Annotated in this window: 57 protein-coding genes (2 of these 57 only partly in view); 16 read left to right on the forward strand and 41 right to left on the reverse strand. The window is 60.8% G+C overall.

Features of this window, described 5'->3' with window-relative positions; all coding sequences use genetic code 11:
• The 10 genes from BLT89_RS11505 to xerD all read right to left on the reverse strand — a co-directional run.
• Positions 1-257, reverse strand: the 5' portion of a protein-coding gene (locus tag BLT89_RS11505; RefSeq protein WP_090195330.1) for a type II toxin-antitoxin system RelE/ParE family toxin. The gene continues 22 nt to the left of window position 1, outside the view; the window shows 257 of its 279 coding nt (coding positions 1-257); the start codon lies at positions 255-257; its stop codon lies off the left edge, out of view.
• A gap of 228 nt (positions 258-485) precedes the next feature.
• Positions 486-1,418, reverse strand: coding sequence for a DMT family transporter (locus BLT89_RS11510; RefSeq protein ID WP_090195332.1), 933 nt, complete (start codon positions 1,416-1,418; stop codon positions 486-488).
• Entirely contained in the window at positions 1,415-2,050 is a 636-nt protein-coding gene (can, locus tag BLT89_RS11515; protein ID WP_090195335.1) for a carbonate dehydratase, read from the reverse strand. The genes BLT89_RS11510 and can overlap by 4 nt, the downstream gene beginning before the upstream one ends.
• Positions 2,051-2,125: 75 nt before the next feature.
• The gene (locus BLT89_RS11520) at positions 2,126-3,370 is read right to left on the reverse strand and encodes a C69 family dipeptidase (RefSeq protein WP_090195338.1); all 1,245 of its coding nucleotides are present in this window, start codon (positions 3,368-3,370) and stop codon (positions 2,126-2,128) included.
• A 168-nt stretch (positions 3,371-3,538) separates the two neighbouring features.
• Complete coding sequence (locus tag BLT89_RS11525; RefSeq protein ID WP_090195344.1) at positions 3,539-3,847, reverse strand: ribbon-helix-helix domain-containing protein; 309 nt, start codon at positions 3,845-3,847, stop codon at positions 3,539-3,541.
• A 15-nt stretch (positions 3,848-3,862) separates the two neighbouring features.
• The gene (locus BLT89_RS11530; RefSeq protein WP_090195347.1) at positions 3,863-4,429 is read right to left on the reverse strand and encodes a DJ-1/PfpI family protein; all 567 of its coding nucleotides are present in this window, start codon (positions 4,427-4,429) and stop codon (positions 3,863-3,865) included.
• A gap of 127 nt (positions 4,430-4,556) precedes the next feature.
• A complete protein-coding gene (gene thrC, locus BLT89_RS11535) occupies positions 4,557-5,966 on the reverse strand; it encodes a threonine synthase (RefSeq protein ID WP_090195350.1) in 1,410 nt (469 codons plus the stop codon).
• 14 nt (positions 5,967-5,980) lie between these two features.
• A complete protein-coding gene (locus tag BLT89_RS11540) occupies positions 5,981-7,285 on the reverse strand; it encodes a homoserine dehydrogenase (protein WP_090198964.1) in 1,305 nt (434 codons plus the stop codon).
• A gap of 117 nt (positions 7,286-7,402) precedes the next feature.
• On the reverse strand, positions 7,403-8,128 hold the full coding sequence (locus BLT89_RS11545) for a DsbC family protein (protein ID WP_090195352.1): 726 nt from the start codon (positions 8,126-8,128) through the stop codon (positions 7,403-7,405).
• An 84-nt stretch (positions 8,129-8,212) separates the two neighbouring features.
• Complete coding sequence (gene xerD, locus BLT89_RS11550) at positions 8,213-9,109, reverse strand: site-specific tyrosine recombinase XerD (protein WP_090195355.1); 897 nt, start codon at positions 9,107-9,109, stop codon at positions 8,213-8,215.
• A 76-nt stretch (positions 9,110-9,185) separates the two neighbouring features.
• Between xerD and BLT89_RS11555 the strand changes: the two genes are divergently transcribed.
• Both BLT89_RS11555 and BLT89_RS11560 read left to right on the forward strand, forming a co-directional pair.
• The gene (locus BLT89_RS11555) at positions 9,186-11,069 is read left to right on the forward strand and encodes a cation:proton antiporter (protein ID WP_090195358.1); all 1,884 of its coding nucleotides are present in this window, start codon (positions 9,186-9,188) and stop codon (positions 11,067-11,069) included.
• A 63-nt stretch (positions 11,070-11,132) separates the two neighbouring features.
• On the forward strand, positions 11,133-11,531 hold the full coding sequence (locus BLT89_RS11560; RefSeq protein WP_090195359.1) for a DUF4870 family protein: 399 nt from the start codon (positions 11,133-11,135) through the stop codon (positions 11,529-11,531).
• Positions 11,532-11,604: 73 nt separating this feature from the next.
• Here BLT89_RS11560 and rplS read toward each other — a convergent pair whose 3' ends face one another.
• From rplS to ffh, 5 genes are all read right to left on the reverse strand, one after another.
• Positions 11,605-11,955 carry a 50S ribosomal protein L19 gene (rplS, locus tag BLT89_RS11565; RefSeq protein ID WP_090195361.1) on the reverse strand — a complete coding sequence of 117 codons (351 nt, stop codon included), beginning with the start codon at positions 11,953-11,955 and terminating at the stop codon, positions 11,605-11,607.
• A 39-nt stretch (positions 11,956-11,994) separates the two neighbouring features.
• Complete coding sequence (trmD, locus tag BLT89_RS11570) at positions 11,995-12,747, reverse strand: tRNA (guanosine(37)-N1)-methyltransferase TrmD (protein ID WP_090195364.1); 753 nt, start codon at positions 12,745-12,747, stop codon at positions 11,995-11,997.
• Between the two features lie 5 nt (positions 12,748-12,752).
• Positions 12,753-13,289, reverse strand: coding sequence for a ribosome maturation factor RimM (gene rimM, locus BLT89_RS11575; RefSeq protein ID WP_090195367.1), 537 nt, complete (start codon positions 13,287-13,289; stop codon positions 12,753-12,755).
• 7 nt (positions 13,290-13,296) lie between these two features.
• Entirely contained in the window at positions 13,297-13,548 is a 252-nt protein-coding gene (gene rpsP, locus BLT89_RS11580; RefSeq protein ID WP_090195370.1) for a 30S ribosomal protein S16, read from the reverse strand.
• 136 nt (positions 13,549-13,684) lie between these two features.
• A complete protein-coding gene (ffh, locus tag BLT89_RS11585; RefSeq protein WP_090195373.1) occupies positions 13,685-15,061 on the reverse strand; it encodes a signal recognition particle protein in 1,377 nt (458 codons plus the stop codon).
• A gap of 140 nt (positions 15,062-15,201) precedes the next feature.
• Between ffh and BLT89_RS11590 the strand changes: the two genes are divergently transcribed.
• Positions 15,202-16,002 (forward strand): cytochrome C assembly family protein, encoded by an 801-nt coding sequence (locus BLT89_RS11590; RefSeq protein ID WP_090195376.1) that lies wholly within the window; start codon positions 15,202-15,204, stop codon positions 16,000-16,002.
• 8 nt (positions 16,003-16,010) lie between these two features.
• A complete protein-coding gene (locus BLT89_RS11595; RefSeq protein WP_090195380.1) occupies positions 16,011-17,297 on the forward strand; it encodes an HlyC/CorC family transporter in 1,287 nt (428 codons plus the stop codon).
• Here the strand turns inward: BLT89_RS11595 and BLT89_RS11600 are convergent.
• The 5 genes from BLT89_RS11600 to BLT89_RS11620 all read right to left on the reverse strand — a co-directional run bounded on the left by BLT89_RS11600 (position 17,268) and on the right by BLT89_RS11620 (position 20,593).
• Positions 17,268-18,002, reverse strand: coding sequence for an SGNH/GDSL hydrolase family protein (locus tag BLT89_RS11600; protein WP_090195383.1), 735 nt, complete (start codon positions 18,000-18,002; stop codon positions 17,268-17,270). The genes BLT89_RS11595 and BLT89_RS11600 overlap by 30 nt on opposite strands.
• Positions 17,999-19,180 carry a formate-dependent phosphoribosylglycinamide formyltransferase gene (purT, locus tag BLT89_RS11605; RefSeq protein ID WP_090195386.1) on the reverse strand — a complete coding sequence of 394 codons (1,182 nt, stop codon included), beginning with the start codon at positions 19,178-19,180 and terminating at the stop codon, positions 17,999-18,001. The genes BLT89_RS11600 and purT overlap by 4 nt, the downstream gene beginning before the upstream one ends.
• A 65-nt stretch (positions 19,181-19,245) precedes the next feature.
• A complete protein-coding gene (locus BLT89_RS11610; RefSeq protein WP_090195389.1) occupies positions 19,246-19,446 on the reverse strand; it encodes a DUF1289 domain-containing protein in 201 nt (66 codons plus the stop codon).
• The gene (locus tag BLT89_RS11615; protein WP_090195392.1) at positions 19,446-19,970 is read right to left on the reverse strand and encodes a gamma carbonic anhydrase family protein; all 525 of its coding nucleotides are present in this window, start codon (positions 19,968-19,970) and stop codon (positions 19,446-19,448) included. Before BLT89_RS11615 ends, BLT89_RS11610 begins: the two co-directional genes overlap by 1 nt.
• A gap of 20 nt (positions 19,971-19,990) precedes the next feature.
• Positions 19,991-20,593, reverse strand: coding sequence for a CoA pyrophosphatase (locus BLT89_RS11620; RefSeq protein WP_090195395.1), 603 nt, complete (start codon positions 20,591-20,593; stop codon positions 19,991-19,993).
• Between the two features lie 148 nt (positions 20,594-20,741).
• Between BLT89_RS11620 and BLT89_RS11625 the strand changes: the two genes are divergently transcribed.
• Positions 20,742-21,296, forward strand: coding sequence for an NUDIX hydrolase (locus tag BLT89_RS11625; protein WP_090195398.1), 555 nt, complete (start codon positions 20,742-20,744; stop codon positions 21,294-21,296).
• Positions 21,297-21,329: 33 nt separating this feature from the next.
• Positions 21,330-21,833 carry a L,D-transpeptidase family protein gene (locus BLT89_RS11630; protein WP_090198966.1) on the forward strand — a complete coding sequence of 168 codons (504 nt, stop codon included), beginning with the start codon at positions 21,330-21,332 and terminating at the stop codon, positions 21,831-21,833.
• On the opposite strand, the gene BLT89_RS11635 is transcribed toward BLT89_RS11630, so the two are convergent.
• From BLT89_RS11635 to purL, 3 genes are all read right to left on the reverse strand, one after another.
• Positions 21,834-22,151, reverse strand: coding sequence for a Nif3-like dinuclear metal center hexameric protein (locus tag BLT89_RS11635; protein WP_090195401.1), 318 nt, complete (start codon positions 22,149-22,151; stop codon positions 21,834-21,836).
• 105 nt (positions 22,152-22,256) lie between these two features.
• The gene (locus BLT89_RS11640) at positions 22,257-23,873 is read right to left on the reverse strand and encodes a GGDEF domain-containing response regulator (protein WP_090198968.1); all 1,617 of its coding nucleotides are present in this window, start codon (positions 23,871-23,873) and stop codon (positions 22,257-22,259) included.
• A 157-nt stretch (positions 23,874-24,030) separates the two neighbouring features.
• Complete coding sequence (gene purL, locus BLT89_RS11645; protein ID WP_090195403.1) at positions 24,031-27,927, reverse strand: phosphoribosylformylglycinamidine synthase; 3,897 nt, start codon at positions 27,925-27,927, stop codon at positions 24,031-24,033.
• Between the two features lie 151 nt (positions 27,928-28,078).
• Here purL and mltF point away from each other — a divergent pair, with 151 nt between their 5' ends.
• Complete coding sequence (gene mltF / locus BLT89_RS11650) at positions 28,079-29,545, forward strand: membrane-bound lytic murein transglycosylase MltF (RefSeq protein WP_090195406.1); 1,467 nt, start codon at positions 28,079-28,081, stop codon at positions 29,543-29,545.
• A gap of 49 nt (positions 29,546-29,594) precedes the next feature.
• On the opposite strand, the gene tadA is transcribed toward mltF, so the two are convergent.
• The 6 genes from tadA to BLT89_RS11680 all read right to left on the reverse strand — a co-directional run bounded on the left by tadA (position 29,595) and on the right by BLT89_RS11680 (position 35,968).
• The gene (tadA, locus tag BLT89_RS11655) at positions 29,595-30,068 is read right to left on the reverse strand and encodes a tRNA adenosine(34) deaminase TadA (protein ID WP_090195409.1); all 474 of its coding nucleotides are present in this window, start codon (positions 30,066-30,068) and stop codon (positions 29,595-29,597) included.
• A gap of 103 nt (positions 30,069-30,171) precedes the next feature.
• The gene (locus BLT89_RS11660) at positions 30,172-31,542 is read right to left on the reverse strand and encodes a multicopper oxidase family protein (protein ID WP_090195412.1); all 1,371 of its coding nucleotides are present in this window, start codon (positions 31,540-31,542) and stop codon (positions 30,172-30,174) included.
• 69 nt (positions 31,543-31,611) lie between these two features.
• On the reverse strand, positions 31,612-32,772 hold the full coding sequence (locus BLT89_RS11665) for a zinc-binding dehydrogenase (protein ID WP_090195415.1): 1,161 nt from the start codon (positions 32,770-32,772) through the stop codon (positions 31,612-31,614).
• A gap of 29 nt (positions 32,773-32,801) precedes the next feature.
• The gene (locus BLT89_RS11670; RefSeq protein ID WP_090195418.1) at positions 32,802-33,473 is read right to left on the reverse strand and encodes a hypothetical protein; all 672 of its coding nucleotides are present in this window, start codon (positions 33,471-33,473) and stop codon (positions 32,802-32,804) included.
• Positions 33,474-33,500: 27 nt separating this feature from the next.
• On the reverse strand, positions 33,501-34,316 hold the full coding sequence (locus tag BLT89_RS11675; protein WP_090195421.1) for an alpha/beta fold hydrolase: 816 nt from the start codon (positions 34,314-34,316) through the stop codon (positions 33,501-33,503).
• Between the two features lie 14 nt (positions 34,317-34,330).
• On the reverse strand, positions 34,331-35,968 hold the full coding sequence (locus BLT89_RS11680; protein WP_090195424.1) for an acyl-CoA synthetase: 1,638 nt from the start codon (positions 35,966-35,968) through the stop codon (positions 34,331-34,333).
• 71 nt (positions 35,969-36,039) lie between these two features.
• On the opposite strand from BLT89_RS11680, the gene BLT89_RS11685 reads away from it, so the two are divergent.
• Positions 36,040-37,131, forward strand: coding sequence for an AraC family transcriptional regulator (locus BLT89_RS11685; protein WP_090195427.1), 1,092 nt, complete (start codon positions 36,040-36,042; stop codon positions 37,129-37,131).
• A 101-nt stretch (positions 37,132-37,232) separates the two neighbouring features.
• On the opposite strand, the gene BLT89_RS11690 is transcribed toward BLT89_RS11685, so the two are convergent.
• A complete protein-coding gene (locus BLT89_RS11690; RefSeq protein ID WP_090195430.1) occupies positions 37,233-38,345 on the reverse strand; it encodes an AraC family transcriptional regulator in 1,113 nt (370 codons plus the stop codon).
• Positions 38,346-38,413: 68 nt separating this feature from the next.
• On the reverse strand, positions 38,414-38,689 hold the full coding sequence (locus BLT89_RS11695) for a hypothetical protein (protein WP_090195433.1): 276 nt from the start codon (positions 38,687-38,689) through the stop codon (positions 38,414-38,416).
• Positions 38,690-38,796: 107 nt separating this feature from the next.
• Between BLT89_RS11695 and BLT89_RS11700 the strand changes: the two genes are divergently transcribed.
• On the forward strand, positions 38,797-39,909 hold the full coding sequence (locus BLT89_RS11700; RefSeq protein WP_090195436.1) for a glutathione S-transferase family protein: 1,113 nt from the start codon (positions 38,797-38,799) through the stop codon (positions 39,907-39,909).
• Positions 39,902-40,039: a hypothetical protein gene (locus BLT89_RS17680; RefSeq protein WP_157718855.1), complete on the forward strand. Its 138-nt coding sequence runs from the start codon at positions 39,902-39,904 to the stop codon at positions 40,037-40,039. The genes BLT89_RS11700 and BLT89_RS17680 overlap by 8 nt, the downstream gene beginning before the upstream one ends.
• A 135-nt stretch (positions 40,040-40,174) precedes the next feature.
• On the opposite strand, the gene BLT89_RS17850 is transcribed toward BLT89_RS17680, so the two are convergent.
• Together BLT89_RS17850 and BLT89_RS11705 are read right to left on the reverse strand one after the other, a co-directional pair.
• Positions 40,175-40,408 carry a Clp protease/crotonase-like domain-containing protein gene (locus BLT89_RS17850; RefSeq protein WP_197673503.1) on the reverse strand — a complete coding sequence of 78 codons (234 nt, stop codon included), beginning with the start codon at positions 40,406-40,408 and terminating at the stop codon, positions 40,175-40,177.
• A gap of 14 nt (positions 40,409-40,422) precedes the next feature.
• Positions 40,423-41,061, reverse strand: a complete 639-nt coding sequence (locus tag BLT89_RS11705; RefSeq protein ID WP_197673504.1) for an enoyl-CoA hydratase-related protein — start codon at positions 41,059-41,061, stop codon at positions 40,423-40,425.
• A 215-nt stretch (positions 41,062-41,276) separates the two neighbouring features.
• On the opposite strand from BLT89_RS11705, the gene BLT89_RS11710 reads away from it, so the two are divergent.
• Entirely contained in the window at positions 41,277-42,314 is a 1,038-nt protein-coding gene (locus BLT89_RS11710; RefSeq protein ID WP_157718856.1) for a GlxA family transcriptional regulator, read from the forward strand.
• A 94-nt stretch (positions 42,315-42,408) separates the two neighbouring features.
• On the opposite strand, the gene guaA is transcribed toward BLT89_RS11710, so the two are convergent.
• Complete coding sequence (guaA, locus tag BLT89_RS11715) at positions 42,409-43,989, reverse strand: glutamine-hydrolyzing GMP synthase (RefSeq protein WP_090198970.1); 1,581 nt, start codon at positions 43,987-43,989, stop codon at positions 42,409-42,411.
• A gap of 174 nt (positions 43,990-44,163) precedes the next feature.
• Positions 44,164-45,633 (reverse strand): IMP dehydrogenase, encoded by a 1,470-nt coding sequence (guaB, locus tag BLT89_RS11720; RefSeq protein WP_090195442.1) that lies wholly within the window; start codon positions 45,631-45,633, stop codon positions 44,164-44,166.
• Between the two features lie 258 nt (positions 45,634-45,891).
• On the opposite strand from guaB, the gene BLT89_RS11725 reads away from it, so the two are divergent.
• The 3 genes from BLT89_RS11725 (at position 45,892) to leuA (ending at position 49,780) form a co-directional block, all read left to right on the forward strand.
• Entirely contained in the window at positions 45,892-46,308 is a 417-nt protein-coding gene (locus tag BLT89_RS11725; protein WP_090195445.1) for an HPF/RaiA family ribosome-associated protein, read from the forward strand.
• 226 nt (positions 46,309-46,534) lie between these two features.
• Positions 46,535-47,914 (forward strand): exodeoxyribonuclease VII large subunit, encoded by a 1,380-nt coding sequence (gene xseA / locus BLT89_RS11730; protein WP_090195447.1) that lies wholly within the window; start codon positions 46,535-46,537, stop codon positions 47,912-47,914.
• 195 nt (positions 47,915-48,109) lie between these two features.
• Positions 48,110-49,780, forward strand: a complete 1,671-nt coding sequence (gene leuA / locus BLT89_RS11735) for a 2-isopropylmalate synthase (protein WP_090195450.1) — start codon at positions 48,110-48,112, stop codon at positions 49,778-49,780.
• 69 nt (positions 49,781-49,849) lie between these two features.
• On the opposite strand, the gene BLT89_RS11740 is transcribed toward leuA, so the two are convergent.
• Positions 49,850-51,073: an OmpP1/FadL family transporter gene (locus BLT89_RS11740; RefSeq protein ID WP_157718857.1), complete on the reverse strand. Its 1,224-nt coding sequence runs from the start codon at positions 51,071-51,073 to the stop codon at positions 49,850-49,852.
• Positions 51,074-51,401: 328 nt separating this feature from the next.
• On the opposite strand from BLT89_RS11740, the gene BLT89_RS11745 reads away from it, so the two are divergent.
• Positions 51,402-52,001 carry a hypothetical protein gene (locus tag BLT89_RS11745; protein ID WP_090195456.1) on the forward strand — a complete coding sequence of 200 codons (600 nt, stop codon included), beginning with the start codon at positions 51,402-51,404 and terminating at the stop codon, positions 51,999-52,001.
• On the opposite strand, the gene BLT89_RS11750 is transcribed toward BLT89_RS11745, so the two are convergent.
• Positions 52,002-53,057: an SDR family oxidoreductase gene (locus BLT89_RS11750; protein WP_090195460.1), complete on the reverse strand. Its 1,056-nt coding sequence runs from the start codon at positions 53,055-53,057 to the stop codon at positions 52,002-52,004.
• Between the two features lie 76 nt (positions 53,058-53,133).
• On the opposite strand from BLT89_RS11750, the gene BLT89_RS11755 reads away from it, so the two are divergent.
• Positions 53,134-53,514 carry a MerR family transcriptional regulator gene (locus BLT89_RS11755; RefSeq protein ID WP_090195463.1) on the forward strand — a complete coding sequence of 127 codons (381 nt, stop codon included), beginning with the start codon at positions 53,134-53,136 and terminating at the stop codon, positions 53,512-53,514.
• 42 nt (positions 53,515-53,556) lie between these two features.
• Here the strand turns inward: BLT89_RS11755 and BLT89_RS11760 are convergent, their stop codons facing one another.
• From BLT89_RS11760 to der, 4 genes are all read right to left on the reverse strand, one after another.
• On the reverse strand, positions 53,557-53,895 hold the full coding sequence (locus BLT89_RS11760) for a DUF5629 family protein (protein ID WP_090195466.1): 339 nt from the start codon (positions 53,893-53,895) through the stop codon (positions 53,557-53,559).
• Between the two features lie 14 nt (positions 53,896-53,909).
• Positions 53,910-54,695, reverse strand: coding sequence for an amidohydrolase (locus BLT89_RS11765; protein ID WP_090195469.1), 786 nt, complete (start codon positions 54,693-54,695; stop codon positions 53,910-53,912).
• 92 nt (positions 54,696-54,787) lie between these two features.
• Complete coding sequence (locus BLT89_RS11770) at positions 54,788-55,939, reverse strand: pyridoxal phosphate-dependent aminotransferase (RefSeq protein ID WP_090195472.1); 1,152 nt, start codon at positions 55,937-55,939, stop codon at positions 54,788-54,790.
• An 18-nt stretch (positions 55,940-55,957) separates the two neighbouring features.
• Positions 55,958-56,778, reverse strand: partial view of a ribosome biogenesis GTPase Der gene (gene der / locus BLT89_RS11775; protein WP_090195475.1) — the 3' portion only. The gene runs 658 nt beyond the window's last position; the window shows 821 of its 1,479 coding nt (coding positions 659-1,479); its start codon lies off the right edge, out of view — the gene reads right to left on this strand; the stop codon is at positions 55,958-55,960.

The raw sequence follows: 56,778 nt of genomic DNA on the forward strand, positions 1-56,778 counted from the left end.
ACTTCAGTGGGGCCAGCATCCGTCCACACGAAGCAGATCCGCCATTGATCATTGATCCTGATGCTATGTTGACCATCCCTGTTGCCATGCAATGGCTCTAACCGATTGCCGGGAGGTGAACGCAAATCACGCAATTCTGTCGCGGCATGAAGCATCAATAACTTTCTCGTTGCGACCCTTAAAACACCGCCCCATCGGCGGGACTCTCCAGAATCAAACAGCGACTGTGTATCACTACACTTGAAGCTCAGGATCACAAATTAACCCTTAACGTTATTCGTTAACGTATTGCATTATTGAACCAACTGAGGGATCCGTCAACAGGCAACAGCATGCCCACTCTGAACCAATGGCGAAAGACGCAAAGCTGACTCCAGGTGATCAAGCGTATGGCCTATGGCTTTAGGGACTCGGACTACTTCTTCATGAAAATCAAGGCCGCCTTCCCCGGGAAAGTGCGATGAACCTTTTTCTTTGCCTGCGGTTCAAGCCGCCACGCGGCGGCCCGGCCGCCAGTTGGCCAGCAGCAAACCACTGAAGATCAACGCCGCGCCGGCCCAGTGAAAACCCTGCAATGACTCGTCCAGCAAGGCCCAGCTGAGCACGGCGGCAAACACCGGCATCAGGTAATTGCTCAAGCCAACGCGGGAGGCGCCCAGCACCTTGATCCCGTAATTCCACGCCAGGTAGGCAAACAGGGAGGCGAATACAGCGGTATAGGCGATCGCGGCCAGATTGCTCATTGATGGTTCGAAAAGCTGCCCCCGCCAGAGCTCCAGCAGATAGAACGGCAGCAACAGCGGAATGCCCAGCGCAATCAGCGCTGCCATCAGCGACAGCGGTGCTATTGCCGCCAAGGTGGCTGACCAACGCCGCAACAGCAGCGAATAGAGTGCCCAGTCGAGTATCGAAAGCAGAACCCACAGGTCACCCTGACGGAACTGCAGATTACGCAGTTTCTCCCAGCTGCCCGTACTGATCAGCACCAGCAAGCCGGCGGCGGCGAGCAGCATGCCATACCAGGCACGGCGCACCGGCCACTCGCCGAGCAGCACACCGGCCCCCAGAAAAAGCACCAGCGGCAGGCAGGTATTGAGCAGGGTCATGTTGATCGCGGTAGTGGTCTGGGCCGCGTGGTAGAGCATGCTGCTGTAACCGGCGATGGCCAGCCCGGCGAGCACCACCAGCTGCGGTGCGGTTTTTAGCAGCAGCCGGCGCTGGCGCCAGAGCGGAACGGCAACAAAGGGCAGCAACAGGATCAACGCCAGTACCCAGCGCCAGAATGCCAGGCTCATGGGCGGTATGGCCTCATGGAAAGCCCGTGCCACCAGCGCATTGCCGGCCCAGAAGAGACTGCCCAGTATCAGGCCGAGCCAGGCCAGTGCCGCGCTGTCGGTGCGCGCCGGTGAATCCGTCATGGTGCACGCAAGCGATACTGCGCAGGCAGCTGATCGATATTGTTGATAGTGACGTTGAGGCTTTTCCAGATGCCGTTCTTGATGCTGTAGATGCAGCCATGAATGGCCAGCGCCTGCCCTCGCCGCCAGGCATTCTGCACAATGGTGGTGTGGCTGACATTGGCGACCTGCTGGATCACGTTCAGCTCGCACAGGCGGTCCACGCGGGCCTCTTCGTCCGGGAACTGCGCCAGGTGATCACGCTGCTCATAATACAGATCGCGAATCGAGCGCAACCAGCCGTCAATCAGGCCCAGCTGGGCATCCTGCATGGCGGCACGTACACCGCCACAGCCATAGTGCCCGGTCACCAGAATGTGCTGCACCTTGAGCACATCCACTGCGTACTGGATGACCGAGAGACAGTTGAGATCGGTGTGCAGCACCACGTTGGCTACGTTGCGGTGCACGAACAGGTCGCCCGGCAACAGGCCGACAATTTCGTTGGCCGGTACCCGCGCATCGGAACAGCCGATCCACAGATATTCGGGTACCTGCTGATTGGCCAGCTTGGCGAAAAACTGCGGATCCTCTTCGTTGATCGACTCTGCCCAACGGGCATTGTTGTCGATCAATTCCTGTAAATCGCTCATTGCTAGCTTCCTTTAAACTGATTGTTGCACCCCTGGAATGGCAACCCGGTTTGGACAAGTCGCCAAGTGCAAAGGTCACAGACGGGCATGGCGACGCCACCACCCGTTAAGCGCCGCCGGCTCGGCGAGTGCCTGCTGTTGCCAATGCGCATGCCAGCTTTCGGCCTCCAGTTGCATGGCTCGCCAGTCAGGCTCTGCCTTCTGCAATTGCGCCAGCAAGCGGGCTTCCAGCTGGTCACGACTGGCCTGCAGCGCATGACGAAAATCCGCATCAGCCAGTGCCCGCCGGTGTACCGGCTCGAAACGCCACCAGCGACTCTGCGCAACCGGCTGAGCAACATCACTGAGCAGGTCGGCGCCGGCACCGACGGCAAACGCCAGTGGCTGGAACAGACCCAGGCAAGGCGCAGAGGTCGCGGTAGCCAGCATTTGCGGCGACCCCGCTCCCAGCCGGGCAATCAGGCTGGCCGTGGTTTGCGAGGGCCGCCAGAAGCTGCCGGCATGCATGCAAACCTGCCGGTTATTGTGCCGCGCAAAATCTTCACCGCGTTGACCATGGCTGCGCAAGGCCGCAGCAAGCTCCTGCCAGCCGGCAGTTGCCGGACAGCTCGCCAGAAACTGCTGATTCATGGCGCGGCGCTGATGCGCTCCGCCAATCCACGGCAGCAGGCGCGTATCGAAGGCCCGGGCAAAATGAAAATCACCCTTGCCATTCCAGCAGCCCAGCTTTCTGGCCTGTCCGGGCAAGTCCTGGCTGCTCAGGTCGAATTCATGGCCGAGACTCAGCGCGTTGGAAATCGCCCAGCGTTCGACCTTCTTCGCCGCCCAGAGACTACCTGCGGTTTCCAGTACCCAGGCTTCCTCTGGGTCAGCCAGCAGAAAGCTGCTGTCATAGCGGAAGTGTTTGTCTCGGTAACCGCCAGGCCCGGCCTGCCCATACCTTTGCAGATGTTCGCTGATCACCGCGATACCTTCGCGCGCCGTGCCGGCCCGCTCCAGCGCCAGACGCAACAGGTCCATGCCGAGCAACGCTTCGCCTTTCTTCGCCGTCAGGCGGGTGAAGACCGCCTCGTTGCCGATGGCCAGACCCCGCTCGTTCACACCCATCTCGGCACCCCAGATCCAGCTGGGCTGGCTGAGAATCACTGCGTGCCGATCGGCTGTCTGCGCTACGTCAATATAGGTCGTACGCACCTGACGGGTTGCATCCCCGCAGACCGCAGGCAGCCGCAACAGGCGCTGGGGCTCGGCCGCCTCGCGATCACTGTTCTTCGCCAGCCAGCTGACGCCCGCTTGCCGCAGCACCAGCGTGTCACACATGCCATCCTCCCGGACCGCTTCGCGCTTTCTGCCTGATCATCTGCCAATAGTAGGCCTATCCGGCGGCCACACAGAAAAAAGCCAGTACCCCGGGGCACTGGCCAGTGTCATTTCCCATATCCAGCAACCGCATAGCCGGGCTGGCAGCCCGCAGCCATAGCCTATTACTCAGCCCCGCTTCTCCAGCGGCAGCTTGTGCAATGTCGCCATACTGGCGGAGCGCTGACTCAGGTAGCGGGTACAGCTGACGCGCAGGAAGGAGGCGAAATTGACCACATCACCACGATAATCCATTACCTCGTCATACAACTTGGTAATCAGCTGGTTGGTGGTCATGCCATCGACTTCGGCAATCTCGCGCAGAATGTCCCAGAACTGGTTTTCCAGCCGCAGGGTAGTAACCACCCCGCGGATACGCAGTGAACGCGAGCGCGATTCATAGAGGATCGGATCCGCCTTTACATAGAGCTCACACATCGCGTTCTCCTCGATTTAGCCCAGCACTTTCAGAAATGCCGCCAGCCAGGCCGGATGCGCCGGCCAGGCCGGAGCCGTGACCAGATTGCCGTCAACATGCACGGCATCCACCGGCACTTCAACATACTCGCCCCCGGCCAGACGTACTTCCGGCGCGCAGGCCGGATACGCGCTGCAGGAGCGACCCTTGAGCACACCGGCGGCGGCCAGCAACTGGGCACCGTGGCAGACGGCAGCAATCGGTTTGTTGGCCGCCGCAAAGGCCTGCACCAGCGCAATGACCTGCTGATTCAGACGCAGATACTCGGGAGAGCGGCCGCCGGGCACTACCAGCGCATCATAGTCCTCGGCACGTACGGCATCGAAGGCGAAGTTGAGCACGAAGTTATGCCCCGGCTTCTCACTGTAGGTCTGGTCGCCTTCGAAATCGTGGATCGCCGTGCGCACGCTGTCACCCGCCTGCTTGCCCGGGCAAACCGCGTGCACGGTATGCCCCACCATCTGTAGCGCCTGGAACGGCACCATCATCTCGTAGTCTTCGACGTAATCACCGGTCAGGATCAGTATCTTTCTGGCTGTCATGGTTGTAGCTCCTGTAGGGGATGGAAGTAGCAACAGTCTCATGCAGCATGGCAGGCGGCGGGTAACAACCGGGTACTACAGACATAAAAAACCCCGCACGAGACGGGGTTTATTTATAGCAGCAAGCTTACAGGGGCTTGCCGCGGTTGCCGTGCTGGCTGACGAACTGCTGCACGGTTTGCAGGTCATTGGCCAGCACCGTACAGCGTTCATCGCGCTGGAACAGGTCAGCCAGATGCGCTGGCAGGGCCAGTGCCCGGGAGATACCGGCCTTTTCAACGGCTTCAGGAAACTTGACCGGATGGGCAGTACCCAGAATCACCATCGGCGTGGCCAGACTGCGGCGGCACTCACGCGCCGCACGCACGCCGATGGCCGTGTGCGGGTCGAGCAGTTCGCCACACTCCTGATAGACCTCGGCAATGGTGGCGCAGGTTTGCGCATCATCTACAGCCAGCGAGTCGAACAGCTTGCGTGCTTCGGTCCAGCGTTCCTCACTCACTGATAGCTTGCCGCTGGCCTTGAAGTTGTCCATCAGCCCGGACAAGGCCAAGCCGTTGCGCCCATGCAGATCGAACAGCAGACGCTCGAAATTCGACGACACCATGATGTCCATCGACGGCGACAGCGACGGGTGCAGGGTGTCCTTGTCGTAGCGGTTGCCCGACATGAAGCGGTGCAGGATGTCGTTGCGGTTGGTGGCGACGATCAGCTGGCTGATCGGCAGGCCCATGTTGCGCGCCAGATAGCCGGCAAAAATATCGCCGAAGTTGCCGGTCGGTACCGAGAAGGCGATCGAGCGCGCCGGTCCGCCCAGCTGCAATGCCGCATAAAAGTAGTAGACGATCTGGGCCATGATCCGCGCCCAGTTGATCGAGTTGACGGCTACCAGCCGGGTGCCCTTGAGGAAAGACTGGTCGGCGAAGCTGGCCTTGACCATTTCCTGGCAATCATCGAAGTTGCCTTCGATGGCGATGTTGTGGATGTTGTCGCCGAAGATGGTGGTCATCTGCCGGCGTTGCACCTCGGACACGCGGTTGTGCGGGTGCATGATGAAGATGTCGACGTTATCGCAGGCTTTACAGCCCTCGATAGCCGCCGAACCGGTATCACCGGAAGTGGCACCCATGATCACCACACGCTCGTTGCGCCTGGCGAGGATGTGATCGAGCAGGCGACCGAGCAGTTGCAGGGCGAAATCCTTGAACGCCAGGGTCGGGCCGTGGAACAGTTCCAGCACCCACTCGTTGCCATGCAGCTGACGCAGTGGCGCTACCGCGCTGTGCTCGAACACCGCGTAGGTTTCTTCGAGAATCTGCTTGAAGTCGGCATCCGCAATGCTGCCGGCAACAAACGGGCGCATCACCCGAAAGGCCAACTCGTGATAGGGCAAGCCGGCCCAGGAAGCAATTTCCTCCTGAGTGAAACGCGGCAGGTTTTCCGGCACATAGAGGCCGCCGTCAGAAGCCAGACCGGCCAGCAGTACGTCTTCGAAATTCAGGGCCGGTGCCTGGCCACGGGTGCTGATATAACGCATGTTGTCTGCCTTTGTTAATTCAGATGCTCAACGCGGATACGCATCACCGGACCGGCCACATCATTGAGTGCCTCCAGCGCAGCGATCGCATCATTCATGCACTGCTCGGTGACCCGGTGGGTCAGCAGGATCATCGGCACCAGGCCGTCATGCTCTTCGGCTTCCTTCTGCATCACCGACTCGATATTGATGCCGCGTGCCGACAGGATGCTGGCAACCTGGGCCAGCACACCGGGATGGTCCTTGGCCTGTACGCGCAGGTAGTAGGCGCTCTCGCACTCGCTGATCGGCAGGATCGGGTGATCGGACAACGCATCAGCCTGGAAGGCCAGGTGTGGCACGCGGTTCTGCGGGTCGGTGGTCAGTGCACGCACCACGTCTACCAGATCGGCGACCACTGAAGAAGCGGTCGGCTCCATGCCGGCACCGGCGCCGTAGAACAGGGTACTGCCGGCGGCATCGGCGTTGACCATCACCGCGTTCATCACGCCATTGACGTTGGCGATCAGGCGATCGGCGGGAATCAGCGTCGGGTGTACGCGCAACTCGATGCCGCGCTCGGTACGGCGGGCTACGCCCAGATGCTTGATGCGATAACCCAGCGCCTCGGCATAACCGACATCGGCACTGGTCAGCCGGGTGATGCCCTCGGTGTAGGCCTTGTCGAACTGCAGGGGAATACCAAAGGCGATCGAGGCGAGAATCGTCAGCTTGTGCGCCGCATCGATACCTTCCACGTCGAAAGTCGGATCCGCCTCGGCATAGCCCAGCGCCTGGGCTTCCGTAAGCACATCGGCAAACGGACGGCCCTTCTCGCGCATTTCGCTGAGAATGAAATTACCGGTACCGTTGATGATCCCGGCGACCCAGTTGATGCGGTTGGCAGACAGGCCTTCGCGAATCGCCTTGATCACCGGAATGCCTCCGGCCACTGCAGCTTCGAAGGCGACAATCACGCCTTTCGCACGTGCCTTGGCAAAGATCTCGTTGCCATGCACGGCAATCAGCGCCTTGTTCGCCGTGACCACATGCTTGCCATTCTCGATGGCCTTGAGCACCAGCTCGCGGGCCACCGTATCGCCACCAATCAGTTCGATGACAATGTCGATTTCCGGATTGTTGGCAATATCGAAAATATCGGCAGTCACAGGGGTGGTGCCGGTTGCGCACAGGGGATTGGCACGCCGGGCGCCAATCTGCGCCACTTCGATGCCACGCCCGGCGCGGCGGGCAATCTCTTCAGCGTTGCGTTTGAGTACGTTATAGGTACCGCCACCGACAGTACCCAGCCCACAGATGCCCACTTTGACCGGTTTCACGCTGAAGCTCCCCATCCTTTCTGCACGAAGCGGCCGGGCAATGCCCGGCCGCTGATTGAAGGTCTGCACACATTACGAAGGCGGGGATTTTACGTCAAATCAGCGCCCGTGGACGGGTTATTTGGCCTTCAGTGCCAACTCGGCAAGCTGGGGCGCCGGCTGGTAGCCGGGAATCAGCTGGCCATTTTCCAGAACGATGGCCGGTGTGCCATTCACACCGATCATCTGGCCCAGCTCGTATTGCCTGGCCACCGGGTTGTCACAGGTAGCTGCGGGCACTTCCTTGCGCAACTTGGCCAGATTCATTGCCGCCTGGCGATCCTTGCTGCACCAGACGCTGACCAGCGTGTTGTAGCCATGGCTGTCGATACCCTGACGAGGGAAGGCCATATAGCGTACTTCGATACCCAGCCGATTGAGTTCGGGCACTTCGGCATGCAGTTTCTGGCAGTAGCCGCAATCGGTATCGGTGAACACGGTGATATGGGTTTTCGGCTTTTCCGGAGCAAACACCACCATTTCGGACACCGGAACCTTGGCCAGCAATTGTGCGGTTTCTGCACTGGCGTGTTGCTCGGTCAGATTGACTACATCGCCATCTTTCATCTGATACAGATTGCCCTGCAGCAGGAACTGCCCGTCAGCGCTGGCGTAAAGCAAACGCCCGCCCTTGAGCTGGACCTGAAACATCCCCGGCATGGCACTTTCAGCAATGGTTTCGATCGGCAGATCAGGCTGGATAGTACTGAGGGTTTTTCGAATGGCCTGATCAGGGTCTGCAGCATGGGTAACGGTAGTGGAAAGTGCCAGCATCAGACCGGCAGACAGGGGTAGAAAACGCATGAAAAACTCCTCTGATTGATCGGCGAAGCCTACCACAGACGCCTTAAAAACCTTGCCCGGCAGATGGTTACTGCAGATTACAACTCAGCCGCGCGGATGGTGCCGCGCGTGCAATTCCTGCAGCCGGGCGCGGGCCACATGGGTATAGATCTGCGTGGTGGACAGGTCGCTGTGACCCAGCAGCATCTGTACCACCCGCAAGTCAGCCCCATGATTGAGCAGATGGGTGGCAAAGGCATGGCGCAACGTATGCGGCGAGAGTGGCTTGCTGATGCCCGCGACTCTTGCATGCAGCTTGATGCGATGCCAGAAGGTCTGCCGGGTCATCTGTTCGGCACGCAGACTGGGAAACAGCACACTGCTCGACTTGCCGCCCAGCAACTGCCCACGCGCTTCCAGCTGGTAACGCTGCAGCCAGGCAATGGCCTCCTCGCCCAACGGTACCAGGCGTTCCTTGCCGCCCTTGCCGAATACGCGTAACACCCCCTGGCGCAGGTTGACCTGTTCCAGAGTCAGCGAAACCAGTTCGGTGACGCGCAACCCGCAGGCATAGAGCACTTCAAGCATGGCGCGATCGCGCAGACCCAGCGCCTCTGCCACATCCGGGGCTGCCAGCAACGCCTCGACATCCGCCTCGCTGAGTGACTTGGGCAACGGGCGACCGAGCTCCGGCAGTGCCACCTGCAAGGTAGGATCCAGCTGAATCAGGCCTTCACGCAGCAGAAAACGGTAGAACCCGCGCAGACAGGACAAAAAGCGCGCCGTGGAGCGGGCGCTGTAACCTTGCGCCAAGCGCCAGGCCAGATGATCCAGTATCATGTCGCGACTCACCCCGGCCAGCGGCACATCACGTTCGCTCACCCAGGCATGAAAATGACCGATATCGCTGCGGTACGCCGCCCGGGTATGGGCTGACAAACCCTTCTCCAGCCACTGGGCTTCCAGAAAGCGATCAAGCAGAGGGTGATCCAGGGTTGGCATGCTAGCTGTTCATCCGTTCAATGCATGCGTAGTCTTTCACAGCCCACTCCACTTACTCCAGCAACGCAGGTTTTTGATGAGCGAAATACAAATTCTTCTCGGCATCGGCGGCATCGGCGCGGCGTCCCTGGCGAGTCAATGGCTGGCCTGGCGCCTGCGCCTGCCGGCCATCCTGTTTCTCCTGCTGTGCGGCATCCTCGCCGGCCCGATGCTTGGCTGGCTGGATCCGGAACTGCTGTTTGGCGACCTGCTGTTTCCGATCGTCTCACTGGCCGTGGCACTGATCCTGTTTGAAGGCAGCCTGACCCTGCATCTTTCCGAGTGGAAAGAAATCGGCAGCGTAGTCCGGCGCATGGTCACCATAGGTGCACTCGCGACCTGGGTAGTGATTGCCGTAACCACCCACTACCTGCTGGATTTCTCCTGGGATCTGGCCATCCTGTTCGGCACCCTCACCCTGGTCACCGGCCCCACCGTGATCACCCCGATGCTGCGCGTGGTGCGCCCCAAGGCCTCGATTGCCAACATCCTGCGCTGGGAAGGCATCGTCATTGACCCGATCGGCGCCCTGCTGGCGGTCGTGGTGTTCAGCTTTATCGTCAGCCAGAGCAACGGTGAGGCGCTGAGCAGTAGCCTGGGCACCTTCGCGGCAGTGATCATCTGCGGCAGCTTCTTCGGTATCGCCGGCGGCTGGCTGTTCGGCCTCGGGCTGCGTCGTCACTGGCTGCCGGAATACCTGCAGAACCTCGGCGCCCTGGCTTCGGTCCTCGCCGTGTTCATCGCCTCCAACCTGCTGGTGCACGAGTCGGGCCTGCTGGCAGTCACCCTGATGGGCATGTGGCTGGCCAACATGCGCGGCGTGGATGTCAGACACATCCTGCACTTCAAGGAAAACCTCAGTGTCTTGCTGATTTCCGGCCTGTTCATCATCCTCGCCGCCCGCCTTGATCTCGCCGCCCTGATTGCCCTGGGCCCGGCCACGCTGATCTTGCTGGCAGTGATTCAACTCGTCGCGCGCCCGCTTACCGTTGCCGTAAGCACCATTGGCTCCAGCCTCAACTGGCGCGAACGGGCCCTGCTGTCCTGGATTGCCCCGCGCGGAATTGTCGCCGCTGCCGTGTCGGCCATCTTTGCCCAACGCCTGCTCGAGCATGGCGGTTATGAGCAGGCAGAGTTGCTGGTACCTCTGACCTTTCTGGTGATCATCGGCACCGTGGTGCTGCAGAGTGCCACTTCGCGCCCGCTGGCCAAGCTGCTCAAGGTCGACGAGCCGGCCTCTCGCGGCTTTCTCATCATCGGCGCCAACCCGGTTGCACGCGCCATCGGTAAAGCCCTGCAACAGAGCGGCTGGCGTCTGCTGCTGACCGACTCCAGCTGGGAAAACATCAAGGCTGCGCGAATGGATAACCTGCCTACCTACTTCGGCAACCCGGCATCGCAGCACGCCGACGCCAACCTCGACCTGATCGGGCTGGGACAACTACTCGCGCTATCACCATCCAGCGAACTGAATACGCTGGCCTGCACCCGTTTCCGGCCGGAATTTCGCAGCCAGAATCTGTACAGCCTGCCAAACCAGAAAGAGCAACAGCTCAGCGACAAGCACCGTGCCAGCCATGAACACCGCGGCCAGCCGCTTGGCTTTCCCACGCGCACCTACGGCCAGCTGGCCAGTGTCCTGTCCAAGGGCGGCAGCATCCGCACCACTACCCTGTCCGACAGTTTTGGCTGGGATGATTACCAGGCATTGCACGGCAACCGCGCTACCCTGCTGATGGCCACGGACCCGCGGGACTGGATTCATATTGCCAGTGCCGAACTGAGCTTCACACCGGGCCCTGACTGGGTTCTGCTGTCGCTGATCGAGGCACAACCCCTGGACAACAAGGCTGCGGAAGATAGCGCCGGCAAGGAAACCGCCAAAAGCGAGCGTCCGAAAGCGCCCAAGGCCGCCCGTTAGCAGGCCTGCAAGAGCACCAACCCGGACGCCTGAATACTTAGACCACCGCAGAGCGAGGCCCGCATGCAGGAAATTCAAATTCGCAATGACTCACCCGCTGCCGGGCTGATCAACCTGACCCATATCATCTATGGCCTGCACGCCTTTGCCATCGTCACCGGGATTGTCGGCAGCGCCACGATTGTCGGTTCTTTTCTCGGCAGCCTGCCGTCGATCCTGGCGGTGATCCTCAACTACGTAAAACGCAGCGAAACCCGCGGCACCTGGCTGGAAAGCCATTTCAGCTGGCAGATCCGCACCTTCTGGTTCGCCCTGCTGTGGGTATGCATTGCCGTGGCGCTGGCCCTGACCATCATTGCCTTGCCCTTGACCCTGTGCATCCTGGTTGGTCTGACCCTGTGGGTGATTTACCGCATCGGTCGTGGCTGGCTGGCCCTCAATGCGCAGCGCACGGTTCCCTGAAGCAGCCCGTCAGCTTTCTCCAGGCACAAAAAAAGCAGCCGGCTGGCTGCTTTTTTTGTTGCGGTAAGCCGGATTAGACCAGCTTTTCCTTGATACGTGCAGCCTTGCCGGACAGTGCGCGCAGGTAGTACAGCTTGGCCTTGCGTACGTCACCGCGACGCTTGACGGACAGACTGTCAACCAGCGGCGAATAAGTCTGGAAAGTACGCTCCACACCAACACCGTTGGAAATCTTGCGTACAGTGAAAGCACTGTTGAGGCCACGGTTGCGCTTGGCAATCACGACGCCTTCGAAGGCCTGCAGACGCGAACGGTCGCCTTCCTTCACTTTTACCTGAACGATGACAGTGTCACCCGGTGCAAAAGGGGGAACCACTTTGCTCATCTGTTCAGCTTCGATCTGCTGAATAATCTTGTTGGTCATGCTGTGCTCCTGAGACAGGCCCGGCCTGCCATCGATACGTTAACTATCGTTCCGCTGGCGAAGGTATTCCGCCAACAGCTTTTGTTCTTCTCCAGAAAGCGAGCGGCTATCCAGAAGATCAGCGCGGCGTTCACAGGTACGTCCCAGGGACTGCTGCAAGCGCCAGCGCCGGATGTGTTCATGGTTGCCACTCATCAGCACCTCAGGAACACGCTTGCCTGCATACACCTCGGGTCGGGTGTAGTGCGGGCAATCGAGCAGGCCATCCGTAAAGGAGTCCTCCTCAGCGGAGTCCGCATGGCCCAGGGCCCCCGGAAGCAACCGCGTTACCGCATCAATCAGCACCATGGCCGGCAGCTCACCGCCGGACAATACGTAATCGCCAATCGACCATTCTTCATCCACGTGCGCTTCAATAAAGCGCTCATCGATGCCTTCATAACGTCCGGCAATCAGGATCAGTGTCTGTTCCTGTGCCAGTTGCTGCACCGCAGCCTGTGTCAGCTTGCGGCCTTGCGGCGACAGGTAAATAACCTTCGCCTTGGCGCCTGCAGCGTGTCTGGCATCTGCCAGTGCGCGCTCCAGCGGCCCGATCTTCATCACCATGCCGGGGCCACCGCCAAACGGGCGATCATCCACGGTCTGGTGCCGGTCTTCGGTGTAGCTGCGCGGGTTGCGGCAGGTCAACTGCAGCAAGCCCTGCTTCACCGCCCGGCTGGTTATGCCGTAATCACTGATGGCCGCAAACATCTCCGGAAAGATGCTGATGACCTCAACCTGCAAACCTTTCATGCTGCTCAGAAGTCCGCATCCCAATCGACGCGCATTTCTGCAGCCTGCAGATCAATCGACTGCACACATTGCCCGGTATAGGGCAACAGGCGTTCGCGATCATCCAGACTACCGGCACAGGGCCGCACCACCATGACGTCATTGGCACCGGTTTCCAGCAGATGGTCGATCTGGCCGAGCAATTGCCCTTGCAGATCAATAACCTTCAGACCTTGCAACTGGTACCAGTAAAATTCGCCATCCTTGAGAGACGGCAACTGGCTGCGCGGTACACAAACATCAAAGCCCGCAAAACTGCGGGCCTCTTCGCGATCATCCAGTCCCTTGATCTTGACCACCAGAAACTTGCCTTGCAGGCGTCCGCTGGCCAGTTCGACCTGCCGGCTGTCGCCGTCACGGCGCAAAGTCCAGCGCGGGTAGTCAAGCAGGTTGTCTATCGGATCGGTAAAGGAATACACCTTCACCTCTCCTCGCACGCCATGCACACTGTAGATCTTGCCAAGAACGATCAGATCCTCGGCCGCGGCTGGCGATGCGCTCATGGAATGCTTAAGCAGCAGCCTTGGCCGCATCCTTCAACAACTGGGCAACGCGATCGGAAAGCTGTGCGCCCTGGCTTACCCAGTAATCCACACGCTCCTGATTTACCGAAAGACGCGTTTCAGCGCCGGCAGCCACAGGATTGAAGAAACCAACGCGCTCTTTGAAGCGGCCATCGCGCGCATTGCGGCTATCGGTAACGGTGAGGTGATAAAAAGGGCGCTTTTTGGAGCCACCACGGGCAAGACGGATGGTTAGCATTGGGCATCGTTCCTATAGTCAGTGCTTTGCGAGCGAAATATTCGCCGAGGCTTGAGGGCCCCGAAAGGCCGCACATTCTAAGGATTATCCGGCCAATTGCAAACCCCTATTTCCAGCCGGCTATCGATTACTGCCCTTACATCTTCGGCATGCCACCGCCGGGCAGCATCCCGCCCATGCCACGCATCATCTTGGCCATGCCACCCTTGGCTGTAAATTTCTTCATCATCTTCTGCATTTGCTTGTGTTGCTTGATCAGCTTGCCGACGTCCTGCACCTGGGTGCCGGAGCCCATGGCGATCCGCCGCTTGCGTGAGCCGCTGATAACTTCCGGGTCGCGCCGCTCCAGCGGCGTCATCGAGTTGATGATCGCTTCCATCTGCTTGAACTGCTTCTCGGCAACACCCTGGGCATTGCCCATCTGCGCCAGATTGACACCACCCATGCTGGGCAGCTTGTCCATCAGGCCGCCGAGACCACCCATGTTCTTCATCTGCTGTAGCTGGTCACGGAAATCCTCGAGATCGAAGCCTTTGCCCTTTTTCAGCTTTTTGGTGAGCTTTTCGGCTTTTTCCTTGTCCAGCGTCTGCTCGGCCTGTTCGATCAGGCTGAGCACATCGCCCATGCCCAGTATCCGCGAGGCAATCCGGTCCGGATGGAAGGGATCCAGCGCGTCACTCTTTTCGCCCATGCCGAGGAACTTGATCGGCTTGCCGGTGATGGCCCGAACCGAAAGCGCCGCACCACCACGGGCATCGCCATCAACCTTGGTCAGAATCACCCCGGTCAGCGGCAGCGCCTCATTGAAGGCCTGCGCGGTATTGGCCGCGTCCTGGCCGGTCATGGCATCCACCACGAACAGGGTTTCCACCGGCTTGATTGCCCGGTGCAAGGCCTGGATCTCGCCCATCATCTCTGCATCTATATGCAGGCGACCGGCGGTATCGACCAGTACCACATCGATAAACTGCAGCTTCGCCTCACGAATCGCGGCCTCGGCGATAGCTACCGGTTTCTGGCTGAGATCGGACGGGAAAAAGGTCACGCCTACTTCAGCCGCCAGCGTCTCGAGCTGCTTGATCGCGGCCGGACGGTAAACGTCAGCCGAAACCACCATCACACTTTTCTTCTTGCGCTCCTTGAGGAAGCGCGCCAGCTTGCCGACGGTGGTGGTCTTGCCCGCGCCCTGCAGGCCGGCCATCAGAATCACCGCCGGCGGTGTGGCGTTCAGCTGCAAATCTTCGTTGGCCGCGCCCATCAGCTGCTCGAGCTCGGCGCGAACCACTTTCACAAAAGCCTGGCCCGGGGTCAGACTCCTCGACACCTCGGTGCCTACCGCGCGCTCCTTGATCTTGTTGACGAACTCCTTGACCACCGGCAGCGCCACATCGGCCTCCAGCAGCGCCATGCGCACTTCACGCAGGGTGTCCTTGATATTGTCTTCGCTGAGCCTGGCTTTGCCGGTGACAGTGCGCAGCGTTTGCGACAGGCGATCGGTGAGATTGTCGAACATGCAGGCTCCTTCGAGAGCTGGACTACTTCAAAGCGCCAAGTATACCCAAGAGCCACGGGTGCCAACACCGCCGGCGGTCTTTCGTCAGCGGGTGGTTGTATGCCACACTGAGTCTCTTTAGAGCCCGTCATTCCGGACTTATGCAACCTCTTCTTTTCAGCCTTATCGCCGCCGGTGTCTATGCCGTGGCTTCCACCTATCAAGGTACGCAGCTGTTCAAGCGCAGCGCGCCCGATCGCCGCATCCTGGCTGGCCTGGGCGTCATTGCCCTGTGCGCGCAACTGGTCTGCCTTTATCTGCAGCTGATTATCCCCAACGGGCTGGCACTGGACTTTTTCAACGCTGCCAGCCTGATCGCCGCAGCCGTCATCCTGCTGGTCCTGCTGGCCTACCAGCGCATGCCGGTGGAAAACCTGCTGTTGCTGCTGTATCCGCTGGGAATGCTCAGTGTTTTGCTGGCACAGTTCATTCCGGGCGGCACCAGCGAGCCCATCAACGAACAGCCGGGCATTCTGGCGCACATCGTGCTGTCCATACTGGCCTATGGCCTGCTGACCCTCGCCGTATTCCAGGCCCTGCTGCTGTTGCTTCAGGATCACCAGCTGAAGAACAAGCATCCGTCCGGCCTGATCCGCAATTTCCCGCCGCTGCAAACCATGGAAAGTCTGCTGTTCGGCTTTCTCTGGGCCGGCTGGGGCCTGCTCTCGCTTTCGCTGCTCTCCGGCTGGCTGTTTGTCGAAGACCTGCTGGCCCAGCATCTGGCGCACAAGACCCTGCTTTCCTGCTTTGCCTGGCTGGTATTCGGCGTCCTGCTGTGGGGCCGCCAGCAACTCGGCTGGCGCGGCCACAAGGCGATCCGCTGGACACTTGCCGGCTTCTGCCTGCTGATGCTGGCCTATTTCGGCAGCAAGCTGGTTCGCGAATTCATTCTGCATATCTGAGAAACAGCGTGGACGAATCCCAAACAGGCCCGTTACTTGGCTTGCTCGTATTTCTGATCATCTGCTCGGCATTCTTTTCCAGCTCGGAAACCGGAATGCTCAGCCTCAACCGTTACCGCTTGCGCCATCTCGCCCGTGAAGGCCACAAGGGCGCACGCCGCGCGTCCCGGCTGCTGGAACGTCCGGACCGCCTGCTCGGCACCATTCTGGTCGGCAATAATGTAGTAAATATTCTGGCCGCCTCGATTGCCACCGTGCTTGCTGTCGATCTCTGGGGTGAAGCCGGCATTGCGATTTCCACGGTCGCGCTGACCATCGTGGTGCTGATCTTTGGCGAAATCACGCCAAAGACCCTGGCCGCCCTGCGCCCGGAAAGCATTGCCTTTCCCGCCAGTCATCTGTTGTTGCTGCTGCAACGCCTGCTGTATCCGGTGGTCTGGCTCACCGGCATGGTCAGCAACGGCCTGCTGCGCCTGTTCGGTATTGATCCCGCGCAACGCGGCTCCGACTCACTTTCGACTGCAGAACTGCGCAGCATCGTGCGCGAGTCCGGCAGCGAGCTGCCGCTCAACCGGCAGAACATGCTGCTCAGCGTACTGGATCTGGAAACGGTGACGGTCAACGACATCATGATCCCGCGCAACGAGGTCTACGGCATCGACCTGGACGATCCGCTGGAACATATCATCGAGCAGCTGCGTACCACCTCGCACACCCGCCTGCCGGTATTCCGCGGCGACATAAATCAGATTGAGGGCGTGGTGCACATGCGCCAGATTGCCCGCCTGCTGAGCCAGAACCAGCTGACCAAGGATGCCCTGCTGGCCGCCAGCAGCCAGCCCTACTTCGTTCCGGAAAGCACACCGTTATCGACCCAGCTGATCAACTTCCAGAAACAGAAGCGTCGCATCGGCATAGTCGTGGACGAGTACGGCGAGGTAATCGGCGTTGCCACTCTGGAAGACATTCTCGAAGAGATCGTTGGCGAGTTCACTGCGCAAAGCCCGGCTCAGCAAAGCGAGATAGAGCCGCAGGATGATGGCAGCTTTATTATCGAAGGCACCATCAACCTGCGCGACCTGAATCGTCAGCTCGACTGGCACCTGCCCTGCGATGGCCCGAAAACCCTGAACGGGCTGGTCACCGAAGCCCTGGAAAGCATCCCCGAAAACAGCGTCTGCCTGCAGATCGGCCCTTACCGGCTGGAAATCCTGCAGGTCACCGAAAGTCGGGTTAGTCGCGTGCGCGCCTGGAAAATCAGCAAATCAACCGCGCCGCAAAGTTCCGAGCAGTAACCCGGACAAGACTTCGGCCCAGACCCGGTAGCCGAGCGCAGACGGGTGGTAGCCGTCATGCGCCATATATGCCGGGGTGAACTCGAGCGTGACCCGACAGTGGCTGGCCGAAAGCTGCCCGGCCACCTCGCCCAGCTGGGAGTCCAGCATGTACGCGCGCCAGCCAAGCATCTTGCGCAACAGCCATGGCAGGGCCGAAAAGTGCTGCATGGGCGGAACCGAAGTAAAGGCTACCCGGCAATCTGCTGCTGCAAAGGGTTGCGCCAACGCTTCAAGCGCGGCCTGCCAGCGACGCCTCGAACTGAAATGCGTGGTGTCGTTGACGCCGAACACCAGCAGCACCAGATCGAAATGCTCCGCGGCCACCTGCGGCAGCAGGCGCTCGACCGCCTCGCTGGCGGTAATGCCGTTTTCCCCCAGCGCCTGCCAGGCAACTGGTCGCTGCAAGCGCATCGCCAGCTGCCCGGCCAGCTGCCCGGCCAGCGCTTCCTGCTGACTGCCAACCCCGACTCCGGCTACCGTCGATTCTCCGACCAGCAACAGACGCAGCGGCTCGCCATCAAAGCTGCCGGCGATACCGGCCTGGGGCCCGCTGGCCGGCGACAGCCGTATGGCGCGCCGCCTGGTGAACAGCGCCTGCGGCAACAGAATGGGTAGCAGTGCGACCAACAGTAGCCACCAGCCAAAACTGGCCAGTCGCCTCATAACTCGACCCGAATTGCCCGTGCTACCCGACAGGCTTTCTGCCGCGCCTGCTCAACCGACTCGTCACGCGCCAGCGCCACACCCATGCGTCGTTGCCCGCTGACTTCCGGCTTGCCAAACAGGCGTAGTGCCGTATCCGGCTCAGCCAGGGCCGCATCAAGATTCCCGAAGCTGACGCTGCTGGATTCGCCTTCGACCAGAATTACCGCCGAAGCGGCAGGGCCGAGCTGGCGTACCTGCGGGATCGGCAAGCCGAGAATCGCCCGGGCATGCAGGGCAAACTCGGACAGGTCCTGTGAAATCAGCGTGACCAGGCCGGTGTCGTGCGGCCGCGGTGAAACCTCACTGAACCAGACCTGCTCATCCCTGACGAACAGCTCGACACCGAACAGGCCGCGGCCACCCAGCGCTTCGGTGACGGCGCGGGCAATGCGTTCGGACTCTTCCAGCGCGCCGGCATTCATCACCTGCGGCTGCCAGGACTCATGGTAATCCCCACGCACCTGGCGATGCCCGACCGGCGCACAAAAGGTCGTGCCAGCGGCATGCCTTACCGTCAGCAGGGTGATTTCGTAATCGAAGTCGATAAAGCCCTCGATGATCACCCGCCCCTTGCCGGCGCGCCCGCCTTGCTGGGCATAGTCCCAGGCAGCCTGCAGATCATCCGCCGACTTGAGCAGCGACTGGCCCTTGCCGGAAGAACTCATGATCGGCTTGACCACACAGGGGTAACCCAGCTTTGCGGCGGCTTCGGCATAGTCTGCGTAGTTGTCGGCGAAGTAGAACGGCGAGGTCGGCAAGCCCAGATCCTCGGCGGCCAGACGGCGGATGCCTTCGCGATTCATGGTCAGACTGGCCGCACGGGCCGTAGGTATCACGGTATAGCCTTCGGCCTCCAGCTCCAGCAGGGTGTCGGTGGCGATGGCTTCTATTTCGGGCACGATGTAGTGCGGATTTTCCAGCTCGATCACCGCGCGCAACGCCTGGCCATCGAGCATGCTGAGCACATGGCTGCGGTGTGCCACCTGCATCGCCGGAGCATTGGCGTAACGATCAACGGCAATCACTTCGCAGCCGAAACGCTGCAGCTCGATCGCCACCTCCTTGCCCAGCTCACCGGAACCGCAGAGCAGGACCCGGACCGCTGTCGGCGAAAGTGGTGTTCCTATACGTGGCATTGCCTTGTCCCTCTGCTAGCAACCGATGAATTGAGCATAACTTTCAGCGCCGGGCACGCGAAAGGCTATGACGTTCGCATGATCTGCCCGCCGGTCACGGCACGCTGATGACAACGCTGCAGCACAACGCGGCGCTCGGCATTGTCCATGCGCCCCCAGCGGGTAATTTCGTCTGCCGAACGCTGGCAGCCGATACAGATGTCCTGCTCGTCCAGCGCGCAGATCGCCACGCACGGAGAGGCCAGCGGACGTTCGCCCTGCTGCATCAGTCGCTTTGCTCGACCAGTTCACGCGCATAGCGCCGGGCATTCTGCACATAGTGTTCGGCACTGGCCTTGAGCATCAGCTTCTGCGCATCGTTGAGCTCGCGCACCACCTTGCCCGGGGAGCCGACCACCAGACTGCCATCGGGGATTTCCTTGCCTTCACCCACCAGCGTATTGGCGCCGATGATGCAGTTTTTGCCGATCTTCGCCCCATTGAGGATCACCGCGTTGATGCCGATCAGGCTGTAATCGCCGACCGTGCAGCCATGCAGCATGGCGTTATGCCCAATGGTCACGCCCTTGCCCAGAGTCAGCGGGCTGCCCATATCGGTATGCATCACCGTGCCATCCTGCACATTGCTGTCTTCACCGATATGGATCAGTTCATTGTCGCCACGCAACACGGCGCCGAACCAGACACTGGCGCCCTTCTCCAGACGAACCTTGCCGATCACACTGGCATCGGGAGCAATCCAGCTGTCGGCATGACAATCCACTTCGGCAGTGCCCAGACGGTACTTCATGCAAGCATCCTCATTCAGTTTCAACGCAGTTTGACAAAAGATTCCGGTGGCTCGTGCAAGGCGATGCCGGCATCGAACAGCAGGTTGACCAGTTCCACCACCATGATGGCGGTCAGGCCCCAGATTTTGTAATCCTCGTAACGGTAGCTGGGTACATACCAGCTACGCCCCTGATAATCGATACGGTGGGTCATTTCGCGCGGATCGGCGCAGAAAAACTCCAGCGGCACATTGAACACCGCCGCAATCTCGGCATCGTTGGGCAGGTAGTCAAAGTAGTCCGGCACGAAACCGACATAAGGCGTGACCTTGATGCCGTAACGCGACACCAGTGCCGTCAGCGGCCCGACCACCTCGACCAGACCAGGCGCCAGACCGATTTCCTCCTGCGCTTCACGCAGGGCGGTATGGATCAGGTCGCGATCTTCCGGATCACGCCGGCCGCCGGGAAACGCCACCTCACCACCATGGGTCGACAAACCGCTGGCGCGCAGCGTCAGCACCAGCTCGGGTGACTCGCTACGGGTAATCGGTATCAGCACCGCCGCCTCGGGAAAGCACGGATCAACCTCGAAGGTTTGTGGCGAATAGCCCTGAATGCGGCGGAACATCTCGTCCAGCATGAATCTTCTCGAATTTATTCTCTGCTCTGCATGATGGCATGAAGGTGACAAGCGCCCAAGCCCCCGCAACAGATTGCGCCGATATCGCCGCTGCGCCTTGTCGATGACCCGCACAACGTTCAAGATTCCCCATCGCTAAGGAGTCCAGATGAAATTCTGCAGCCAATGTGGCAACCCGCTCAGCCAGAAAATCCCGCAGGGGGACAACCGCCTGCGGCATGTCTGCGACCAGTGCCAGACCATCCATTACCAGAACCCGCGCATCGTCGCCGGCTGCCTGCCGGTGTGGCAGCAGCAGGTATTGCTGTGCCGCAGGGCGATTCAGCCGCGCTATGGCTTGTGGACCCTGCCGGCCGGCTTCATGGAAAACGGCGAGACGGTCGAGCAGGCGGCCATCCGCGAAACCCTTGAGGAAGCCTGCGCGCGGGTACGCAAGCTCAGTCTGTACACACTGTTTGACCTGCCGCATATCAATCAGGTGTATATGCTGTTCCGCGCCGAACTGGCCGATCTGGACTTTGCTGCCGGGGAGGAAAGCCTGGAAGTACAACTCTTCGATGAAGCAGACATCCCTTGGTCAGAGCTGGCTTTCCCGACCATCGGGCGTACTTTAGAATACTTCTTCGCTGACCGGCAGACCGAGCTCTACCCGTTGCGCAACGAATCGATCGGCCCGCCTCCGGGTCACCACAAGAAAGTCTGATGTCCGCCTGAAGGGTTCCTGATGCACCTGTCTATCCGCTGTCTGCTGGCTGTGCTGTTCCTGTGCGTTGCCACCTGTGCCAACGCCAATGCCAGCCCGACACTTGACGGCAAACCGGTGGACAAGGTGCTGGTACTCAAATCCGAACGCAAGCTGCAGTTGCTGCACCGTGGCCAGGTGCTCAAGTCCTATCGCATATCCCTGGGCAAGCAACCCAAGGGGCCGAAATTCCGCGAAGGCGACAACCGCACCCCGGAAGGCTTCTACTGGATCGACTGGCGCAAGACCAGCGAGAACTACAACCTGTCGCTGCATGTCTCCTACCCGAATGCCAATGACCGTGCAGCCGCTACGGCCAAAGGCCTGGCGCCGGGTGGCATGATCATGGTGCATGGCACACCGGTGAGTGAGGACTACCCGGAGTGGTATTTCCACACCCTGGACTGGACCAATGGCTGCATAGCCATGAAAAATGGCGACATGCGCGAGGTCTGGGGCCTGGTCAGGGATGGCACGCTGATCGAAATCCGCCCCTGATCAGACCGGCAGGTCGGCCAGGCGCCAGACCTCATACGCCGGGGTCTCGTAGGGATGGGCCTGCAGCAAGGCTTTTACTGCAGACTGGATCAACCCGTCAGCGACAACCAGTTCGACTTTCCACTCCTGTACCTGCTCAAGCTGCCCGCTTTGGCCAATATACGGCTGACTGCCGGACAACGGGCGAAACTGCCCCAGACCAAGGGTTTGCCAGCAGCAACTGTCGTAAGCGCCAATCAAGCCGCCGCCAGCGGCAAATACCGCTGACTTGACCGTCTGCAGATGGCTTTCCGGCACAAAAAAACACAGCTTGTACATGACCACTTGCTCCTCGCAGGACGAACAGCTGCTGGTGTATCGCATCCATGGCAACCGCTTCAGCCGCCTGCTCACAGACCAGCAGAACGACAGGGTCGTGGGAAGTCAGCGAATAAACAACGCCACCTGATTGCGCCCTGCCTGCTTGGCGCTGTACAGCGCCAGATCGGCATTTTTCGACAGCATCTTGCCGTCTTCACTGCCCTGCAGCTCGGCTATACCACAACTGAAGGTGCAAAACAGATCCTGCGGCTGCGCCGGATGCAGTATCTCGGCAAAGTGCTGGCGTATTTCCTCGATCACCTTCAGCGCTGAAGCTGCGGCCGTGTCCGGCAACACCACGGCAAACTCCTCGCCACCATAGCGGCCGATAAAGTCGGTCTTGCGCAAGCGCTGCTTGAGAAACACGGCCAGGCTTTTGATGACGCGGTCGCCCACCGGATGACCATAGGTATCGTTGACCTTCTTGAAGAAGTCGATATCCAGCATGGCAAAACTCAACGGGCGGGCCGTACGCCGAGCGCGGCCGCAAGCATCTTCAAGCAATTGCAGGATATGCGTGTGGTTGTACAGGCCGGTAAGACTGTCGCGCACCATCAGCGCATGCAGGCTCCGCGCCCGTGCGGCGCGCTGACGCACGGTTGCAATCAGGTGTCGTGGCTTGATGGGTTTGGTAATGAAATCATCAGCGCCCTCGCCCATGGCATCCAGCTGTTTGTCGAGGTCGCCTTCGGCAGAGAGAAAAATGATCGGCACGCTGACATAGCGCTCGCTCTGGCGAATCACCTTGGCCAGTTCGGGCCCGCTGCAGCGCGGCATATACATGTCGAGGATGATCAGATCGGGTTGAAATTCGGCCAGCTCGCTCATCACCCTGTTCGGCTCATGGAGGGTGCTGGTAACCATACCGGCGCTGTTCAGCGCGCGCTCGGTAAAGGATGCCTGGGCACGCGAGTCATCCACCACCAGTACCTTGTAGGGCTCGAAATGGGCAATTCTGGTCAGCCGCTCGATGCACTCAAGCACAATGGACGCGTCAATCGTACCGGTAAAAAACGCCTGACCACCGGCACACACCGCGCTAAGGCGGGTCTGCGTGTCGGCGTCTTGACGGCTGAAAAACAGCAACGGCAACCTGGCCGCACTGCCTTGCTGCAACGCCTGGGCGAAGCGCAGGCCGCAGTCTTGGCCGGTAAAGTCGACATCCAGAACAATCGCCGCCGGATGCCGCACTGCCAGTGCGGAATTAAAGCCGTCGAGACTGTCAAAGACCTGCGTGAACAAGCCGAATGACTGCAGCTGCATACTCAGCCGCTTGCTCGCCAGCGGATCTTGCAGGGCAACATAGATCGGCCGGCGCAAGGCCGGCAACACGACTTCCTCAAGCTCGTCATGGTGGCGCAGGCCGGTACGCGACAAACGCTGCATGAGCAGATTGAGTTCGGCAATCACTTCGCTATAGAGGCGGCCTTTATTGTCGGCCACGGCGTTCAGGCAGTGGTTGATGCCCGTAGCCAGCTGGCTGTGCTCGGCTTGTTCGAAGCGCTGCGCATAACGCAGCAGCAGGCGATTGCTTTCAACCAGTGCGGCCATTTCCTGCGCGTTCCAGACACCCGACTGCAGACGCTGCCACAGCTCGAGGGTCATCCTGGCCTGATGGATGACCCGGCGGGCAAAGTGGCGCTTGAGGTGATTGCTGCGGGGCTGGCTCTGATCGTGCATGGTCTGGCTGAATCCGCTGATCTGCGCAAAAGAGTGGGGCAATGCTAGCACCACTCTGCAGCCCTCGCAGCCGCCGGATTTCTGGCGTTTTGCGCAGGTTCAGCAGCCTCGCCGAACCTGCCTGCATGAGCGCCGGATCAACACATCAGCAGCCCTGTCAGTCGACCCAGACCCGCGCATTGCGGAACATGCGCAACCAGCCGCCGTCTTCCTGCCAGCCTTCGGGTTGCCAGGAGTTCTGCACGGCACGGAACACCCGCTCCGGGTGCGGCATCATGATGGTCACGCGACCGTCCTGGTTGCACAGACCGGTGATGCCACGGGGTGAGCCATTCGGGTTGGCCGGGTAGCTCTCGGTGACCTTGCCGTAGTTGTCGATGAAGCGCAGCGCCACGCTGCCGGACAGATCCGCCTCGAGCAGGGCTTCTGCGCTGGCGAACTCGGCATGCCCTTCACCGTGGGCGATGGCAATCGGCAACCGCGAGCCGGCCATGCCCTGCAGGAAGATCGACGCCGATTCCTGCACCTGGACCATGGCCACCCGCGCCTCGAACTGCTCCGAACGGTTACGCACGAAGTGCGGCCACAGATCGCTGCCGGGGATCAGTTCGTGCAGGTTGGAGAGCATCTGGCAACCGTTGCACACACCCAGCGCAAAGCTGTCAGCGCGCTCGAAGAAACCCTGGAAGGCATCGCGGGCGCGGGCATTGAACAGGATCGATTTGGCCCAGCCTTCACCGGCACCGAGCACGTCGCCATAGGAGAAACCACCACAAGCAACCAGCCCCTTGAACTGCTCCAGACTGACGCTGCCACCGAGAATGTCGCTCATGTGCACATCGACCGCGGCAAACCCGGCGCGGTCGAACGCCGCAGCCATTTCCACCTGACCGTTGACGCCCTGCTCACGCAGCACGGCGATCTTTGGTCGCACAGCGGTCTTGATATAAGGCGCGGCAATATCCTCGTTAACATCAAACGACAGCTTGGCCGACAGCCCGGGGTTGTTCTCGTCGAGCAGCGCCTCGAATTCCTGATCGGCACACAGTGCGTTGTCACGCAGGCGCTGCATGCGATAGCTGGTCTGGCTCCATTCACCTTGCAGCAGGCGCCGTTCGGCGTTGAACAACAGCTCACCGGCAAAGCGGATATTCACCTGCTCGGCATTGACCGGCTGACCGATCACGGCAACACAATCGCCCAGACCGGCAGCGCTGAATTGCGAAAGAATTTCTTCGGTATCGTCCTGGCGCACCTGGATTACTGCGCCCAGCTCTTCATTGAACAGCACGGCAGCCAGTTCATCCCTGCCGCCAGCCAGCGGATCCAGGCACAGATCCAGCCCGCAATGCCCGGCAAAGGCCATTTCCAGCACGCTCGCCAGCAAGCCACCGTCGGAGCGGTCATGGTAGGCCAGCAGTTTGTTGTCGGCATTCAAGCCTTGCACCACGGCGAACAGCGCCTTGAGGTCTTCGGCATCATCCACGTCCGGCACCTGCTGGCCGAGCTGGCTGTAAACCTGGGCAAGAATCGATGCGCCCATGCGGTTCTGTCCGCGACCCAGATCGATCAGGATCAGATCGGTTTCGCCACGATCCAGGCGCAGTTGCGGCGTCATGGTCTGGCGAATGTCGAGCACCGGGGCAAAGCCGGAAACGATCAGTGACAAGGGCGAAGTCACGCTCTTGTCGACGCCGTCATCCTGCCAGCGGGTTTTCATCGACATCGAGTCCTTGCCCACCGGAATCGTGATGCCCAGCTCCGGGCACAATTGCATGCCCACAGCCTGCACCGTGTCGTACAGGCGGGCGTCTTCGCCCGGATGACCGGCGGCAGCCATCCAGTTGGCCGAGAGCTTGATGTCGGACAGCTTGTCGATACGCGCGGCCATGATATTGGTCAGCGTTTCGCCAATTGCCATGCGCCCGGAGGCAGCGGCATCCAGCAGGGCCAGCGGCGTCCGTTCGCCCATGGCCATGGCTTCGCCGGTGTAGACATCGAAGCTGGTGGCGGTGACTGCACAATCGGCCACCGGCACCTGCCACGGACCGACCATCTGGTCGCGGGCCACCAGGCCGGTAATGCTGCGATCACCAATGGTGATCAGGAAATTCTTGCTGGCCACTGCCGGATGGCTGAGTACGCGGGTTATCGCCTCGTTCAGGTCCACCTGAGCGGGGTCAAAGGCATCGCCCTGTTCGGCTTCGCGCTGCGCGCTGCGATGCATGCGCGGCGCCTTGCCGAGCAGGACGTTGAGCGGCATGTCCACCGGTTTGTTACCGAAATGGCTGTCAGAAACGGTCAGATGCGCTTCGGCGGTGGCCTCACCCACCACGGCGAACGGGCAGCGCTCGCGTTCGCAGATGGCCTGGAAGCGTGCAAGATCGGCGCTGTCCACCGACAGCACATAGCGCTCCTGCGATTCGTTGCACCAGATCTCGTGGGGTGCCATGCCGGGTTCGTCATTCGGCACCTTGCGCAGCTCGAAGCGCCCGCCGCGACCACCGTCATTCACCAGCTCGGGGAAGGCATTGGACAGGCCGCCGGCACCCACGTCATGGATGAATTTGATCGGATTCTGTTCGCCCAGCTGCCAGCAGCGGTCGATGACCTCCTGACAACGGCGCTCCATTTCCGGGTTTTCGCGCTGTACCGAGGCGAAATCCAGATCGGCCGAACTGGCACCGGTAGCCATAGATGAAGCGGCACCGCCGCCCAGGCCGATAAGCATGGCCGGACCACCGAGCACGATGAGCTTGCCACCGACGCTGATGCCGGCCTTCTGCACATGGTCTTCACGGATGTTGCCCATACCGCCGGCGAGCATGATCGGCTTGTGATAGCCACGCACTTCTGCCCCGCGCGGGGTCGTGATGCTCTGTTCGAAGGTGCGGAAGTAACCGGTCAGCGCCGGACGGCCAAACTCGTTGTTGAACGCCGCGCCACCCAGCGGGCCTTCGAGCATGATGTCCAGCGCGGTAACGATGCGCTCGGGTTTGCCGTAGGGCTTTTCCCACGGCTGTTCGAAGCCGGGAATATTCAGGTTGGATACGGTAAAGCCAACCAGACCGGCCTTGGGCTTGGCGCCCCGGCCAGTCGCACCCTCATCGCGGATCTCGCCACCGGAGCCGGTAGAGGCACCGGGGAATGGCGCAATCGCGGTCGGGTGGTTGTGGGTTTCCACCTTCATCAGGATATGCACCGGCTGCTGATTCGCCGCGTACTCGCGCGTCTCGGGGTCCGGATAGAAACGTCCGGCGCTGCTGCCGACAATTACCGCAGCATTGTCTTTATAGGCCGACAGCACGCCTTCGCCGTGCAGCTCGTTGGTGTTCTTGATCATGCCGAACAGCGACTTGCTCTGGTTCTCGCCGTCGATATCCCAGCTGGCGTTGAAGATCTTGTGCCGGCAGTGCTCGGAGTTGGCCTGGGCGAACATCATCAGTTCGATGTCATGGGGATTGCGCTGGAGATCGTTGAAGCTCTGCAGCAGATAATCGATTTCGTCTTCGGCCAGTGCCAGGCCCAGCTCACTATTGGCCTGTTCCAGGGCCGCACGCCCGCCAGCCAGTATATCCACCGCCTGCAGCGGGGTCGGCTGCGCATGGCTGAACAGTGCCGCGGCCTGCTCCAGGCTATCCACCACCAGCTGGGTCATGCGGTCATGCAGCAGCGCCGCCACGGCACTGACATCCGCCTCGCTCAAGTCACCGGCAACGTAATAGGCAATACCACGCTCCAGCCGCAGAATCTTGCCCAGACCACAGTTGCGGGCGATATCGCTGGCCTTGCTCGACCAGGGTGAAATGGTGCCGAAACGCGGCAAAACCAGCAGCAAGCGCCCTGCCGGTTCCTGCACCGGCACACTCGGGCCGTACTTGAGCAGGCGCGACAGTACCTGCCGTTCAGCGTCGAGCAGCTCACCGTCGAGGTCGGCAAAATGCGCAAATTCTGCGTACAGGCCGCTGACTGCGGGGATCTTGCTGGTCAGTTGCTCGAGCAGTTTGCCATGGCGAAAGGCAGAAAGAGCGGGGGCGCCGCGCAGAATCAACATCGTCGGAACAGCCTCGGAGGGGTGTGCTGGAAAGTTGCGCATTCTAGCCTAATCCCCTGCCGATCGGCACCCGCGAACAGCGCCCGCAGCGGTTGGCCAGTTAACCAACAGTTGTATATGGCGCCACCGATGCTTTGCGTATACTCCAGCCATGCTTATTCAGATCAAATGTCAGGCACGCCGGGCCATCTGCCTGTTGCTGATTGTCTGCATCCCGCTGATTGCAGGCTGCGAGGAAACTCCCCAGCCTACGGCTCTCGAACGCGTTCGGGACGCAGGCGTACTGCATGTGATTACCCGCAACAGCCCCGCCACCTATTTTCAGGACAAGAACGGCGAGACCGGATTCGAATACGAGCTGAGCAAGCTGTTTGCCGAGTATCTGGGCGTGGAGCTGCAGATCGAGATGGCCGACAACCTCGACGACCTGTTCACCCGGCTGAACAAGTCCGACGCCATCGCCCTGGCCGCTGCCGGTCTGGTGGAAAGCCCCGGTCGTCAGGAGCAGGCGCGTTTCAGCCATCCCTATCTCGAAGTCACGCCGCAGGTCATCTACCACAAGGATCAACGCCGCCCCTCGCAACCCAGGGATCTGCTCGGCAAACGCATCATGGTGCTCAAGGGCAGCAGTCACGCAGAACAGCTGGCCGCGCTGAAACTGGAAATGCCCGAACTGGAATATGAAGAATCCGATGCGGTAGAGGTCAACGACCTGCTGCGCATGGTTGATGAAGGCGTGATCGACCTGACCCTGGTCGACTCCAACGAACTGGCGATGAACCAGGTGTATTTTCCCAATGTGCGGGTCGCCTTCGATCTGGGCAAACCCACCAACGTGGTGTGGATGGTCGCTGCCACGGATGACGACAGCCTGCTGGCAGAAGCCAACAAGTTCCTCGATCAGGTTAGCCAGAACGGCACCCTGCAGCGACTCAAGCAACGCTTTTACGGCCATGTCGACCAGCTCGGCTACGTCGGCGCCTATACCTTTGCCCGACACCTGCAACAACGCCTGCCGCGCTACGAGCAACAGTTTCGCAAATCGGCGCAGGAACACGGGGTCGACTGGCGGCTGATGGCTGCGCTGGGCTACCAGGAATCCCTCTGGCAGCCCGAGGTGACCTCGAAAACCGGCGTGCGCGGTCTGATGATGCTGACCCAGCGCACCGCCCAGGCCATGGGTGTGGCCAACCGTCTCGATCCGATGCAGAGCATTCACGGCGGCAGCAAGTACTTTGCCCACGTCAAGGAGTCACTGCCCGGGAGCATCCAGGAACCGGACCGCACCTGGTTTGCCCTGGCCGCCTACAACGTCGGCGGCGGGCACCTGGAAGATGCCCGCATCCTGGCGCAGAAAGAAGGTCTGAACCCGGACAAATGGCTGGATGTGAAAAAAATGCTGCCGCGCCTGGCGCAGAAGAAGTGGTACACCCAGACCAAGTACGGCTATGCCCGTGGCGGTGAGCCGGTGCATTTCGTCAACAATATCCGCCGCTACTACGACATCCTCAGCTGGGCCACCCAGCCCCAGCTGGAAAGCAACCAGCTTGCCGACAATTCCCTGCACAAACCGGCGATCAACAAGACGCCGCCCAAGGAAGAACTGGCGCCGATGTGATGGGCGCGCAGGTTATCGAAAGCAGGTGGTGTCTGGTCCGGGGCTGACCTTACGACTGCAACCGCCGCTGCCGGAAAAACTCGCGCAACTCGGCCGCGCACTGCTCGCCCAGCACCCCGCCTTCGACCTGCACCCGGTGATTGAGAAATTCCTGCGTGAAGAATTCGCCGCGACTGGCCACCACGCCGGCCTTGGGTTCACTGGCACCGTAAACCAGACGCTGGATACGCGAATGCACGATCAGCCCGGCACACATGCTGCACGGCTCCAGCGTGACATACAGGGTGGTGCCCGGCAGGCGGTAATTGGCCAGTGTACGGGCGGCCATGCGGATGGCGACCATTTCCGCGTGGGCACTCGGATCATCGGTACTGATCGGACAATTGAAGCCCGCGCCGACCACCTCGCCCGCGTGCACCACAACCGCACCTACCGGCACCTCGCCCCGCGCAGCGCCTTGCCGCGCCTGCTCCAGTGCCAGCTGCATGAAATGTTCATCGCGCGAGCGCTCGCTGCTGGTCATCCTTTTCTCCCATTCAATGCAGAGACTGAAATGCGCGCAGCATGATTGTCCCGCACCCCGCCTCTGCTCAAGCGGCGATTCTCCGGCTTGCCCCGCTTAGGCATCAGGCGACCTCGATGGCGGCCATCAGACCGGTTTCCATATGGTCGATGACGTGGCAGTGGAACATCCATACGCCGGGGTTATCGGCAACCAAGGCAATCCGCGCGCGCTCGTTCTTGCCCAGCAGATAGGTGTCGGTGAAGTAAGGGATAATCTGCCGGCGATCGGAATCGAGCACCTTGAACGCCATGCCGTGCAGGTGGATCGGATGCTGGTACTGGGTCATGTTGCGCAGTTCGAAGATGTAATGACCACCCAGCTTGAGACTGGCAATCGGCCGCTCGGCGCAGGTCTTGTCGGCAATGTCCCAGGCCTGGCCATTGATCTGCCAGAGCTTGTAGGCCGCACCCTGTTGCACATTGCCGGACAACTCGGCACTCCATTCGAAATTGAAGCGCAGGGTTTCGGCACGCTGCAGGTCCGGCTCGGCCAGCGGATTGGCCGGCAGTGCCAGTGGCCAGTCGGCGCCGGCGGCGGCTGTCGGCTGGCTGACCAGGGTAGCCAGGCGCAACGGACCGTTACGCAGGGACAGCTCGGTACCGGCAGGCGGAACCCTTATCGCAAGATCCAGGCGCATGCCGGCACCCAGCCAGTATTCCTTGCCCAGCGGCCGCGGTTGTACCGGATTACCGTCGACGGCATAGATCCGTGCGTCGGCACCGGGCAGGTTCAGGCGGTAGGTGGCGGTATTGTCCAGATTCAGCAGACGCAGGCGTACCACCTCGCCGGCCGGCAGTTCGATGTGCGGCGCATGCACGCCATTGACCGTGGACAAACGTCCCAGGGTGCCGCCACGGGCCGCTTCACGCGGCACGCTGAACGCGCCAAAGGCACCCTGCTCGTCCACCGCCCAGGTTTTCAGCACCAGCGTGCGTTCCTCACGGAAGCCGCTTGGCTCGCGTTCCTCGATGATCAGCGGCCCGACCAGCCCGCGCCCCAGCTGTTCGCTGCTGCTGGTGTGCGGGTGATACCAGTAGCTGCCGGCATCCGGGGTGATGAAGTCGTAATCGAAGTACTCGCCCGGCAGCACCGGCAACTGCGAGACATAGGGCACCCCGTCCATCGCCAGCGGCAGGCGCATGCCATGCCAGTGGATGGTGGTCGGCTCGGGCAGCTGGTTGATAAAGCGCACACGCAGACGCTCGCCTTGCCGGCAGCGCAGCTCCAGGCCGGGGGCCTGACCACCATAGCCCCAGGCCGGCGTCACATGCCCGGCAACCAGCTCGACATCCACCGGTGCGGCAATCAGCTCGTAATCGTGGGTCGCCACGTTCTCCGGCCGCGCCAGCCAATAGCGCACGGCACCCCCGCCCAGACCGACCACCCCGAGCCCGGCCAGACCGCCAAGTACTTGCCTGCGTGAAAGCTTCATCAAACCAGATCCTCACAGCACCCAAAACGGCACCATGGGGATTGTCGCACTAACCAGCAACCGCGGGCATCAAACCTTGGTCACCGCGCTTTTCGGATCGATCAGGATCTTGGCGTGTTTCTCCGGATCCTTCAGCGCATCGAAGGCATTGGCTACGCCTTCAAGGCCAACCAGGCCGGTGATCATCGGCGCACAGTTGACCTTGCCCTCGGCAATCATGTGCAGGGTGTCGCGGTATTCCAGCGGCGAGTGGCCGAAACAGAAACGCAGATCGATCTCCTTGTGGATAGCCAGTGCCGGCTCGTACCGATCAACCTGCATGCACAGGCCGGCCACCACAATGCGCGACATCATCGGCGCGCCATCGATGATCTGCTGCACCAGACCGGGCATACCGACACACTCGAAAATCACCGGACGCTTGGGCGCACCGGCGCCCAGCTTCTCCGCCAGACGCCAGGCGATGTGCCAGGGTATCGGCAGCTTGCCGAGCTTCTCGCGGGTACCCAGCGACAGCTCGAGCAGGGCCGGAATGCCGCGAATGAAATCCTCGCCGGGGCGCTCGGCAAACGGCGAGCCCTCACGCGGGTCGATCACCACATCGGCTCCGCATTTCTGCGCCAGGGCACGGCGGCCCGGAGAGAAATCGCTGGCCACCACGTGCTCGACACCCTGAGCCTTGAGCAGGCAGATCACCGCCAGGCCAACCGGACCACAGCCGATGACGATGGCCACATCCCTCCTCTTCACCTCGCTGCGGCGTACTGCGTGCCAGGCCACTGCCATGGGCTCGGTGAGCGCAGCCAGCTCCGCAGACAGGCCGTTGGGTACCTCTACCAGCGCCGACTCCTGCAGAATCATGCGCTCGGCATAGGCACCGGTAGCCCTGGGTGACAACCCGGCCAGATGAATGTCCTTGCCCACACGCAACAGGGGTTGGGCCACCACGCGGGTACCGGGCTTGAGTTTCTTGTCACAGCCGGGGCCGTATTCGGCCACCTCGGCACACAATTCGTGACCGAACACCACCGGATCGGCACTGCTCGGCACCGTATCGAAACCCACCTTGAGCACCACGTCACGGAACTCGTCACAGTGATGGCGCATATGCAGATCGGAGCCACAAATGCCGCAGCGCAGCACTTCCAGCAACACCTGGCCGGTGGCCGGCACCGGCTCCGGCAAATCGACCACGCTCAGCCCGGCGTTCTGACAGACAACTGCTTTCATGCACTACTCCCTGGAATTGGTGGGTGACTTCAGGCGGCGCGACGCAAGGCGCGCAGCCATGCAATAGCGAAGAACAGGATCAGCAAACCGGCACCCAGTGCCCAGTCCAACTGCGGCAGGATCAGGTCGCCCTTCATTGGCGCCAGCGCGACCAGCACCGAAGCAGTTTTGTACGGCAAATACTTCAGGTATTGCGGGTCGGTGAGCAGTTCAAGGAAGGCTGCACGACTGGGGTAGCGCACGATCAGCACACTGTTCCAGTTGTCCACGGCGGGATCAAAGGTGACCAGATTGGTGCTCGGCGTACTGCCCCGGAGCGTACCCTGCAATTCGCTGACGAACAGCGGATAAGCACCCAGAGCAAACAGGATCGGCATGACATGTTCTTCGTAGTAGGCATTGGCCTCGGCCGGAGAACCCTGAAAGCTGGCCACCTCGGGCAACGCACGCAGCTGCGGGAAGTAACGCATCAGGTTGAGCATATACACCGGCTTGCCATCGTCGGCCTCGGCCCAGGCACGCATATGGAGGATCATCTGTGCCAGCTCCTCCTTGGGCACTGGCGCCTGCTCCAGCTTGCTCATGTAGTTATCCACCTCGGCCTGACTGAGCTTGTTGCCGGGATTCAACAGATGATTGGCGAATAGAAATACAGCCAGCAAAACGGCCAGCAGAATGGCTTCAAAGCGCAAGCGACGCATGGGTAAAGCTCCCGGGAAGGGGTGGGGTTAGCGGAGGAATTCCAGCAATACAGGATTGACTTGTTCCGGGGCGTGTACCTGCAACCAGTGGTTGGCGCCCTTGATTACTTCATAGCGGAACGGCGCGTCCACATAGTTGGCCGAGTCGCGCATCTGTCCTTCGGTCAGAAAGCGGTCGCCACTACTGAAAATGCCGGACACCGGCACCCTGACCTTGGGCCATTGCCTGGGCAGGATCAGATCCACATTGGCCCGGTAATAATTGATTCCGGCAGTCAGGCGTCCCGGCCGCGACAACACCGGCTGCCAGTGGGCAAACTCCTCGGGAAAGGCGGTAAAGGTGCGAAAAACCCACCAGTCAAATACCGTCAGCAGCCATTCGGGAAACCATGGCAACTGGAACATCAGCACATACCAGCCCTTGAGCTTCTGCCGCAGACCACCACTGCCGTAAGCCGTCGGGTGTCCGACCGACAGGGGGATATAGCGCTCGATCCGCTCGGGATGCGCCATGGCCAGCAGCCAACCCTGCACCGCGCCCCAGTCATGGGCCACCAGACGTACCTTGTCGATCTTCAGCACATTGAGCAAAGCCACCAGATCCTGCACCAGAATGCCGCGCTGATAGTCGGCAATCCGGTCAGGTATTTCCGAGTCCCCGCAACCACGGGTATCCGGTGCAATCACCCGGTAGCCGGCCTCGACCAGCACCGCGATCTGCTTGCGCCAGACCTGATGGGTATCGGGGAAGCCGTGCACCAGCAGCACCGGCGGACCTTCACCGGCAATCAGCACATTCATCTGCAGGCCGTTGACCTGCAGCTTCTGCGTCGGAAAGTCCACTATGGGCACTCCGCTCAGTCAATCGCCGAAGCAGAGCGGGCCTGCTCGCGCAGGACAAACTTCTGGATCTTGCCGGTCGAGGTTTTTGGCAACAGGCCGAAAATGAACTGTTTGGGCACCTTGAAGCGCGCCAGCCGCTCACGGCAGAAGGCGGTCAGCTCCTGCTCGGTCGGCGCATGACCTTCACGCAGTTCGATAAAGGCGCAGGGCACTTCACCCCACTTTTCATCCGGCGTGGCGACCACCGCGGCAGCCATCACCGCAGGGTGACGGTAGAGCACATCCTCGACCTCGATCGAGCTGATATTCTCGCCACCGGAAATGATCACATCCTTGCTGCGATCCTTGATCTTCACGTAGCCATCGGGGTGCATCACCGCCAGATCGCCGGTGTGATACCAGCCGCCGGCAAAGGATTCATTGGTGGCGGTAGGGTTCTTCAGATAGCCCTTCATCACCATGTTGCCGCGGAACATGATCTCGCCCATGGTTTCGCCATCGCGCGGGACCTCTTCCATGGTTTCCGGGTTACGCACACTGATGCCCTCCTGGCAATGGTAGGGCACACCCTGACGCGCATTCAGCCGCGCCTGCTCTTCCAGATCCAGCGTCTGCCAGTCCGCGTGTTTTGCACACACCGAGGACGGTCCGTAGGTTTCCGTGAGGCCGTAGACATGGGTGAGGTCAAAGCCGATCTGGCTCATGCCCTCGATGATCGCCACCGGTGGCGCAGCGCCTGCAACCAGTGCGGCCACTTCATGCTCGATCCCCTGGCGCATTTCGGCCGGGGCGTTGATCAGCAGGGCCTGGACGATCGGCGCACCACAATAGTGGCTGACCTTGTGCTCGCGAATGGCCTGCAGGATCGGCTGCGCCTCGACCTTGCGCAGACAGACGTTGGTGCCCGAGTTGGCCGCCATGCCCCAGGGGAAGCACCAGCCGTTGCAATGGAACATCGGCAGCGTCCACAGGTACACCGATTGCGGCGGCATGCCCCAGGACACCAGATTGGACAGGGCACCCAGATAGGCACCGCGATGATGGACGACAACGCCCTTGGGGTTGCCGGTGGTACCGGAGGTGTAGTTCAGGGCGATGGCATCCCACTCGTCCTCTGGCGGCTGCCAGGCAAATGCCGGATCGCCGGCAGCGATGAATTCCTCGTATTCATGCTCGCCAACCCGCTCGCCTTCACCCGTGTACTCGCTGTCACACACATCGATAACCAGCAGCGGACGTTCTACTCCGTGAATTGCCGCGCGTACCACCGGGGAAAACTCGCGATCGGTGATCAGCACCTTGGCCTCACCGTGGTTCAGAATGAAAGCAACGGTTTCCGCATCCAGTCGGGTATTGATGGCGTTCAGAACAGCCCCGGTCATCGGCACACCGAAATGCGCTTCGTACATTTCCGGCGTATTGGACAGCATCACTGCCACCGTATCGTTGCGACGCACACCGGCCTTCACCAGTGCCGAGGCCAACTGACGGCAGCGGGCATAGGTCTCGCGCCAGCTGTAGCGCCGTGCACCATGCACCACCGCAAGGTGATCGGGGTAGATCCCCGCCGAGCGCTCGAGAAAGCTTACCGGCGTCAGTGCCACATGGTTGGCTGCGTTCTTGTCCAGTCCGCTGCTGTATGGGTGCGTCATCTTGAATCCTCGCAAACAAGCCTGTGAATGCCATTCCCGGCAAGGCGACCGGGAGTCAGGAGATAGCGTAGATGATGCATCACCCATTGAGTGCGGTATTGGCACTTCGTGACATCGCTTTTACACTTGATGACATGCCCGATAAAACCCCAGCGCCACCCACAAGCCTGATCCGCGCCCGCATCCTCAGTGGCTTTGACAGCCTGACCAGCAGCCTCGGCGGTGATCCCGTTGCGCTGCTGCAACGCGTCGGGCTATCGACTAAAGAACTGGAAAATCCGGAAGACTGCATCGAGCTGGAGAAAGTCGTCCGCCTGCTGGACATCACTGCCACCAGCCTGGATCTGGCGGACTTCGGTTTGCGCCTGGGGCAGCAGAAGGACATCACCGTTCTCGGCGTGGTGGCGCTGATAGCCCAGTACTCGGCAACCGTTGGCGAAGCATTGGCCGGTGTTGGCCGACACCTGCCCTACCACTCGCCGGACGCCAGCCTGCTGGTCGCAGCCGATCCTCTGCGTCCCGGTTACACGCTGATCAGCTACCAGATCAGTCTTGACGATGACTGGCCGCGCCGGCAGGCCATCGAACTTTCCTACAGCATCATGCTGGGCTTTCTCCAGCTCCTGACCGGCGAGACCGGCAGCGACTGGTACCTGCAGTTTCGTCACGCCCCAGGCTGCAGCGCCGTCTGCTATCGCAACTATCTGGTCGAGCACATCACTTTCGGCCAGGCCGAAGATGCCCTGAGCATTCCGCAACGCCTGCTGGACATCCCCATCGATACCAGGGACAGCCGCCTGCGCGAGGCCGCAGAACGTTTTCTGCGCAATCTGGTACGGCGCTTCCCGCTGGATGTCACCCGCCAGGTGGAAACCCTGGTCGAGCGCCAGCTGGCCTCCGGCGGCGGTAACCTGCAGCGGGTCGCCGAACAACTCGGCCTGCACCCGCGAACCCTGCAACGGCGGCTGGCCGGACAGGGCAGTTATTTCGAGGATGTTGTCGACCGGGTACGCCAGCAGCGCGCCCACACCTTGCTACTGGAGACCGCACTGCCATTGGCAGAAATCGCTTCAGTGCTCGGCTACACCGAACAGAGTTCGCTGAACCGTTCCTGCAGCCGCTGGTTCGGCATGTCGCCCAACAGCTACCGCAAGAATCGCTAACGCCGATGCCGGCAGCAGCGGCACCTTCTGCGTACCGCGAGCCTGCATTCTGGAGTCCCACCCTGCTTGCTGGCTGACCAGTGAAAACCTGCCGTGCCTGATCACTCAGTCACCCCTGAATGCAGCTTGCGCCAGGCCAGCGGACTGACCTGTGCCCAGCTGCGAAAAGCGCGGGAGAACACCGCCTGATCGGCATAGCAGAGCGTGCCGGCAATTTGCAGCAGCGAAAGATGGGTGCTTTGCAGCAGCTGCTTGGCCAGTTCGAAACGTACCTGATCAAGCAGTCCCTGCAGCGACGTACCCTCCTTGCGCAGCCGCAGCCGCAGGGTACGCGGCTGAATGCCGAAAAATGCCGAAACCCGGGCGCTTGAGCAGTCCTGTGCCAGCAACAACTGGTGCAGGACAACCACCACCTGGTCACTGAAGCGCAGGTGCGTAGCGACTTCCCGCTGCAACAGCGCGCTGGCAAATTGCTCGCGCAGCCGGGGATCAGCGCCGGGAATCGCCTGCTTGAGCCAGGCGGCATCGAACACCACGCCGGAAACTTCTGCATCGAAGCACAGACGGGCACAAAACAAATGTCGATGAAAGCTCACACTTCCCGGGCGGGCATGGGCAAACTGCACCTGCAGGGGCTTCCAGCCCGGGCCGCAGAGCTCGCGCAATAAACGAAAGGCTATGCCGATCGCGACTTCCTGCAACTGATCCGGGGCATGCATGCCATGGCGCAACGGCGAATAGCCCAACAGCACGCGCGACGAGCCCATATCCAGCAGTAATGGCGCAGCCAGGCGGTCATGGGCATGCAGGTGCAACAACAGGGCTTGCAGTGCATCGCCGACCGTCGCGCAATTGCGCAACAAGCCCCCCAGCTCGACAAAGTCCTCCAGCGAAAAGCGGGCGCCGAGCAGCAGACCGAGGTGCTCGCAACCCGTCAGCTCGGTGCTGGCCTTGAACAGCCGGCCCAGAGGCTCCGCGGCAATCCGTCGTTCCGGATCGGCAAACAGGTCCTCCGCCAGCCCCGCCCGTTGCAGGACTTGCGGCAAATCGACAGCAAAGCGCTGCAGCACCTCAGGCAATGCCTGCAGCGAACCGAGCCGGGCAATGCCCAGACCACTGTCCTTGAGCGCACCTGCCGGTTGGCGCGGCGCCGCCAGCTCGCCCGCAGGCTGGCAGGAAGCGTCTGTGACTGTGGCGCATGGCGAACTGTGCATGCTGGCAACCCGCTACGTTGCAACAGAAATATCTGGCGCCAGCCAGCTCAAAGGTCAGCGCTCGAGAGTCAGCAGCCTAAAGCGCAGATGCCGGATTTGCAAAGAAACAGCCCGTGCATATGCCTAGTATCCGCATGCCAGGCAAGCCTCCCGGCCTCACCAGAGCGAAAAAACATCTGCGAAACGGAAATCACCCCGGACGCGAAAAATCCGGCCGGTTTGAAGCCCCAGCCCGATGTCCGGGCCTGCTGAGCGGCGGCCCGCATAGTGCGTTCAAGAACAACACCGGGGGCTGGCTGCCCCTGCATTCCTGCATAGCTCAATGGCAAGGTGCCGGCGGCCATGGGCCAAACCGGCAGGGGCACCGCATCCTGCTCTATAACAACTACGACAAGCCTGACACCTGGCTGGCTGACAGCTCACCACTGTTCAGTGGCAAACAGAGGACACCATGACACGAACCCCCGCAGAGGATGTTTACACGCAGATCGGTGTCGAGCTGTCTCTCTACAGCGGCAAGACCCGCGCCTATCTGCTGCACAAGGGCATTCCCTTTGTCGAACGCGGCACCAATGCCTGGGAACTGTTCCATACCGTTCCGCGCAAGACCGGCGCTTCCGCCGTGCCGGTGGTGATAACTCCGGAAGGCGAATGGTTGCTCGACAGCAGCGTGATTATCGATGAGCTGGAAAAGCGCTTTCCACAGTCTGCGGTTCTGCCCGGCACGGCTGTATTGCGTTTTGCGGCCTATCTGTTCGAGCTATGGGGCGACGAGTTCTGGCTGCCGATTGCCATGCACACGCGCTGGAGTTACCCCGAGAACGAGGCCCTGTTTGTGCGCGATGCCGGCGATGGCCTGCTGCCCAGTCTGCCACGCTGGCTGAAAAACCTGCTGGGGCGCAATCACGCCCGACTGATGCGCAAAATAGCCGTGCATATCGGCGTATGCCCTGCACAGAAATCGCTTCTCGAGCGTTTTACCCAGATACAACTCGACGCCCTCGACGCGCACTTTGCCGAACATGATTTTCTGTTTGGCGGGCGCCCGTCACTGGGTGATTTCGGCTTGATCGCCCCGCTCTATGCGCACCTGGGCCGCGACCCCTGGCCGAAGCGGGAACTGATCGACCCGCGCCCGCACCTCAAGGCGTGGATTGCGCGGATGTTCGATCCGACTGCAGCGCGCGGCGAGTTCTTCGCCGACGACAGGCTGCCGGACACCCTGCTGCCGGCTCTGCGCTCGATATTCGACGAGATGCTGCCGATGCTCGCCGTCAGCGCCGCCGAACTGCGCAAGACGCCGATCGTGCCTGCCGGCAGCCGCAAGGCAACCCGCTACCTGCCGCAGATCAGTTACCCGATGGCCGGCGGGACTTTCACGCGTGAAGGTGCTTCCTACCCGGTGTGGATGGCGCAGAGAATGCTGGATGCCTATCGCCAGATGACCGACCGCGATGCCGCCGATGTGCGCAGCTGGCTGGCAGCAGTGGGTGGCGAGGCTGTACTGGCACTCGACTTGCCACGGGTACGCCGAATAGGCTTAGCCGCAGGGCGGATTGAGTGAACGCCAGGATAGCTACGACAACGGCATCGGTGACACGCAGATCAACGTCTTTCAGCCACCGGCACAACCGGACAATCGGAGAACACCGGAGGACGTTGGCAGACTCCATCAGCGCACAGCCGAGCGCTAATCAGAACATTGAGCAACCGTGGTATTAAGCCAACCGGCAATACAGCCCTTAAATGCAGTTCATGCCTCCAAAATAGGGCGGCGCCAGCATGAAGAGGGCCGAATGCCCGGCGCATAGCCGGGCGACTAGCAGCGCTTAGAGCCCTAGCTCACTTCGCTTGCGCGGTTGCTGATCTTTTGGCGCCTGACTGTAGTCATTGAACGGGGCGTCGCGCATGGTGACTGCAGTCTTGATTCCTTGTTCTTTGGCAACTCGGACAAAGTCGCGTCCCTCTGGGGTGTTGCGCATGATGCCGTCAAGAATCGGCCCTAGTGTCTGGGTGCTCTGCAAGCCCATATTGTCATAGACCTGATTCACAATCAGTTTCATGGACATCAGTTGCGTTAGCGGAATTCGCGCCAATTTCTCTGCAAGCGTTTGCACTGCTGATCCAGATCTTCCAAAGGAACAGACTGGTTAATCAGCTCTATTCGAGCAGCCTCTTCGCCGCTCAGCGATTCACCGGTCAATGCATAATACTTCGCCTTGGCTAGTCCCAAGCGATAGACCCACATGCCCGACAGGTGACAACCCCAGACGCGGGAGTAAGGCGTTCCAATGCGCGCGTCATCAGAGGCAACCACAAGGTCTGCACAGAGCGCCATTTCCGAGCCACCACCCATGCAATAGCCATGCACCTTGGCGATGGTTGGCTTCAGGCCACGCCAGAGGCCCATAAACTGTGTCATGTAGGACAGATAAGGATTCACCACTGCATTCACATCCATACCAGGGTCGTAAGTGGCTTCTTCTATATGCTCTCCAAAATGCTCCAAACCCCCTGAAAAGTCGAAGCCCGCGCAAAAGGCGTCGCCAGCCCCTTCGAGGATGATCACTTTGACCTCATTGTCTGTGTTCGCTTGACGCAGTGCGGCTTCCAGATCGGATAAAAGCGATGGGCGCAAGGTGTTGTATTTCTCGGGACGGTTCAACGTAATCGTCGCGATCGCTCCGGATTTTGAATAAAGTGCCTGCTTTTCCACACGATGCTCCTTGATTTCGGGTTTATGTATCGCTTGCCCGGCCGAGCGGTTTCAGTATCCCGCAAACCCTGGCAATTAAAAGCTTCGCCTAGTGCGTAGCTCAGTCAGGAGCCATCGTAGGGCTGATAAACCGGTCTTTCCCTGTGCAAAAACACCCATCGACAGGACAAAACGGCCAAGTACAGTAAAATCCCCGGGCAAGCCCCTGGCCATCCTTGCCGCTCGGCGAGTCGGAGTTACCCCTTTCTATGCGAACTGTCCGCCCCACGCCTCGCCGGAACACGGTCACCATCCTGGCCTTTGATGGCTCGATGGAAATGAGTGTTGTTATGACACGGGATATGTTCCATGCCGGTGCCGTAGCGCAGCAGCATGCCGAACCATCGGCAGTAGTCAGCCCCGGCAAGCAGGTCGTTGTGGCCAGTCAGGACGGAGATCCGGTGCGAACCTTCAGCGGCTCAATGTACCAACCCGACTGCTCAATGACGGACATCGACAGCACAGAGCTGGTTGTGGTCTCGGGTATCTGGTGCGAAATTGAGCAACTTATCATCAGGCACCGGACCACAGTGGAGTGGATACTCAAGCAACATCAACAGGGCGCCAGAATTGCCTGCTTGCACACGGGTGCCTTTTTGCTCGCTGAAACCGGTTTGCTGGACAACAAAGTCGCCACCGTTTACTGGCGTATGATCGAAGAATTCAAGTCACGCTACCCCAAAGTCATCCTGCAACCTGAAAAAAACATCACCTCCTCAGGCAACCTGTTCTGTTCCGCCGGGGTATCGTCAGGCATTGAGATGGGTATCTACCTGCTGGAGAAGCTCTGGGGAGTGAGCGTGGCGGCCAAGGTATCACGCCACTTTCTTATGGATATCCCCCGGGCGCCCGTGGAGTTCCAGTTGGCGCTGGACCAGCAAAAACAACACAAGGATTCCCGGATACAGACAGCCCAGCAGTGGCTGGAATCCAACTTTTCCTCGGACTTCCTGCTGGAGGAAGTGGCTGAGAAAGTGTGTCTGAGCCTGCGCAGCTTTCGTCGTCGTTTCAAGGATGCAACCGGTGAAACGCCAATGCAGTATCTGCAAAGAATTCGCCTAGAGACAGCCAAGCAACTGCTGGCTACCAGTACCTTGGGGGTTGACCAGGTCAGCTACCGGGTAGGCTATGAAGACGCCAGCTACTTTTGCCGCATATTTAAGCAGAAGCTGAAAGTCACTCCGGGTGAGTACCGCGCCAACATGACGAAGTAAACAGTCTGGCGTGAAACCCTTTCGACTCAAGACGTTCCCTATCAACCCTGTGAGCGGGTTGAAAAGCCGTCACAGGACAACGCCTATCGCCAAATCACTCCCACTCGATGGTTGCCGGCGGTTTGCTCGACACATCGTAGGTTACCCGCGAGATGCCTTCGATCTCGTTGATGATGCGATTCGAGACTTTCTCCAGCAGCTCATAGGGCAGGTGCGCCCAGCGCGCAGTCATGAAGTCGATGGTTTCCACCGCACGCAGGGCCACTACCCAGGCGTAACGGCGACCGTCGCCGACCACACCAACCGATTTCACCGGCTGGAACACCACGAAGGCCTGGCTGGTCTTGTGGTACCAGTCGAAGTTGCGCAGCTCTTCGATAAAGATATGGTCGGCGCGACGCAGAATGTCGGCGTACTCCTTCTTCACTTCACCGAGGATGCGCACTCCCAGACCCGGGCCGGGGAACGGGTGGCGGTAGACCATGTCGTAGGGCAGGCCCAGCTCCAGACCGAGCTTGCGTACTTCATCCTTGAACAGCTCGCGCAGCGGCTCGACCAGCTTGAACTGCATGTCTTCCGGCAAGCCGCCGACGTTGTGGTGGCTCTTGATCACGTGGGCCTTGCCGGTCTTGGCACCGGCCGACTCGATCACGTCCGGGTAGATGGTGCCCTGGGCAAGAAACCCGACATCCTTGAGTTTGGTGGCTTCGGCATCGAAGACTTCGATGAAGTTGCGACCGATCACCTTGCGCTTCTGTTCCGGGTCGCTGATACCGGCCAGATCGCCGAGGAACTTGTCTTCGGCATTGACGCGGATGACCTTGACGCCCATGTTGTCGGCGAACATGGTCATTACCTGATCGCCTTCGTGCAGACGCAGCAGACCGTTGTCGACGAACACGCAGGTCAGCTGGTCGCCGATGGCCTTGTGCAGCAGGGCCGCCACTACCGAAGAATCCACCCCGCCGGACAGCCCCAGCAGTACCTTGCTTGAACCCACCTGGGCACGCACGGTGGCGATGGCATCTTCAACGATATTCGCCGCTGTCCACAGTGCCTGACAGGCACAGATATCCAGGATAAAGCGCGACAGGATGCGCCCGCCCTGCTTGGTATGGGTCACTTCCGGGTGGAATTGCACACCGTAATAACCGCGACTGTCGTCAGCCATGGCGGCGATCGGGCAACTTGGAGTACTGGCGAGAATATGGAAACCGGCCGGCAGGCTGGTGACCTTGTCGCCGTGACTCATCCACACGTCGAGGGCGAAAACACCATCATCGTCCATGTGATCTTCGATGCCATCGAGCAGGCGCGATTTGCCAACCACATCGACGCGGGCATACCCGAACTCGCGTACATCGGAACCCTGCACCTTGCCGCCGAGCTGCTCGGACATGGTCTGCATGCCGTAACAGATACCCAGCAAGGGGACGCCCAGATCAAACACGGCCTGCGGCGCGCGCGGACTGTTGTCCTCATGCACCGACTCGGGACCGCCGGCCAGAATCACGCCCCTGGGCGCGAAGGCATGAATCGCCTCGTTATCCATGTCGAACGGATGAATCTCGCAGTACACGCCGATCTCGCGTACGCGGCGGGCAATCAGCTGGGTGTACTGGGAACCGAAGTCGAGGATCAGGATACGGTGGGCGTGAATATCTGGGTGGGCCATGGCCATCTCTCTCAGCGAATTTCACAAATGAAACAGGACAAACCCGTAGGGCGGGTTAGCCGAAACGGCGTAACCCGCCATGAATGTCGTCAGACATACCCTGAGCCGCCCCTGTGGGCAGTTTGGTGGGTTACGGCCTATGGCCTAACCTACCCCTACGGTTAAGCTCGGAAATCATCCGACGCGGTAGTTCGGTGCTTCCTTGGTGATCTGCACGTCATGCACATGGGACTCGGCCATGCCGGCACCGGTGATACGCACGAACTGCGGCTTGGTGCGCATCTCTTCAACCGTGGCACAACCGGTGTAACCCATGGAGGCACGCAGGCCACCCATCATCTGGTGCACGATGCCGGCCATTGCGCCCTTGTACGGTACACGGCCTTCGATGCCTTCGGGCACCAGCTTCTCGGCACCGGCAGACGAATCCTGGAAGTAACGATCGGATGAGCCCTGGCTCTGCGCCATGGCGCCCAGCGAGCCCATGCCGCGATAAGCCTTGTAGGAGCGGCCCTGGAACAGCTCGACTTCGCCGGGCGCCTCTTCGGTACCGGCCAGCATCGAACCGATCATCACCGCCGAAGCACCGGCAACAATGGCCTTGGACAGATCGCCGGAGAAGCGGATGCCGCCATCGGCAATCAGTGGTACACCGGTACCTGCCAGTGCGGCAGCAACGTTGGCCACGGCGGAAATCTGCGGCACACCGACACCGGCAACAATCCGCGTGGTACAGATCGAGCCCGGGCCGATACCGACCTTCACCCCATCGGCACCGGCGTCGGCCAGTGCCTTGGCCGCATCGCCGGTAGCAATATTGCCGCCGATCACCTGCACATCCGGAAAGCTCTGCTTGACCCAGCGCACGCGGTCAACCACGCCTTTGGAGTGGCCGTGGGCGGTATCCACCACAATCACGTCAACCCCGGCATTCACCAGTGCCGCCACGCGATCTTCGGTATCGGCACCGGTGCCCACGGCGGCACCGACCAGCAGACGACCCTGGTCGTCCTTGCTCGCCAGCGGATAGGCCTTGGCCTTTTCAATATCGTTGACCGTCATCATGCCCTTCAGGTTGAAGGCGTCATCGACAATCAGCACCCGCTCGATGCGGTGCTTGTGCAGCAGATCACGCACGGTGTCCTTGTCGGCACCCTCGCCCACGGTGACCAGACGCTCTTTGGGCGTCATCACATCGCGCACCTGTGCATCCAGACGGTTTTCGAAGCGCACGTCACGCGAAGTGACGATGCCGACCAGCTGGCCGTGGGAAAACACCGGTACACCGGAAATGTTGTTCAACCGGGTCAGCTCGAGCAACTCGCTGACACTGGCGTCTGCTTCGATGGTGATCGGATCCTTGACCACACCGGCCTCGAACTTCTTGACCTTGCGCACTTCGGCGGCCTGCTGCTCGATGGTCATGTTCTTGTGAATGATGCCGATACCGCCTTCCTGGGCCATGGCAATCGCCAGGCGCGCCTCGGTCACGGTATCCATGGCGGCGGAAACCAGCGGGATATTCAGTTCGATACCGCGGGTCAGACGGGTTTTCAGGCTCACGTCCTTGGGCAGAACCTCGGAGTAACCGGGGATCAGGAGAACGTCATCGAAAGTCAGGGCTTCTTGGCTGATGCGCAGCATGGCGGGGGGCTCCCAAGCGGGAAAATAAGAAGCGCGGCATTATACCCACGCCAGCCCCTAACCGAAAGCCATAAGCTACCGGGCTATTGCACCTTGATGTTTCCGCAGCCGGCGCGGACCTGCGGGCCTGACCGGCAAGAGTGTTGCCGATTGCAACAGAACGGCAAATTCCTTTCCCCAGCCCAAACGGATGGCGTAGGCTGAGGGTGTCGCATCGTCTCGCGACGCTATTCGCAAACAGTTGAAGAAGGAAAGCGTATGCAAATCCAGGTTCACAGCGATAACCATATTGAAGGCAGCGCCCGCCTGATTGAATGGGTCAGCGCCACTGTAAGCAGCCATCTGGAGCGATTTGAAGAAGACCTCACGCGAATTGTGGTTCACCTGCACGATGACAATGCCGGCAAAGCCGGCGCCGATGACAAGCGCTGCCTGATCGAGGCGCGCCCCAAAGGACACCAACCCATATCCGTTACCCACCGGGCCGAATCCGTGGATTTCGCCATGGACGGTGCGATCGAAAAGCTGCAGCACGCTCTCGAGCACCTGTTTGGCAAGTTGCGCCAGAAACGCCCGCAAACGCCACAGACCGAAGACACCGACGGCCCGATGGAAAGCCGTGACCGCATGCTGGAACAGGACTTCCTCGCCGAGCAGCAAGCCGGCAGCGTTTAGTTAACGCCCACTAAAAAGCCGCAGCCGGTGTAAACCGCCTGCGGCTTTTTGCTGTCGAGCAAGGCGCCAGTTGTTTCAGATCCTCTTTGCCGGAGCGGACATGCTCGCAAAACTCTTCAGCCGCCTCTTTGATCGCCGCAAGCCGGCGCCTGCAAATGACAGCAACCCGGCTGTCGTTGGGCGGTAAAGCAGGCCAGGCCTGTTCAATTTCCCGTAAGATGCAGCCATGCTCAAAGACCCTTTCCAGCGCCTCAACCTCGACCGCGACATCCTCAGTGTCAGCCAGCTCAATAATCGTGCGCGGCTGTTGCTGGAGGACGTGTTCGCCCAGGTCTGGGTCGAGGGCGAGATATCCAATCTGGCCAAACCGGCGTCCGGGCACATTTACTTCAGCCTGAAAGACAGCAAGGCCCAGGTGCGCTGCGCGCTGTTCCGGCAAAACGCGTCACGCGTGCGTGAAGCCTTGCGCGACGGGCTGGCGGTAAAGGTGCGCGGCAAGGTGTCGCTGTTCGAAGGACGCGGCGATTACCAGCTGATTCTCGACAGCGTGGAGCCTGCCGGCGACGGCGCGCTGCGTCTGGCCTTCGAGGCACTCAAGGAAAAACTCGACGCCGAGGGTCTGTTCAGCAGCGCGCACAAGGTCGCCCTGCCCGAGCATCCGCAACGCATCGGCATCATCAGCTCACCGACCGGCGCGGTGATCCGCGACATCATCAGCGTATTCCGCCGCCGTGCGCCGCAGGTCGCGCTGACCCTGATCCCCACTGCCGTGCAGGGTCGCGAGGCCACCGGGCAAATTGTCCGCGCCCTGCAACTGGCTGACCGGCAAGGCTTCGACGCACTGATTCTGGCCCGTGGTGGCGGCTCGCTGGAAGACCTCTGGTGCTTCAACGAGGAAAGCGTGGCGCGCGCCATCGACGCCTGCCTGACACCGATTGTCAGCGCCGTGGGGCACGAGACCGATGTATCCATCAGTGACTTTGTCGCCGATGTGCGCGCGCCCACCCCCTCTGCCGCCGCCGAATTGCTGGCACCGGACAACTCCGATCTGCGGCAGCGCATCGACAGTCTGCGCCGGCGCCTGCTGATGCGTCTGCGCAACCAGCTGGCCCGTGCGCAACTGGTACTGGACGGCAGCACAAAGCGCCTGCGTCATCCGGGTGAGCGTCTGCGCCAGCAGGCCCAGCGCCTGGATGATCTGGACATGCGCCTGCGCCGCGCCTGGCAGCAGCAGCTGAACCTGCAGCAGCAGAAAATTGCCCGTGCCGAGGCCCGTCTGGCGGCGCAACACCCCGGCCGACAACTGATCCTGCTCAGCCAGCGCCTGCAAAGTCTCGGCGAACGTTTGCCGCGTGCCATCCAGCGCGATCTGGCCCAGCGCCGGCAGGCATTCGGCGCTGCCGTGCACGGCCTGCAACTGGTCAGCCCGCTGGCCACGCTGGGCCGCGGCTACAGCATCCTGCTCGACCCGCGTGGCCAGGCCATCCGCAGCGCCGCGCAGACCCGGCCCGGGCAAAAACTGCATGCCCGCCTGGCTGAAGGCGAGCTGCTGGTGCGGGTCGAGGACAATTACCTGACCCCGGTAACCGGCTCGCTGCTGGATTGAAAGCCACAAAAACCCATAGAATTTATTCTGCATAAATCGCGATTTACGCATTTTTTATTGCGCAGATTTATATTTTTCAGCGTTTAATTCCAATTTTTCAGCATTGCTTGCAATGATTTTATGCGCAGCCTAGTGTCTTGCCCATAGCCCGCCTATCCACCGGCGCGGCAACCCACCAAGCAACAGGACTGCACCATGAGCATGCGCAAAGATCCATCGAACAAGTACCGTGCCTTCCCGCCGATCGCCCTGCCCGACCGCAGCTGGCCCGACCAGGTCATCAACAAGGCGCCGATCTGGCTCAGCTCCGATCTGCGCGACGGCAACCAGTCGCTGATTGAACCGATGGATGCGGCAAAAAAGCTGCGCTTCTTCAAGACCCTGGTCGGCATCGGCCTGAAGGAAATCGAAGTAGGTTTTCCGTCTGCTTCGCAAACCGATTTCGACTTCGTGCGCACCCTGATCGAGGGCGGGCATATCCCCGATGACGTGACCATCCAGGTGCTGACCCAGGCGCGCGAGGATCTGATCACCCGCACCATCGAGTCGCTGCACGGGGCCAGGAAAGCCATCGTCCACTATTACAACGCCACCGCACCGAGCTTCCGCCGCATCGTGTTCAACCAGGACAAAGCCGGTGTGGTCGAGATTGCGGTGCAGGCCGCCCGGATCATCAAGCGCCTGACCGCCGGGCGCCCGGAGACCCAGTGGCGCTTTGAATACTCCCCCGAGGTGTTCAGCTCCACCGAGACCGCCTTTGCCGTGGAAGTGTGCAACGCGGTGATCGACGTGTTCCAGCCGACCCCGTCACAGAAGCTGATCCTCAACCTGCCGGCCACCATCGAGGCCGCCACGCCGAACATTTATGCCGACCAGATCGAATGGTTCGGTCGCCACATCAATAAGCGCGACAGCGTGCTGATCAGCCTGCATACCCACAATGACCGTGGCACCGGCGTGGCCGCCACCGAACTGGGCCTGATGGCCGGTGCCGACCGGGTTGAAGGCTGCCTGTTCGGCAATGGCGAGCGTACCGGCAACGTCGACCTGGTGACGGTGGCGCTGAATCTCTACACCCAGGGTGTCGATCCGCAACTGGATTTCTCCGACATCGATGCCGTGCGCAAGGTGGTCGAGGAATGCAATCAGTTGCCGGTGCATCCGCGCCATCCCTATGTCGGCGATCTGGTGCACACCGCGTTTTCCGGTTCGCACCAGGATGCAATCCGCAAGGGCTTTGCCGTACAGGACCCGGAAGGGATCTGGGAAGTGCCGTACCTGCCGATTGACCCGGCGGATATCGGCCGCAGCTACGAGGCGGTCATCCGCGTCAACAGCCAGTCCGGCAAGGGTGGCATCGCTTTCCTGCTCGAGCAGGAGTACGGCATCAGCCTGCCGCGGCGCATGCAGATCGAATTCAGCCAGGTGGTGCAGCAGGAAACCGATCGTCTCGGTCTGGAAATGACTGCCGAACAGATCTATTGCCTGCTGCAGCGCGAATACCTGCAGGCCACTGCGCCTTACGCCCTGCAGGGCCATCGCTTGCAGGAGGACAACGGCACCAGCGCCGTTGATGTGCAGGTCCTGCGTGACGGCAGCGTCGAACACTGGCGCGGTATCGGCAAGGGCCCGCTGGAAGCGCTGGTCGCCGGCTTGCCGGCGGCGGTGGAAATCATGGATTACCATGAGCATGCCATCGGTTCCGGCACCAACGCCCGGGCCGCTGCCTACATCGAACTGCGGGTAAACGGCGGCCGTGCCCTGCACGGTGTGGGCATCGACGAAAACCTCACCACGGCCAGTTTCCGTGCGCTGTTCAGTGCGCTGAACCGCGCCATTGCCCAGGCCGAGGCGCAGGCAGCCTGATCGGGTGCGCAGACAAAAACGCCGGGCATGCCCGGCGTTTTTCATTTTGGCCGTGCAATAACCCGCGGCTCAGAAGTTGTAGACCCCGGAAATAATCAGGGCATAGGGATTCTCGGTTTCCCCCACGACCCGCCCGCGCACGGCGGAAGGGCCCGTATCCACCGGCCCCTTGCCGAAATCGACCAGGTGCAGGTTGAACTCCACGTCTTGTCCATTGCCTTGATCGACATGCACCCCTACCCCCACACCCCAGATACGATCCAGCGCTAGCGCCAGGGTGCGGTTTTCATCATCCACCGGCGCCTGCACATAGAAGGTATCCATGGTGTAACGCATGCCATTGTTCTTGGGAAAACCATAACCCAGAGTGCCTGCCCAGAAGTTGTTGAAGCCGCCGCCGTCCACATGAATCTTGTCGCCATCGAGGGTAATCGAATTGGCCCCGAACTTGGAAAACTCGACCCAGGCAAGGTCAGACACGATGAACGCCCCCGAATCCAGCTCGTGATACACGCCACCGATGATGCGCTGGGGCATCACCTGCTCGACTTCAATCTTGTCGCTCAGGATGCCTCTATCCAGCAGCCCGCCTATTACCGGGCCGGCGTTGCGAAATTTGAGATCACCATCGATTTCGGTTTTCGATTCGCTGGTATAGGACAGGCCGAAGCGGGTTTTCCCGGTCATTTCCCACAGCAATGAAAAATTGAAGTTGGTCCCGACCCCGTCAAGGTCAGCCTTCAGACGACCATCCGGCGCTCCCGGTGTCAGCGTGTTGATGGCCACTTCCGACTCCGAGGCAATGTAGTTGATACCCACCGCGGTACCGACCGACCATTGCTCGTTGATGCGCCAGGACAGCGCTGGCGTTACCGCAACGTAAACCAGTGAATAGCTGTCGGCGTAGTAGCGCCCGGCCCAATCGGAACCATACTGCGAGCCGAAGCCCGAAGGCACGGTGAGCGATATGCCAACATGCAGGTCATCGTTCAGCGGGCGGACGTAATAGGCCTGGGGCAGAAACACCGGGCTGAAGTCATTGTCCGGGTCGCCGCCGTTGGTGGTGGTTTTAGACTCATCCACCTCGAACTTGCCGAAACCATTGGCCAGCAGCAGGCTGATACTGGCTGTCGGCTCTGCCAGGCGCGACATCCCGGCCGGATTGTCGGAGGCAGTCTGGGCACTGTCGGCGCTGGCGGCAATGCCGGCGAACCCTGCCGAGCCGGCCAGCGCCGGCATTGCTGCCAGGCTCATAAACGCAAGCACAAACACCCTGAGTCGTAAAAACTGCATGAAGCCCTCAGCCAGAAAACCGTCGATAGTTATAAAAGCCTGCACAGTATAACCGCCCGCCCAGGCGCTTTTGTGATGGACATAGCCAAGCTCCCCCTGGAGTCAGGAACTGTCCTTATCTCCGGACCTGGACTCGGCAGGATCGGACAAGTACCGCGCCTTTACCCCGCTCAGTATTCCGGATCGCCCCAGAAAGTGCTGCTGTCCAGCTTGCTGGCCGCAGTGGAAATCATGAACTACCCTTCCGGGCGCTGTTCAGTGCACGCAACCGGGCATTGCCACAGGCAGCCGCACTGGCGGCATAAACAACATAACCAGGGAGTGGTAAATGAAAAAACTGAAAAGGATTTCAGTGTTGGGCGCAACCGTACTCGGCCTTGGCGGCTGCGCCGCCGTCGGAGTGATCCAGACCGATGATCCGCAGCAGAAGCTGCGCGATGCACAAGCGATGATCGAGCAGAACCGGCCGATCCCGGCCGAGCGCTTTATCGTCGAAGCGATCGACATCTGCCAGCAACGCGCAGACCGGAACTGCCTGGCCAATGGCTATCGCATGTACGGCATATTTTTCCTCTGGGCCGGCCCGGCCTGGGCGCACTATGCAGACAATGGCGGCTTTCGCGACAAGAGCGCCAGCTATGCACAGCGCTATAGCAAGTCAGTCGAGTATTTCATCCAGTCCAGAGACCTGTTGGCGCAAGGTGACCATTACGACGAACTGAGCAACGTCAATCTCAATCTCGGCTTCGCTTACGGCGCCGCCAACCAGCTAGCCGAAGCCTGCCAGGCCTTCGATGCAAGCCTGTTGGCCTACCGGGAAAACATCCGCCGGAATCCCGGGGTAAAGGTCATCCTGTCTGATAAATATGCCACTTACGACAGCTATATCCTCAGCAAGAAAACCAATGCCGGCTGCCCGGCGGGCTGACTAGCTGACTGCCACAAATCGCGCGGTAGCCTGCATGGCCTGCTGCAAGTCCGGCCAGGCCAATTGGTGCCTGGCCGCCAGCGCCTTGGTCGCGCTGGTATCGAAACGTGTGGTCTGGATGAAGTCCAGTGATTCCGGGCTGGTTCGCAGCAGTGCGGGCAAGCCCGGAATTTTCAACAGCCAGCGCAGTACCCCTATCGGCAAGAAGCGCCTGGGCGCTTGTACACCCAGCGGAGCTGCCAGTACTTCGAGCATCTGCGCCAGATTCGGCGTGCGCTCATCCAGGGCCAGAATCTGCCGGCCGACCTGCTGCGGATCGAACGCCGCCGCCACCATCAACGCGGCCAGGAAATCGACTGGCACCAGCGGTAGCCAATGCGCCGCAGAACCGGGTATGGCGGAAAGCTTGCCGCTGGCCAGGTTGCTGATCAGTTCCGCCAGCGGTTGTGCCGGCAGGATGTGACCACTGCGGCTATCACCGCAAACGGTAGCCGGATGTACCACTGTCAGTTCGCCACCCAGTTGATGCATGCAGTCAAGCACCCTGAAGTGCGCCTCCAGCTTGCTGCCTTCATAGCCGCCCACCCGCCGGTACAGCGCCGGCCAGTCCGTCTGCAGCGGGTCGTTCAAATCGATGCCGATGCGCTGCAGGTGCGCCTGGTTCTCCAGCATGAAACCGCTGACCATCAATAGCCGGCTGCCATGTTCTGCCGCCAGTTGCGCCACGCGGACAGCGCCATTCACCGTGACGGCCCTGCCCTGTTCCAGGCTCAAGCCCCAGGCAAAAGCCGCGCCCAGATGAAACACCACTTTTGCCTGCTGCATTTGTCGCAAACCCGACGCATCCAGCCCCAGCTGCGGCTTGGCCAGATCACCTGCTACTGCCGTGAGCAGACTGCCCTTGCCGCCATGTTGTTCCACCAGCAACTGCAACGCCGGCAATGCCGCAGGCTTGCGTAGCAGCAGCGTGACCGGATGGCCTTTGGCCGTGAGCCGGGCCAAAAGATGCTGACCGATAAATCCCGTACCGCCGGTAACAAAGCACTGTTCGTTCATGTTGCATGACTCCACGAAGTGATGACAGAAACAGGCTAAACTATCGACCTAACTCTACAGTCAAGAGAAAATTTGCATGCGTATTGGCGAACTGGAACAACGCAGCGGTGCCAGCCGGCATACCTTGCGTTACTACGAGAGTGTCGGCCTGCTCAGCGTGCAGCGCCGGGGCAACAATTACCGTGACTACGACCCGCGCAACCTGACTGATCTGATCTTTATCCAGCAGGCACAGGGCATGGGGTTCACCCTGGCGGAAATTCGCGAAATCCTGCAGGCGCAGCGTGAACAGCAAATCGATTGCGCCCAGGGCGCCTTGCTGGTCGGCAGGAAACTGCAGGAAGTCGAAGAAAAAATTGCCGCCCTGCAAAAAATGCGGCGTTTTTTACGTAGCGAAAAAACCCGCCTGGAACTTAGCGCAGCCGAACTGCAGCTGGCCAAAGCCGGGCAAACCTGAAGCCGCAGCCTGCCGGCTGCCATAACCAGCGGGCGTAACCGGTCAATCCTGGTTATCCGCGCTGGCCGCAATGTCTGCCTGACACTTGAGGCGCCAACTCTTCTGTGTATCGGCGATCAACCAGCTGCCATCGGCACTCTGATGCTGCGCCTCCAGCACCTGGTTGTAGCTGAATTGCCATTTGCGCAGCGTACGCCCGTCAAGCAACTCGATGCGCAGCAGGATCGCCTCACTGGCAAACGGCAGGTCGGCTTCGGCCGCTGCATCGGCCTGATCCAGCACGGTCTCATCCAGCGAGAACTGCCAGGAATACAGACCGTCGATTTCCAGCAGTTCGGCGTTTTCCAGTTCGTCCAGCAGGTACGGGCTTTCGTCAGTCATCGCGTGCCATTCCTCTATAGATCAAGCCCGAAGCGGTCGGCATCCAGATGCGCCGGAAAGCGCTCACGGTAAGCAGAGAGTGCCGCCGCGTCGAGCGTGGCGCGGAACACGCCGGAACTCTCGCCGGCAGTCAACAACGGCTCACCCTGAAAGTCCAGCACCTGGGTATCACCGCTGTAGGCGTGCCCCTTGCCATCCTCGCCGATGCGATTGACCGCCGCCACGTAACACAGGTTCTCGATGGCGCGTGCCGGCAGCAGGCGGTTCCAGTGCTGACGGCGTGCAGCCGGCCAGTTGGCGGTATACAGCAGCAGATCGGTGCCGCCGGCATCGCGACTCCATACCGGGAAGCGCAGGTCGTAGCAAACCAGCGGACGCACACGCCAGCCCTTGAGCTCCAGCAGCAGCTGCTGGTCGCCTGCGGCAAAGTGCTTGTGCTCACCGGCCATGCGGAACAGGTGGCGCTTGTCGTACCAGGCCAGCGAACCATCCGGCCGCGCCCAGAGGAAGCGGTTGCGGTAACTGCCATCCTCGGCCTGAATGATCAGACTACCCGCGACAACTGCATCCAGCTGCCTGGCTTGCTCCAGCAGCCACTGGCTGCTCGGCCCGCCCTCGGGTTCCGCAAGCTCGGCCGACTGCATGGAAAAACCGGTAGTGAACATTTCCGGCAGCACTATAAGGTCAGCGCCCCGCGCCTGCGGCAACAGAGCTTCGAACGCGCTGCGATTGGCCAGAGGATCCTGCCAGACCAGTGCGGTCTGCAGCAGCGCCAGTTTCAGGTCGGGTTTCTCAGCCATCGTGCCTCCTCAGCAGGCGACTTGTGATAGCGGTGTTGGCCGCGCTTGCTCCCGGCTGCTTTTCGCGGCAGGACCGCTGCTACACCAGCTGGTTACAACGCCGCGAGCTTTTCGCCCGCCGCGCACAGGGTCTCTTCACGCTTGGCGAAACAGAAGCGTACCAGGCGCATCTCCGTCGGTGGTTGCTGATAGAACACCGACACCGGAATCGCCGCCACGCCCTTTTCACGGGTCAGCCATTCGGCCATCTGTACATCGTTGAGATCCGGACGGATGGCTGAATAATCGGCCAGCTGGAAATAGGTGCCCGGCGCCGGAGTAAAGCTGAAGCGTGAAGCGGCCAGCCGCGCGCAGAACAGATCGCGCTTGGCCTGATAGAAAGCCGGCAGTTCGGCGATATGCTCGGGATGCCCGGCCATGAAGTCGGCCAGCGCATGCTGCAACGGCGTCACCGCGACGAAAGTGACGAACTGGTGCACCTTGCGCAGCTCGGCTGTGAGTGCCGGCGGTGCCACCACGTAGCCGGTCTTCCAGCCGGTGACGTGATAGGTCTTGCCGAACGAACTGACCACAAAGGCCCGCTGATACAGCTCTGCATGGGCCAGCACGCTGGCATGGGCAACGCCGTCAAACACCAGATGCTCGTACACCTCATCACTGATCAGCCAGATATCACGCTCGCGGATCAGCGCTGCCAGCTGATCGAGATCGGCCGCTGACAACAATGCACCACTGGGGTTGTGCGGCGAGTTGATCAGAATCAAACGGGTGCGCGGGGTGATGGCATCGGCCAGACGCTGCCAGTCCACGGCAAAATCCGGCAACTGCAGGGGTACGTGCACACAACGACCACCGGCAAGTTCAACCGCCGGCTCATAGCTGTCGTAGCAAGGATCGAGCACGATGGCTTCATCACCGGGACGAATCAGCGCCTGTACCGCACAGAAGATCGCCTCGGTAGCACCCGGCACGATGGTCACTTCGTTATCGGCATCGACACGGCGGCCATAGAGCCCGGCCACTTTCAGCGCCACCTGTTCACGCAGGCGCGGCAAGCCGGTCATCGGTGCGTACTGGTTATGCCCGGCCTGCAGATGTCGCACTGCGGCTTCAAGCAGCGCCGGCGGGCTGGCAAAATCCGGGAAGCCCTGGGACAGGTTGAGTGCGCCGGCTTCGGCGGCCAGTTGCGACATGCGGGTGAAAATCGTTGTCCCGACATTCGGCAGTTTGCTGATCAGCTGCATGGCGCTCCCCGCTGCGGATTATTTCTTGTCGCGGCGCTTCTTCTCGGCCTTCTTGTGATGGCTCATCATGCGCCGCTTCTTGTTCACCTGACGGTCGGTAAGGCTGTTCTTTTTGCCTTCATAGGGGTTCTCCCCACCCTTGTACTCGATGCGCAGCGGCGTGCCGACCAGCTTGAGTACGCGCCGGTAGGTATTTTCCAGATAGCGCGAATAGGACTTGGGGACCGCCTCCACCTGATTGCCGTGGATCACGATAATCGGCGGGTTGGCACCGCCAAGGTGGGCATAACGCAACTTGATGCGCCGGCTGCCGACCATCGGTGGCTGGTGCTCCTGCACGGCGTCTTCGAGAATCTGCGTCAGCCGGTTGGTCGGCCAGCGGGTGATTGCCGACTTGAAGGCAGCCTGCACCGACTTGTACAGATGACCGACACCGGTGCCATGCTTGGCCGAGATAAAGTGAATGTCGCAGTAGTCGACAAACATCAAGCGCCGCTCCAGCTCGGTCTTCACGTAGTCCTTTTCGCTGGTCTCCATGCCGTCCCATTTGTTCAGGGCGATGACCAGCGCACGACCGGTTTCCAGCACGAAGCCGAGCAGATTGAGGTCGTGTTCGACCACGCCTTCACGGGCATCCATGACGAAAATCACCACGTTGGCGTCCTTGATCGCCTGCAGCGTCTTGACCACCGAGAACTTTTCCACCGCCTCGAAGATCTTGCCGCGGCGGCGCACACCGGCGGTGTCGATCAGCGTGTACTTTTCCTCATCACGCTCGAACGGAATATAGATACTATCGCGGGTGGTGCCGGGCTGGTCATAGACGATGACCCGATCCT

The sequence above is a fragment of the Pseudomonas pohangensis genome, assembly GCF_900105995.1.
Lineage (GTDB): Bacteria > Pseudomonadota > Gammaproteobacteria > Pseudomonadales > Pseudomonadaceae > Aquipseudomonas > Aquipseudomonas pohangensis.

Coding starts and splice junctions, on each gene's coding strand:
- BLT89_RS11510 (WP_090195332.1), bottom strand. CDS start 1,418: ATGACGGATTCACCGGCGCGCACCGACAGCGCGGCACTGGCCTGGCTC.
- can (WP_090195335.1), bottom strand. CDS start 2,050: ATGAGCGATTTACAGGAATTGATCGACAACAATGCCCGTTGGGCAGAG.
- BLT89_RS11520 (WP_090195338.1), bottom strand. CDS start 3,370: ATGTGTGACACGCTGGTGCTGCGGCAAGCGGGCGTCAGCTGGCTGGCG.
- BLT89_RS11525 (WP_090195344.1), bottom strand. CDS start 3,847: ATGTGTGAGCTCTATGTAAAGGCGGATCCGATCCTCTATGAATCGCGC.
- BLT89_RS11530 (WP_090195347.1), bottom strand. CDS start 4,429: ATGACAGCCAGAAAGATACTGATCCTGACCGGTGATTACGTCGAAGAC.
- thrC (WP_090195350.1), bottom strand. CDS start 5,966: ATGCGTTATATCAGCACCCGTGGCCAGGCACCGGCCCTGAATTTCGAA.
- BLT89_RS11545 (WP_090195352.1), bottom strand. CDS start 8,128: ATGCGTTTTCTACCCCTGTCTGCCGGTCTGATGCTGGCACTTTCCACT.
- xerD (WP_090195355.1), bottom strand. CDS start 9,109: ATGCCAACCCTGGATCACCCTCTGCTTGATCGCTTTCTGGAAGCCCAG.
- BLT89_RS11555 (WP_090195358.1), top strand. CDS start 9,186: ATGAGCGAAATACAAATTCTTCTCGGCATCGGCGGCATCGGCGCGGCG.
- BLT89_RS11560 (WP_090195359.1), top strand. CDS start 11,133: ATGCAGGAAATTCAAATTCGCAATGACTCACCCGCTGCCGGGCTGATC.
- rplS (WP_090195361.1), bottom strand. CDS start 11,955: ATGACCAACAAGATTATTCAGCAGATCGAAGCTGAACAGATGAGCAAA.
- trmD (WP_090195364.1), bottom strand. CDS start 12,747: ATGAAAGGTTTGCAGGTTGAGGTCATCAGCATCTTTCCGGAGATGTTT.
- rimM (WP_090195367.1), bottom strand. CDS start 13,289: ATGAGCGCATCGCCAGCCGCGGCCGAGGATCTGATCGTTCTTGGCAAG.
- rpsP (WP_090195370.1), bottom strand. CDS start 13,548: ATGCTAACCATCCGTCTTGCCCGTGGTGGCTCCAAAAAGCGCCCTTTT.
- ffh (WP_090195373.1), bottom strand. CDS start 15,061: ATGTTCGACAATCTCACCGATCGCCTGTCGCAAACGCTGCGCACTGTC.
- BLT89_RS11590 (WP_090195376.1), top strand. CDS start 15,202: ATGCAACCTCTTCTTTTCAGCCTTATCGCCGCCGGTGTCTATGCCGTG.
- BLT89_RS11600 (WP_090195383.1), bottom strand. CDS start 18,002: ATGAGGCGACTGGCCAGTTTTGGCTGGTGGCTACTGTTGGTCGCACTG.
- purT (WP_090195386.1), bottom strand. CDS start 19,180: ATGCCACGTATAGGAACACCACTTTCGCCGACAGCGGTCCGGGTCCTG.
- BLT89_RS11610 (WP_090195389.1), bottom strand. CDS start 19,446: ATGCAGCAGGGCGAACGTCCGCTGGCCTCTCCGTGCGTGGCGATCTGC.
- BLT89_RS11615 (WP_090195392.1), bottom strand. CDS start 19,970: ATGAAGTACCGTCTGGGCACTGCCGAAGTGGATTGTCATGCCGACAGC.
- BLT89_RS11620 (WP_090195395.1), bottom strand. CDS start 20,593: ATGCTGGACGAGATGTTCCGCCGCATTCAGGGCTATTCGCCACAAACC.
- BLT89_RS11625 (WP_090195398.1), top strand. CDS start 20,742: ATGAAATTCTGCAGCCAATGTGGCAACCCGCTCAGCCAGAAAATCCCG.
- BLT89_RS11635 (WP_090195401.1), bottom strand. CDS start 22,151: ATGTACAAGCTGTGTTTTTTTGTGCCGGAAAGCCATCTGCAGACGGTC.
- BLT89_RS11640 (WP_090198968.1), bottom strand. CDS start 23,873: ATGCACGATCAGAGCCAGCCCCGCAGCAATCACCTCAAGCGCCACTTT.
- purL (WP_090195403.1), bottom strand. CDS start 27,927: ATGTTGATTCTGCGCGGCGCCCCCGCTCTTTCTGCCTTTCGCCATGGC.
- mltF (WP_090195406.1), top strand. CDS start 28,079: ATGCTTATTCAGATCAAATGTCAGGCACGCCGGGCCATCTGCCTGTTG.
- tadA (WP_090195409.1), bottom strand. CDS start 30,068: ATGACCAGCAGCGAGCGCTCGCGCGATGAACATTTCATGCAGCTGGCA.
- BLT89_RS11660 (WP_090195412.1), bottom strand. CDS start 31,542: ATGAAGCTTTCACGCAGGCAAGTACTTGGCGGTCTGGCCGGGCTCGGG.
- BLT89_RS11665 (WP_090195415.1), bottom strand. CDS start 32,772: ATGAAAGCAGTTGTCTGTCAGAACGCCGGGCTGAGCGTGGTCGATTTG.
- BLT89_RS11670 (WP_090195418.1), bottom strand. CDS start 33,473: ATGCGTCGCTTGCGCTTTGAAGCCATTCTGCTGGCCGTTTTGCTGGCT.
- BLT89_RS11680 (WP_090195424.1), bottom strand. CDS start 35,968: ATGACGCACCCATACAGCAGCGGACTGGACAAGAACGCAGCCAACCAT.
- BLT89_RS11685 (WP_090195427.1), top strand. CDS start 36,040: ATGATGCATCACCCATTGAGTGCGGTATTGGCACTTCGTGACATCGCT.
- BLT89_RS11690 (WP_090195430.1), bottom strand. CDS start 38,345: ATGCACAGTTCGCCATGCGCCACAGTCACAGACGCTTCCTGCCAGCCT.
- BLT89_RS11695 (WP_090195433.1), bottom strand. CDS start 38,689: ATGGCCGCCGGCACCTTGCCATTGAGCTATGCAGGAATGCAGGGGCAG.
- BLT89_RS11700 (WP_090195436.1), top strand. CDS start 38,797: ATGACACGAACCCCCGCAGAGGATGTTTACACGCAGATCGGTGTCGAG.
- BLT89_RS17850 (WP_197673503.1), bottom strand. CDS start 40,408: ATGAAACTGATTGTGAATCAGGTCTATGACAATATGGGCTTGCAGAGC.
- guaA (WP_090198970.1), bottom strand. CDS start 43,989: ATGGCCCACCCAGATATTCACGCCCACCGTATCCTGATCCTCGACTTC.
- guaB (WP_090195442.1), bottom strand. CDS start 45,633: ATGCTGCGCATCAGCCAAGAAGCCCTGACTTTCGATGACGTTCTCCTG.
- BLT89_RS11725 (WP_090195445.1), top strand. CDS start 45,892: ATGCAAATCCAGGTTCACAGCGATAACCATATTGAAGGCAGCGCCCGC.
- xseA (WP_090195447.1), top strand. CDS start 46,535: ATGCTCAAAGACCCTTTCCAGCGCCTCAACCTCGACCGCGACATCCTC.
- leuA (WP_090195450.1), top strand. CDS start 48,110: ATGAGCATGCGCAAAGATCCATCGAACAAGTACCGTGCCTTCCCGCCG.
- BLT89_RS11740 (WP_157718857.1), bottom strand. CDS start 51,073: ATGCAGTTTTTACGACTCAGGGTGTTTGTGCTTGCGTTTATGAGCCTG.
- BLT89_RS11745 (WP_090195456.1), top strand. CDS start 51,402: ATGAAAAAACTGAAAAGGATTTCAGTGTTGGGCGCAACCGTACTCGGC.
- BLT89_RS11750 (WP_090195460.1), bottom strand. CDS start 53,057: ATGAACGAACAGTGCTTTGTTACCGGCGGTACGGGATTTATCGGTCAG.
- BLT89_RS11755 (WP_090195463.1), top strand. CDS start 53,134: ATGCGTATTGGCGAACTGGAACAACGCAGCGGTGCCAGCCGGCATACC.
- BLT89_RS11760 (WP_090195466.1), bottom strand. CDS start 53,895: ATGACTGACGAAAGCCCGTACCTGCTGGACGAACTGGAAAACGCCGAA.
- BLT89_RS11765 (WP_090195469.1), bottom strand. CDS start 54,695: ATGGCTGAGAAACCCGACCTGAAACTGGCGCTGCTGCAGACCGCACTG.
- BLT89_RS11770 (WP_090195472.1), bottom strand. CDS start 55,939: ATGCAGCTGATCAGCAAACTGCCGAATGTCGGGACAACGATTTTCACC.